At 64.7% G+C, this 47,313-nt stretch carries 38 protein-coding genes and 2 pseudogenes; 17 read left to right on the top strand and 23 right to left on the bottom strand.

Features of this window, described 5'->3' with window-relative positions; translation table 11 throughout:
- Positions 1 to 28: 28 nt before the first annotated feature.
- A complete protein-coding gene (locus tag B4U45_RS26185; protein WP_041928033.1) occupies positions 29 to 511 on the bottom strand; it encodes a YkgB family protein in 483 nt (160 codons plus the stop codon).
- A gap of 1,262 nt (positions 512 to 1,773) precedes the next feature.
- Here B4U45_RS26185 and B4U45_RS26180 point away from each other — a divergent pair.
- From B4U45_RS26180 to B4U45_RS26165, 4 genes are all read left to right on the top strand, one after another.
- The gene (locus B4U45_RS26180; protein WP_016343721.1) at positions 1,774 to 3,258 is read left to right on the top strand and encodes an aldehyde dehydrogenase family protein; all 1,485 of its coding nucleotides are present in this window, start codon (positions 1,774 to 1,776) and stop codon (positions 3,256 to 3,258) included.
- Between the two features lie 61 nt (positions 3,259 to 3,319).
- Positions 3,320 to 4,444 (top strand): alkene reductase, encoded by a 1,125-nt coding sequence (locus B4U45_RS26175; protein WP_016343720.1) that lies wholly within the window; start codon positions 3,320 to 3,322, stop codon positions 4,442 to 4,444.
- A gap of 389 nt (positions 4,445 to 4,833) precedes the next feature.
- Positions 4,834 to 5,181 carry an ArsR/SmtB family transcription factor gene (locus B4U45_RS26170; protein WP_196760141.1) on the top strand — a complete coding sequence of 116 codons (348 nt, stop codon included), beginning with the start codon at positions 4,834 to 4,836 and terminating at the stop codon, positions 5,179 to 5,181.
- Between the two features lie 313 nt (positions 5,182 to 5,494).
- On the top strand, positions 5,495 to 6,283 hold the full coding sequence (locus B4U45_RS26165; RefSeq protein ID WP_016343718.1) for an HAD-IIA family hydrolase: 789 nt from the start codon (positions 5,495 to 5,497) through the stop codon (positions 6,281 to 6,283).
- Positions 6,284 to 7,757: 1,474 nt separating this feature from the next.
- Here the strand turns inward: B4U45_RS26165 and B4U45_RS26160 are convergent.
- Positions 7,758 to 8,585: an LLM class F420-dependent oxidoreductase gene (locus B4U45_RS26160; RefSeq protein WP_016343717.1), complete on the bottom strand. Its 828-nt coding sequence runs from the start codon at positions 8,583 to 8,585 to the stop codon at positions 7,758 to 7,760.
- A 118-nt stretch (positions 8,586 to 8,703) separates the two neighbouring features.
- A complete protein-coding gene (locus B4U45_RS26155; RefSeq protein ID WP_087139732.1) occupies positions 8,704 to 9,450 on the bottom strand; it encodes an SDR family NAD(P)-dependent oxidoreductase in 747 nt (248 codons plus the stop codon).
- A 313-nt stretch (positions 9,451 to 9,763) separates the two neighbouring features.
- Between B4U45_RS26155 and B4U45_RS26150 the strand changes: the two genes are divergently transcribed.
- Positions 9,764 to 11,017, top strand: a complete 1,254-nt coding sequence (locus B4U45_RS26150) for a bifunctional alpha/beta hydrolase/OsmC family protein (protein ID WP_016343715.1) — start codon at positions 9,764 to 9,766, stop codon at positions 11,015 to 11,017.
- Between the two features lie 864 nt (positions 11,018 to 11,881).
- Here the strand turns inward: B4U45_RS26150 and B4U45_RS26145 are convergent.
- The 4 genes from B4U45_RS26145 to B4U45_RS26130 form a co-directional block, all read right to left on the bottom strand.
- The gene (locus B4U45_RS26145) at positions 11,882 to 12,115 is read right to left on the bottom strand and encodes an anti-sigma factor family protein (RefSeq protein ID WP_016343713.1); all 234 of its coding nucleotides are present in this window, start codon (positions 12,113 to 12,115) and stop codon (positions 11,882 to 11,884) included.
- Positions 12,112 to 12,753 (bottom strand): RNA polymerase sigma factor, encoded by a 642-nt coding sequence (locus B4U45_RS26140; RefSeq protein ID WP_016343712.1) that lies wholly within the window; start codon positions 12,751 to 12,753, stop codon positions 12,112 to 12,114. Before B4U45_RS26140 ends, B4U45_RS26145 begins: the two co-directional genes overlap by 4 nt.
- 883 nt (positions 12,754 to 13,636) lie before the next feature.
- Positions 13,637 to 14,365 (bottom strand): creatininase family protein, encoded by a 729-nt coding sequence (locus tag B4U45_RS26135; RefSeq protein ID WP_016343711.1) that lies wholly within the window; start codon positions 14,363 to 14,365, stop codon positions 13,637 to 13,639.
- Positions 14,362 to 15,564, bottom strand: coding sequence for an NsdA family TPR-like regulatory protein (locus B4U45_RS26130; protein WP_016343710.1), 1,203 nt, complete (start codon positions 15,562 to 15,564; stop codon positions 14,362 to 14,364). Before B4U45_RS26130 ends, B4U45_RS26135 begins: the two co-directional genes overlap by 4 nt.
- A 167-nt stretch (positions 15,565 to 15,731) precedes the next feature.
- On the opposite strand from B4U45_RS26130, the gene B4U45_RS26125 reads away from it, so the two are divergent.
- From B4U45_RS26125 to B4U45_RS26110, 4 genes and pseudogenes are all read left to right on the top strand, one after another.
- A complete protein-coding gene (locus B4U45_RS26125) occupies positions 15,732 to 16,073 on the top strand; it encodes an SCO3933 family regulatory protein (protein WP_016343709.1) in 342 nt (113 codons plus the stop codon).
- A 97-nt stretch (positions 16,074 to 16,170) separates the two neighbouring features.
- Positions 16,171 to 17,617, top strand: a pseudogene (locus B4U45_RS26120) (FtsK/SpoIIIE domain-containing protein).
- Positions 17,610 to 19,100 (top strand): replication initiator, encoded by a 1,491-nt coding sequence (locus B4U45_RS26115; RefSeq protein ID WP_016343707.1) that lies wholly within the window; start codon positions 17,610 to 17,612, stop codon positions 19,098 to 19,100. Before B4U45_RS26120 ends, B4U45_RS26115 begins: the two are co-directional and overlap by 8 nt.
- A complete protein-coding gene (locus B4U45_RS26110) occupies positions 19,093 to 19,254 on the top strand; it encodes a hypothetical protein (protein ID WP_016343706.1) in 162 nt (53 codons plus the stop codon). The genes B4U45_RS26115 and B4U45_RS26110 overlap by 8 nt, the downstream gene beginning before the upstream one ends.
- A 319-nt stretch (positions 19,255 to 19,573) precedes the next feature.
- Here B4U45_RS26110 and B4U45_RS26105 read toward each other — a convergent pair whose 3' ends face one another.
- Positions 19,574 to 22,186 (bottom strand): S8 family peptidase, encoded by a 2,613-nt coding sequence (locus B4U45_RS26105; RefSeq protein WP_054585411.1) that lies wholly within the window; start codon positions 22,184 to 22,186, stop codon positions 19,574 to 19,576.
- Positions 22,183 to 23,139 (bottom strand): AAA family ATPase, encoded by a 957-nt coding sequence (locus B4U45_RS26100; protein WP_041928031.1) that lies wholly within the window; start codon positions 23,137 to 23,139, stop codon positions 22,183 to 22,185. Before B4U45_RS26100 ends, B4U45_RS26105 begins: the two co-directional genes overlap by 4 nt.
- 470 nt (positions 23,140 to 23,609) lie before the next feature.
- Here B4U45_RS26100 and B4U45_RS30600 point away from each other — a divergent pair, with 470 nt between their 5' ends.
- Complete coding sequence (locus B4U45_RS30600; protein ID WP_109561582.1) at positions 23,610 to 24,551, top strand: GNAT family N-acetyltransferase; 942 nt, start codon at positions 23,610 to 23,612, stop codon at positions 24,549 to 24,551.
- 164 nt (positions 24,552 to 24,715) lie between these two features.
- Here B4U45_RS30600 and B4U45_RS26090 read toward each other — a convergent pair whose 3' ends face one another.
- The 6 genes and pseudogenes from B4U45_RS26090 to B4U45_RS26065 form a co-directional block, all read right to left on the bottom strand.
- Positions 24,716 to 26,155 (bottom strand): recombinase family protein, encoded by a 1,440-nt coding sequence (locus tag B4U45_RS26090; protein ID WP_016343703.1) that lies wholly within the window; start codon positions 26,153 to 26,155, stop codon positions 24,716 to 24,718.
- A 15-nt stretch (positions 26,156 to 26,170) separates the two neighbouring features.
- A pseudogene (locus tag B4U45_RS26085) lies at positions 26,171 to 27,259 on the bottom strand (13E12 repeat family protein); the annotation flags it as partial.
- Between the two features lie 133 nt (positions 27,260 to 27,392).
- Entirely contained in the window at positions 27,393 to 27,863 is a 471-nt protein-coding gene (locus B4U45_RS26080; RefSeq protein WP_075546026.1) for a PH domain-containing protein, read from the bottom strand.
- A complete protein-coding gene (gene ribH / locus B4U45_RS26075) occupies positions 27,860 to 28,342 on the bottom strand; it encodes a 6,7-dimethyl-8-ribityllumazine synthase (RefSeq protein ID WP_075546025.1) in 483 nt (160 codons plus the stop codon). The genes B4U45_RS26080 and ribH overlap by 4 nt, the downstream gene beginning before the upstream one ends.
- Positions 28,339 to 29,625 (bottom strand): bifunctional 3,4-dihydroxy-2-butanone-4-phosphate synthase/GTP cyclohydrolase II, encoded by a 1,287-nt coding sequence (locus B4U45_RS26070; RefSeq protein WP_075546024.1) that lies wholly within the window; start codon positions 29,623 to 29,625, stop codon positions 28,339 to 28,341. Before B4U45_RS26070 ends, ribH begins: the two co-directional genes overlap by 4 nt.
- A 332-nt stretch (positions 29,626 to 29,957) precedes the next feature.
- The gene (locus B4U45_RS26065; protein WP_075546023.1) at positions 29,958 to 30,605 is read right to left on the bottom strand and encodes a riboflavin synthase; all 648 of its coding nucleotides are present in this window, start codon (positions 30,603 to 30,605) and stop codon (positions 29,958 to 29,960) included.
- A 154-nt stretch (positions 30,606 to 30,759) separates the two neighbouring features.
- Here B4U45_RS26065 and B4U45_RS26060 point away from each other — a divergent pair, with 154 nt between their 5' ends.
- Together B4U45_RS26060 and B4U45_RS26055 are read left to right on the top strand one after the other, a co-directional pair.
- Positions 30,760 to 31,461, top strand: coding sequence for an LppX_LprAFG lipoprotein (locus B4U45_RS26060; RefSeq protein ID WP_075546219.1), 702 nt, complete (start codon positions 30,760 to 30,762; stop codon positions 31,459 to 31,461).
- Positions 31,461 to 33,014 (top strand): MFS transporter, encoded by a 1,554-nt coding sequence (locus tag B4U45_RS26055; protein WP_075546022.1) that lies wholly within the window; start codon positions 31,461 to 31,463, stop codon positions 33,012 to 33,014. Before B4U45_RS26060 ends, B4U45_RS26055 begins: the two co-directional genes overlap by 1 nt.
- Positions 33,015 to 33,018: 4 nt before the next feature.
- Here the strand turns inward: B4U45_RS26055 and ribD are convergent, their stop codons facing one another.
- Genes ribD through fmt form a run of 4 tightly spaced genes read right to left on the bottom strand, consistent with a single transcriptional unit; the run spans position 33,019 to position 37,118 of the window.
- Positions 33,019 to 34,038: a bifunctional diaminohydroxyphosphoribosylaminopyrimidine deaminase/5-amino-6-(5-phosphoribosylamino)uracil reductase RibD gene (gene ribD / locus B4U45_RS26050; protein WP_075546218.1), complete on the bottom strand. Its 1,020-nt coding sequence runs from the start codon at positions 34,036 to 34,038 to the stop codon at positions 33,019 to 33,021.
- Positions 34,039 to 34,045: 7 nt separating this feature from the next.
- Positions 34,046 to 34,744, bottom strand: coding sequence for a ribulose-phosphate 3-epimerase (gene rpe / locus B4U45_RS26045; protein ID WP_089025276.1), 699 nt, complete (start codon positions 34,742 to 34,744; stop codon positions 34,046 to 34,048).
- A 44-nt stretch (positions 34,745 to 34,788) separates the two neighbouring features.
- A complete protein-coding gene (locus B4U45_RS26040; protein WP_075546021.1) occupies positions 34,789 to 36,183 on the bottom strand; it encodes an RsmB/NOP family class I SAM-dependent RNA methyltransferase in 1,395 nt (464 codons plus the stop codon).
- Entirely contained in the window at positions 36,180 to 37,118 is a 939-nt protein-coding gene (gene fmt / locus B4U45_RS26035) for a methionyl-tRNA formyltransferase (RefSeq protein ID WP_075546020.1), read from the bottom strand. The genes B4U45_RS26040 and fmt overlap by 4 nt, the downstream gene beginning before the upstream one ends.
- A 200-nt stretch (positions 37,119 to 37,318) precedes the next feature.
- On the opposite strand from fmt, the gene B4U45_RS26030 reads away from it, so the two are divergent.
- Positions 37,319 to 38,143 carry a class I SAM-dependent methyltransferase gene (locus B4U45_RS26030; RefSeq protein WP_083155813.1) on the top strand — a complete coding sequence of 275 codons (825 nt, stop codon included), beginning with the start codon at positions 37,319 to 37,321 and terminating at the stop codon, positions 38,141 to 38,143.
- A 67-nt stretch (positions 38,144 to 38,210) separates the two neighbouring features.
- Here the strand turns inward: B4U45_RS26030 and B4U45_RS26025 are convergent, their stop codons facing one another.
- The 3 genes from B4U45_RS26025 to B4U45_RS26015 form a co-directional block, all read right to left on the bottom strand.
- Positions 38,211 to 38,696, bottom strand: coding sequence for a MarR family transcriptional regulator (locus B4U45_RS26025; protein WP_371687147.1), 486 nt, complete (start codon positions 38,694 to 38,696; stop codon positions 38,211 to 38,213).
- 242 nt (positions 38,697 to 38,938) lie between these two features.
- Entirely contained in the window at positions 38,939 to 40,897 is a 1,959-nt protein-coding gene (locus B4U45_RS26020) for a primosomal protein N' (protein WP_075546215.1), read from the bottom strand.
- A 77-nt stretch (positions 40,898 to 40,974) separates the two neighbouring features.
- The gene (locus B4U45_RS26015; RefSeq protein WP_075546018.1) at positions 40,975 to 41,712 is read right to left on the bottom strand and encodes a lysoplasmalogenase; all 738 of its coding nucleotides are present in this window, start codon (positions 41,710 to 41,712) and stop codon (positions 40,975 to 40,977) included.
- Here B4U45_RS26015 and B4U45_RS26010 point away from each other — a divergent pair.
- Entirely contained in the window at positions 41,711 to 42,676 is a 966-nt protein-coding gene (locus B4U45_RS26010; RefSeq protein ID WP_075546017.1) for an alpha/beta hydrolase, read from the top strand. The two genes, B4U45_RS26015 and B4U45_RS26010, sit on opposite strands and share 2 nt — an antisense overlap.
- A 10-nt stretch (positions 42,677 to 42,686) precedes the next feature.
- Here B4U45_RS26010 and B4U45_RS26005 read toward each other — a convergent pair whose 3' ends face one another.
- Positions 42,687 to 43,715: an AraC family transcriptional regulator gene (locus B4U45_RS26005; protein ID WP_075546016.1), complete on the bottom strand. Its 1,029-nt coding sequence runs from the start codon at positions 43,713 to 43,715 to the stop codon at positions 42,687 to 42,689.
- A 75-nt stretch (positions 43,716 to 43,790) separates the two neighbouring features.
- Here B4U45_RS26005 and B4U45_RS26000 point away from each other — a divergent pair, with 75 nt between their 5' ends.
- Genes B4U45_RS26000 through B4U45_RS25990 form a run of 3 tightly spaced genes read left to right on the top strand, consistent with a single transcriptional unit; the run spans position 43,791 to position 47,264 of the window.
- Entirely contained in the window at positions 43,791 to 45,182 is a 1,392-nt protein-coding gene (locus B4U45_RS26000) for a cytochrome P450 (RefSeq protein WP_075546015.1), read from the top strand.
- Positions 45,179 to 46,657 (top strand): flavin-containing monooxygenase, encoded by a 1,479-nt coding sequence (locus tag B4U45_RS25995; protein WP_075546014.1) that lies wholly within the window; start codon positions 45,179 to 45,181, stop codon positions 46,655 to 46,657. The genes B4U45_RS26000 and B4U45_RS25995 overlap by 4 nt, the downstream gene beginning before the upstream one ends.
- 31 nt (positions 46,658 to 46,688) lie before the next feature.
- On the top strand, positions 46,689 to 47,264 hold the full coding sequence (locus B4U45_RS25990) for a pyridoxamine 5'-phosphate oxidase family protein (protein WP_075546013.1): 576 nt from the start codon (positions 46,689 to 46,691) through the stop codon (positions 47,262 to 47,264).
- Positions 47,265 to 47,313 lie beyond the last annotated feature (49 nt).

The raw sequence follows: 47,313 nt of genomic DNA, 5'->3' as shown, positions 1-47,313 counted from the left end.
AAGCGAGGTGACGAGGGCGGCTTCGGCCTCAGCGGCGTGTGAGTGCATCGACCAGCGTCCAGGCAGAGATTCCGAGCAGTGCGACGTCCTTGATCAGGAACTGACCAGTCGACGACAACACCGGGAAACCTCCTGCTGATGCTTCGAATGCACCAGGCGTACTGAGCACGAATGTCAGTGTTGTGGCGAACATGCCGATGGCCATGAGGCTACCGATCGCTGAGAGTCGAGGGAACCACGGTTTGACGGCGAGCAAGACCGCGATTGCGATCTCGACTACACCGAGTAGCGACGAAAAGGTGGTGATCGAGAAAATGTCGTACAGCCAAGACATGAAAGGGCTGTTCGACACGAATGGCGCGATGCCGTTGGCTTCGTACTCTGTGAACTTCAGCATGCCGATCCAGGCGATGACGACGACCAGCCCGTACCGTGCCAGGCCCGCGCCGCCACGTGCTACTGGCGACTCTGGGCGCACGCCGGCTTGAATCTGCTCGCGGATGGTAGCGATCATGATGACTCCCTTGCTAGTTGGGTTGACTACACCACTGAGTGCTATGCACTTCGGAAAGCGTTACAGCGCTTCCGTTTAGGTGGGTGTGCCGTACGTCATAGTTCCTGCGGGGATCTTGTGGGTCGAGACCGACGACGCGGATTGCGAGGTCTCGCCCTCGACCATTTGGGTGCCCACGCCCTTCCGCGCGGCGCTGCGGTCGTCGACGCCAAGTTCCTTTAGTCGCGGTAACCCCAGAAGTCGGCTTATCCGCCCCGTGTCGGCGCAATCGACCAGCACAGCACGGACCATTTAGCAGCGCAGCGCGGTCAGGGAAAACGCCGGCGTGGTCTGTCGGCCCTCGTAGTGCCGATTTGCTGTGTCGCGACTAACGGCCGAACAGATTTGGCGACCAATCTGCTTTGAGCAAGGCGATGAACGCAACCCTAAACGCACTGACCGCCACCAGACAGTGCTGGGTCTCTCCAGTTTTGGGCGACCTTGAGAGGCTATCGACGGCTAGGAGCGATGGTCCGACCATGTTGCGCAGCAACCGTTTCAGGCGGTAGAACACCGAATGCAACACGGTGCACACCCTGGCGAGAACGACCGCGAGTGTTCGCACTGCAGGTTCATCGGGTTCTGCGCCCCATCGGACTACTTGCCGGGTGACCTGCAGGCCAAACCGCCGATGCTGACCGGGTTACAATGATTCTTGCCTTGGCTTAGGCATGGTACACATGACGAGGTCGACGATGCTCGGCAAGCTTGCGGCGTTGCAGCAGACCTCGGCCCAGGAAGTAGACGCTGCGCGAGAATCGATCAAGTGGCCACCGCACCGCCGGCTTGGCACCGCCTCCCAAGCACTTTGAACCACCCCGGGTTTGATGCGCGTCAAACCTGGGGTGGTTCACGGGTTTTCGTATCGTTGCCGATTTCATTCGACTGCGGGTTCCTGGCCGGATGGCACGGTCGAACCTGCGCAGTTCGGCGAGTCCCTATTGAGTGGGGATCGTCCGAGTTAAGCCGCGCAGCAGAGCGCACCTCAAGCACGGTCACGCACCGACGGCCACCAACCAGCCGACCCGGCGGTGTTAGCGCAGGAAGACACCCCCTTTACGCCCATCTGAATATCGCGCTATTGGGATATTGACGTATCTCGATATCTAGGTTAGGGTTGGTGGCACCACGTCGTCAGGGGTGGTGAACAACGAAATCACGGAAGAGGTTGAGCCGGTTGTACTTCCGGCCCGCCCGCCAATCAGAAGGAGAAGCGCGCCATGTCCACGTCCCAGTATGCTCCGGACCGCAGCTACGGAATGTTCATCGACAACCAATGGGTGGACGCGGAGTCCGGGGAGACGATCGAGAGTATCAATCCCGCGACGGGTGAGGTGCTGACTCGTATTCCTAGTGGAACAGCCGCTGATGTCGATCGCGCGGTCCAGGCGGCGCAGCGTGCGTTTGCGGGCTGGAGGGCGACCACGGTGACGGAACGGGCGAACGCGTTGAACAGGATCGCCGACCTGCTGGAGGCTGACGCCGAGCGTTTCGCGGTCCTGGAGTCGCTGGATGTGGGCAAGCCGATTCGCGAGTCGCGCGTTCTCGACGTGCCCATCGCCATTGATCACTTCAGGTACTTCGCCGGAGTGATTCGCAGTCACTCAGACGAGGCGGCCGTGCTTGATGAACAGACCCTCAGCCTCGTGCTGAGCGAACCGCTTGGTGTGGTTGGTCAGGTGATCCCCTGGAACTTTCCGTTGTTGATGGCAGCCTGGAAGATTGCCCCGGCAATCGCCACAGGGAACACCGTGGTGATCAAGCCATCGGAGATGACGCCGGTCAGCATTTCCGAACTGGCAAAGATTTTCGCGCAAGTTCTTCCCCCCGGTGTCGTCAACATCGTCACCGGCACAGGGCCGGTTGCCGGCCAGGCCGTGCTGGATCACCCGACGGTACAGAAGCTGGCATTCACCGGTTCCACCCGAGTCGGCTACACCGTCGCCGAAGCCGCAGCCAAAAGACTGGTACCAGCAACGCTGGAGCTGGGCGGCAAATCGGCGAATATCGTTTTCCCCGACGCGAATTGGGACAAGGCCGTCGAGGGGGCAGCCCTGGCGATTCTATGGAATCAAGGCCAAGCCTGCGAATCCGGAGCTCGCCTCTTCATTCACGAGTCGATCTACGACCGTTTTATCGACGAACTAAAAGCCAAGTTCACCACGGCCCGCGTGGGGGATCCCCTCTCACCAGACACCCAGGTGGGCTCGTTGATCAGCAAAGCCCAGCTGGAGCGCGTGTTGGGCTATGTAGAAACCGGTCGTGCTGAAGGTGCCACGGTTTTGACGGGTGGTCGCCGGCTCACTGGCGGGGACTACGATTCCGGATTCTTTGTCGAGCCGACAATATTGGTCGATGTGCGCAACGATATGCGCGTTGCATCGGAAGAGATCTTCGGCCCCGTTCTCGTTGTTATCCCATTCAAGGACGAGGATGAAGTTATCGCCTTGGCCAACGACTCAGAATACGGACTCGCCGGCACAGTGTGGACCCAAGACATCAACCGTGCACTTCGCGTGGCACGCGCGGTGGAGACCGGTCGGATGTGGGTGAACACGGCCCATGAGATCCCTGCGCATGCACCCTTCGGGGGCTACAAGAAATCCGGTCTGGGCCGCGAAGCCTACAAATCCATGCTTGACGCGTACACCCACAAGAAGAACATCTACGTGAGCATGAACGAAGCTCCGCGCGGACTGTTCTAAATCGCGTATCCCATCGCTGCACAAGATTGAAACCATCACACCAACACCGGAAAGAAAAGAAATGAAAGACTCAGTGCTGTTCACCGCTACCAAGCTCGGCCCCTATGAGGTCAAGAATCGCATCGTTCTTCCCCCGTTGACCCGTTCGCGCAGTTCGCAGCCCGGCAACGTACCCAACGAACTCATGGCGGATTACTACACGCAGCGCAGTGGTGCCGGGTTCATGGTGACCGAAGGTACGCAGATCGAACCGCGCGGGCAGGGCTACGCCTGGACACCCGGGATCCACAACCTTGAACAGGTTGCGGGTTGGCGCAAAGTCACCGATGCGGTTCACACCGCCGGTGGGGTGATCTTCAACCAGCTCTGGCATGTGGGACGGGTGTCGCACACCTCGTTGCAGCCCGACGCCGGCGCACCGGTCGCCCCGTCGGCCATCACCGCGGACGCCGTGAAGGTTTTCGTCGAAACGGGCCCGGGAGCCGGAGCGCTGGCGCCGCCGTCGCCGCCGCGGGCTCTGACGACCGGCGAGGTCAAAGACGTCGTGCAGCTCTACGCCGACGCCGCGCGCAATGCTCTCGACGCCGGATTCGACGGGGTGGAAATCCACTCAGCCAACGGGTACTTGGTCAACCAGTTCATGTCCACCCATACCAACCACCGCAACGACGAATACGGCGGTTCCCTGCAGAATCGCCTCCGGTTCCTGCGCGAGGTGGTCGAGGCAGTTGCCGGCGTCGTCGGTAAAGACCGTCTGGGTGTGCGGTTTTCGCCATTGTTCACCACCACTGGCGAAGACCGTGTCTACCTTGGCCTTGTCGAAGATGACCCCCATGAGACCTACATCGAGGCGGTAAAGATCCTCGAAGAGGTTGGCATCGCATACGTGTCGTTGGCCGAGGCCGACTGGGACAACGCTCCCGAAATGCCGGAAAGCTTCCGTGTCGCAGTGCGCGAAAACTTCAGCGGAACCATCCTACTGGCGGGCAAGTACACCGCCGAACGCGCAGTCCGTGCCATTGAGGCTGGCTGGGCCGACTTGATCGCCTTCGGCCGACCGTTCATCGCCAACCCAGACCTGCCCGAACGGATCGCCAACGACTGGCCGCTCAACACCCCCGACCCGAGCACCATGTACGGCGGCACCGAGAAAGGCTACACCGATTACCCCACCTACCGTAGCTAGTAACCGAACCACGTCTTGCCGTGCAGTCGATCAGGCTGCACGGCAAGACGAGTCGCACCTCGGATGCTCCGCGGCCCAGCCGAACCGCCTACGAGAAACGTTTCATGCGGACCCAACCGCGAAGCCGCCAACGAGGTACGACATGCGCCGACGACGATCACCGATGGGCCGCGCAGCGTTCTGGCCAACTACCCAGCGCATCGGCACAAACTCGCAGGTACGCTAGTCCCTATACACGACAGGATCCGCAACATGTCTGTTCTCCAGCTCCCGGTGTGTCGAACTAGCAACGCCGCCACTGGATGTAGGCCCACGTTTACTAACTACTGTGCAACATCCTTCAGATCGGCGGCCCACCCGCGTAGCATGACCACGAAAGGGATCATAAAATGCTGAGCACTTCACCTGAACGTACTAATTCCCAGAATTCAATAAGTATTGATGTCAACGAGGCATTGAAAGCCCTCGATAACCCTACCCGATTAACGATACTCAGTTGGCTCAAGGATCCGCGAAAAAATTTTCCCGAACAGGATATCGATCCACAAGAAGTCGGCGTGTGCGTGAGTATCATTCAAAAACATGTCGGCTTATCACAGTCGACAGTGTCGTCATATATGGCAGTTCTGCAACGCGCGCAATTGGTAACCTCCCGACGGATCGGGCCCTGGACATACTACAAAAGGCACGAAAAGAATATTGAGTCGCTGCTGGAAGCCTTGAATGCGCTGATTTAACCGCTGCGCGCTCTCCTTCGCTGACCAACTGAGCACGAGCCAGCCAGGTAATAGCCTGCGGTAAAATCGACAGCCGTCATTTCACTTTTAACTGAACACGCGAGGACGCGGGGCTACCATCATTAACTGAGACGGCTTGATATTGCTTCGCGCAGCCCAGCCCGGCATCCACGTCAACGCCATACCGTTACAGAGGCAACTCCACTATGTCACCAAGTTCTGACAAACAGATCGGCGCCGCCCCAATCGCTCTTCCCGAACGTTCTCGATACATCCGGCACATGCGGCAGGTCAGTCATTTCGCGGAGTATCGATGATGCCAACGCCTGTAGTATTCAGCGACCTGGACGGTACGCTATACGTTGGTGACGAGCTCGTTCCCGGCGCGCCTGAGGCTGTGACAAGACTCCGAAACATGGGTTGCACGCTCCGTTTTCTCACCAACACCGATACTGTGCCACCACAGACCCTCCAAGAAACACTGCGCGAGCGCGGATTCGACGTTCGTGTCGGCGAAGTTTTCACCCCCGTATCCGCTGCCCTGCAACTCTTTGAAGCAACGCGCGGCCGGATCAACGTATTGCCGGTGGTGTCAAGCGCCTTGCTTCCGACATTTGCCCCCTACCGCCACGCCGGCGGTGCGATCACCCATGTCGTCGTCGGCAACACTCACGACACGCTAACGCATCAGCTACTCGACTTGGCGTTTCGCGCTCTCGAGCGCGGTGCGACCCTTATAGCACTCCAAAGAGGGAAGTATCGAAAACGCCCCGACGGCAACCATATCGACACCGGTGCGATCACGGCAGCACTTGAGCACGCCACCGGCGTCACCAGCAAACTCCTCGGCAAACCATCACCAGAATTTCTGCGATCCGCCGCAGCGAGCGTGCCCGTCAAGCCGAACGCACTCTGGCTGATCGGCGACCAACCCGCCAACGATATTGCCATGGGAAACGCGGTAGGCGCACACACAATCCAGGTACGCACCGGCATGTATGCCGACCAAATCGACCTTACCCAGACACATCCCGCAGAAACCACTCTGGACTCCATCGTTGACATGCCCGCTTGGCTAACGCGCAACGAGCACCAGCACTGATAGCCATCTAGCCGTACGACGGTGCCTGCGCTGTGAGTGTGGTAGTAACCGGTGTACGCGGCTTTACGGCCCGTGCCGCCAGACGTGCTCATCCACCCCGCGCACCGCCACGCCATCCAAGCGGGCCTGGTCAGCGATGAGCAAACCGCTGGCCCACCGTCAGTTCGGCTGGGAGCGCCCCGCGGCGCCTTCGGCTCACACCGGACCGCCTATGACCGATCAACCGAAAGGACCGCTGGCACTGGGAAGCCCGTCCCACCCGGCGCCACGAGACCAGCAACCGCGACCCGCCCACAAGCCTGACCCCGTCAACTGCGACCCGGAGTCCGGCGACCATCGCCTTGGACGGAAATCGAGACTAAGACGCCCCAATACCATCTTCCTAGATATAGCGATATCGCGATATCTAGATTAGAATCGTAGGAGTGACGCTCCGATCGGCAATTAATCTGCGAGGGCCGCAACTGACGCGGTGCCCAGCGAAAGTCGCCCAGCTGCTACTTGCCGGGTCGGCGTGCGTCGCTGCGATAGTATTCGCCGCAACGGCGACAGCTGAGGATTCTGCTAGCGATGCTGGAGCTGAATCGCCCAGCATCAGAATGACACTCGGCGAGACGACGACCAAGACGACGGCTCCTTCTGAACCTCGCACGCCGTTCGCTGAGCCAGCCGTCAAGGCAATGGTGCCCTGCGGATTCACATTCGGCTGCTGAGCGTGCCCAAGAGACTGCCAAGCTCGTCCCAATCGATCCAAACGACAGACCCAGTCTAGCCACCCGGATCTTTCATCCGAAACCCGTGAAGTGAAAGGTGTTTCGTGATCAGCAAGGACATGCCTGAGGCTGGGCGCCCGTCGCTGATGGCCATGTCTAACGATTTGACCACCAAGGTGGCAATCGCCTTCGAGGCTATCGGTCAGCCGACGATGCTGCGACTGACCATGTCGATGACAGCGCAGCAGTGCAACAGCCTTCGATGCTGCGGTGTTGGACATATAGCATTGACCTGCAACTTATTTGGAACGAGATGCTGTAGCAGGGGCTGACCAGATAATCGACTGTGACCACACCGCAGTGGACGTTGGAGCCACTCTGGTCCGGGCAAGTGTAGATGCCGGTCAGCCGTATCAGGGACCGACTTGGTGCGAGGGCTCCCTCGTCGGGACACCTTGGCGCACTTGGTGTTCGATGTCGTCTTTCTTGGTCCACTGAGAAGGGTGACCGGGTAGATGCCCAGATTGCCGGCGGACTAGCTCGGTGAAGTTCGCCGAGAGCGTGGAGGCATCGACAATAGGGGTCGAGATGCCAGGGAAACGGAAGAAGTACGACTAGGAGTTCCGTGAGGGTGCGGTCCGGATCGTCGAAAAAACGGGTAGGCCGGATCGCCCAGGTTGCTCGTGACCTGAGCCGTATGAGGGCACGCTGGGTAGCGCGGACACGGGCGGCCCGCGAGGGTCGCGGTGAGCTGACCCAGTCTAGCTGTATGTATCGCGCCAGTGGATCATATCTTTGAGTTCGCGAAAGTCGAATCCGTCTGCGTTCGGGTGGATTTCAGTGGTAAAGAACGTTACCCCCATACTCGCAAATGCGTCGGCGTCGGCGCGGCCTGTCCAGTGCACTGCGCGTTCAATCGCCGACTCATCGCGCCCTACTACCTGTGCCAACTCGCCAAGCAGTGCATTCTTACGCCGGTACTCGGCGGGGCTGGCGAACGTATGCCAGATGTCGGCGTACCGTGCCACCAAAGGCAGCGTGCGGCGCACCCCCATGCCGCCGATGAGAATCGGGATGCTGCGTGTCGGAGCCGGTATCAGTTTGTCGAGCCGCTCGCTTATGCGTTTCAGGCTGCTCTCGAATAGGTCCATCCGTGACTTGACGGTACCGTACTCGTAACCGTAAACGACGTAATCCTTTTCATACCAACCGGATCCAATCCCCAGAATCAGGCGGCCATCGCTGATGTGATCGACTGTGCGGGCCATGTCAGCGAGAAGATCCGGATTGCGGTAACCGACACCAGTTACGAGCAAGCCGATCTCGGCGCGTGAGGTGATCTCGCCCCATGAGGCCAGCGACGTCCAGCCTTCGAAATTATTGACGTCGGGCTGCACGGGTAGGAGCTCGGGCAACCCGTCGGAGGTCGGGGCGGTTGCGGGCTTGTGGAAATGGTCGTAGCCGAAGATTGCGTCTACGCCGAGTTGTTCGGCGGTGATCACTGCGTCGCGCCAGGTGCGGTAGTCAGGGGTGTCTCCTGGCCACAGCTGCACACCGACGCGAACAGGCAGGTTCCGACGGTTAGACATATTGACATACCTCATATTTCAATGGGATGCGCAGGACACGCACTAATCGATGCGCGCCGCATTCGGCGCCCGTGTGATCGGAATTGATGGCAGCATGGACTGTGCAGTTAGCTGGTGTTCAGACGGCGGTGCGGCCGCCATCTACAGCGAGGGTGACCCCGTGGATGTAGCTGGCTTGGTCGCTCGCCAAGAACACAATCGAGTTGGCGATTTCTTCAGCCTGCGCGGGACGGCCCGCGGGAGCAGGGCCAACCAGTCCGCGAAGCCCCTCACCCATAGCAGCGGTGCCTTCGGTGAACGTCGGTCCGGGGCTGACCGCATTGACCCGTATGCCCCGCGGTCCGTACTCGGCTGCCCACGTTTTGGTGAGGGATACGACCGCGGCCTTGCTGGCGCCGTACAGGCTGGTTCCGACGTTTCCGTACTCGGCAACCATCGTTGTGACATTGACGATCACGCCATTGCTGCGTTCGGCCATCTTGGGGGCTAGTTCGGCAACCAAGAAGAACGGAACGCGGACGTTGAGATCGAACACCGCGGTGAAATCTTCTTCGGTCATCGATTCGGTGGGTCCGAACGGATAGACGCCGGCGTTATTCACCAGCACATCGACATGGCCGAGCCTTGTAATAGCGTCAGCAGCGAGCAGCCTCGCGGATTCGGCGTCGTGCAGGTCACTGCTGAGAAACTCGGCCTTGCCACCCGTGGCCTCGATCTCTCCTACTAGCTGTTGCCCACGCTCCGCGCTCCGGCCTGACACGGCCACTACGGCACCGTGACTAGCCAGAGAGACGGCAACAGCCCGCCCGATTCCGCTAGTTCCGCCGGTGATGAGAACGCGTGCCTCGGACAGTTGCACAGCCATCGTTCATCCTGCTTTCTTATGGTCGACCGGATTGTGTGCCGCGGCCAAGGTTTCTTCGTACGATCACATGCGACCAATGAGTGTGCGGACGACGGTCAAGCGTTACAACTCTCGGCCGTCCCGCAGAGTGCTATAGGGTTCAGCGTGGCGATGCTCGCGCTGGAACACCGTGTGTGCAGGGTCTGCTGGCAAGCCGATCCCGAGTGGAAGGACAAGTATTGCGTTCGTCGGGCTTAGCACCCCGCCCCCGCGATCTGGACACCGCGGGCGGACTGACACATCCGCCAGTTCTAGAAATGAGGAGGTCGTCCCGATGAGCAATTCAGAGCGCGTGACGTTCGCTGGCAGTAGCGGCTCGCTGTCTGGGCGACTGGAGACTCCAGAACAGCCACCCACGACGTGGGCGGTATTCGCACACTGCTTTACCTGCGGAAAAGACAACTCGGCTGCGGCGCGAATCTCTCGTGCCCTCACCGGCAGTGGTATCGGCGTCCTACGCTTCGACTTCACGGGGTTGGGGGACTCCGAGGGCGACTTCGCCGCGACAGGATTCAGTTCCAATGTCGATGACTTGGTGTGTGCAGCCGACTTCATGCGAGCGAGCCACGGTGCGCCAACGATGCTGATTGGGCACTCCCTCGGTGGGGCTGCGGTGCTTGCGGCGGCGTCGCGAATCGATGACGTCAATGCCATTGCCATCATTGGTACACCGGCAGATCCCGGTCACGTAGCGGGCCTGCTGCGCCAGTCATGCGACGACATCGCGGCAGGTGAGGCGACTATATCTATCGCCGGTCGCGAGTTCCGTCTGCAGCAGCAGTTCCTCGATGACATCGCAGCACAGCCCCAGCGGGAACGTATCCGAGCGGCCGACGCTGCACTCCTAGTGTTGCATTCGCCGACCGACCAGGTGGTCTCAGTCGACAATGCCCGAGAGATCTTCGACATCGCGCGGCACCCCAAATCCTTTGTGGCACTTGACGGCGCTGATCATCTGCTCAGCTGCCGTGACGACGCCGAGTACGCCGCTACTGTGATAGCTGCCTGGGCTGGCCGTTACCAGAAGCACCGTGCGAGCACAGGTCTGACTCGCAGCGACCCTCCGCCGGGTGACGACGGTGTCGTACGGGTCGCAGAGCGGGGTGATGCGAGAAATCTCACCCAGGACATCACGGTCGGTTCTCACCGCCTTGTTGCAGACGAACCTCGTCCGATCAGCGACGACATGGGCCCCACCCCGTACGACCTATTGCTCGCCGCGTTGGGAGCCTGTACGTCGATGACGATCAGGATGTACGCCGAACGCAAACAATGGCCACTGGAAAGCGTGGTTGTCGATGCCCGCCATTCCCGTGTCCACGCGCAGGACTGTGCCGGGCTCGACAAAACGAAAGGGTTCATCGATCGCATTGAACGCAACATCATGTTGCAGGGACCACTGAGCGCCATCCAACGCGACAGGCTCATGGAGATCGCCAGCAGGTGCCCAGTGCACCGCACTCTCCGCTCCGAAGTGGACATTCGCACGACCGGGCGACTCCGTGATAGTAATCATTCCCAGCTTTGACCAGCATCCTCCATCATCGGCGGAGTCGCCCGCGGAGCCCGAAGCACGAATCGTGGGGGCCGCGAACGCTTCATCGCATGAGCCCATTGCGTCCCGTTGGCGTAGTGCGGATTAATGTCCGGTACAGAAGTGGTAACAGGGTAGTTTGCGCGAATGCGCATCCGACCGGGCACCGTGGTGCGCCGGAACCCGCCCACAGGTAGCCTGAACCCCGCGGCGATGAGCTCGAAACGACTCACTTGTGTTGCTGTGCCGCAAAGTACGCCGATACTTTTTTTCACGAACGCGATATCGCGTTACTTCTCGGCGATCCCCGCACGCAACCGGGTGCCAACTCGGCACGCTCGACCGCGGTCAGTCACCATCCGGTGAAACCTGTGCGCATCGGTGGCAGCGCCGTCCCGGAGCCATTCGGCCGCCACCCATTTACGTAACAGGTGCTCGTGAACATTGAGTTCCCGGCCGATCTCGGCGACCGGCTGGGCCACCATCAATCACCCGCCGAGCGGTTTGAACCTTGAACTCCGCCGTAAACGACCGACGAGTCCTGGACATACCCCATCCTCCCAGCGGAACCCCGTGCCCCCGCTATCTCGGGTGTCCACTGAAACTGGGGAGGCTCACCACACGCCAACGCCCGGGTGACCAAGAGCGCAAGCATGCAAATAGTTGCGCACGAATAGGTTTGGTCAAGTTAATCCCGACGAAGCCCGCTGTGACCTTCGCAAGCCGATGCCCGAGTCAAACAGCGATAAATGCTACCAACAACTGTAGGCGCCAGCCCCGCGCGATCGCGCGTGCTTGCCAGGCGCTAGGACTGCATCATTTGGCGCGCAGGTGGCACTCTGTGGTTGTAACAGGGCGTCACCGCCAATCCTTGAAAACCTCAAGTAGCTGCGCGCGGAATTCCGGTGCCAACTCGCTTTCACGGATCCGGCCCAACGTGCCGATAGTGACCCGAAACTGCTGCAGGTAGTTATCGCATCCGTCGCATTCGAGCAGGTGCTCATCGAACCGTGCCCGCGTTTCGAGGTCGAGTGAGCCGTCCAGATAGGCAGTGACAATTTCGACGAGCTCGTTGCAATCGAGTGGGTTCACGACGCATCTTTCAGATAATTTTCGAGAGCCGCTCGAATCACCGCACGGCCACGATGAAGCAGTACCCGCTGGTTCGCAGCGCTGATCTCGAGTAGTGCACAGACCTCATCGGAATCGAGACCGAGCATGTCGCGCATCGTCACGACAATGCGCTGACGCTCGGGCAGCGTATCGAGATTGCGCTTGGCGACGTCGGTGAGTTCCCTGCTCAGAGCCGAGCCCTCAGGGGTGTCCGGGAAAGGCGTCGGTGTCTCCTCCGCCTTCCAGTGCCCGGGCAGCTCGTCGCCAGCAGCACGGAACCGCTCGGGGTCAACTGTGCCGCCGGTGAACGCTTTGATCTGAGTGTCGACGTGCCTGCGTTCCTTGAGCCCTCTAGCCTTGGCGATATTGACAAGAACCGTAAAAAGCCAAGTACGTAGGGACGACCGTCCCTCGAATCTGTCCAAACCCTTAAGGAGCGCGATCCACGTCTCCTGCACGACGTCCTCGGCATGCTGCTCACTCGGCACGTAACCACGCGCCACCCGCAGCATCGCCGGAGTGTGACGATCGACCAACCGAGCAAAAGCTCGATGGTCGCCGGCGCGAAGTGCAGCGACCAAAGCGCCCTCGTCTTCCGAAACCGTGGCTGCGGTCATGGTCACTCAGCGACTGTACTCTACCGGTATAGCGATGGCGCTACCGTCGGCTCAGCCATACCCGTCATACTTCTATTGACCGGGATTCCCAATCAGGTGCGAGCTGAATTGCCTACATTTCGGCAGAACTGCGCTCTCGAACGACTTGGTGAAATACCTGTAAAGTTCGGCCGGACGATGCGGCCGCGAGGTCTCGCCCTTGATAGCAGTAAAGAAAATTCTCACATCGCAGGTCATGGGTGGTGTTGATGGTTGTGCAGACGAGCACCGTCGAGCGACCTCGGCTGCGGACGTGGTGCGATCGTTGGCCCCCGGTGATGCTGCTGTCGCGGTAATGGTTGGCATTCGGGGTGACGGACAGGGATCGCGGCCCCGCGTTCGATCGTGTGGCGGCGGACGGAGGGCCAAGCGTAGTGACCGGCGCGGACGGGAGCGCCAGCGGACGGGAGCAGAGGGAGCGAAGCGAAGCCCGCAGGTAGCCGCCCCGGAATTCTGACAGCTGGTGTGGCTGCTGGGCGTGGGCCTCGTCGGGCCGACCAGGTAGAAAAGCGATGTGCAGGAGCGTATGAAGGTGCCCGACGGTGAGTGAACGCGTGGCCAGTCTGGCGAGGGCACCGTGTTCTGGCTCGGAGTGTTGACGCGCCTCGGGCGTGTGGGGATGCTGGTGGTGATTGAGTGCGGCCGCACCATCTTGTCCTGGTGTCCGCCCACAGGCATGCCCGTCGTGCTCTCGGGCAGCAGTGTCTGGCTGTTGCGGTCTGAGGCTTGTTTGAGTCGCCCCCTGTCGTCAAGGCTGAGGGCGACGCCTCATTTCGCAGGACGCACTGGGGACGTGTCGGAGCTTGCGCGTTGCAAGGGTTATGCGGTAGGGCCGCCGCGGTGTCTAGGGTCGGTCTGGCCCGGTGAGGATGTCGATGAGGGCGGCGGCGTTACGCCCGAGGTGGTCGAGTGCGGTGCGGCCTTTGGCTTGGCTGGCCCGTGAGGGATAGCCGATGACGCCGGTGGTGGTGTAGGCGGTGATGCCGAGAGTGGTGAGGTAGCGGCGGTCGACGGCCGTGTGATCGTCGTCGGGCCAGCCGTCGCGCAGGTAGTCAGGATGGGCGGCGAGCAGGATGGAGGTTTCCAGTTCGCCGGCGTGCATATCGTCGTGACTGCTGGTGGTGATGGCGGCGGCGGCGCGGGCCTCGGTCCAGTCTTCACGGCTGGGATAGAGCCCTACCCGCAGCGGACCGGCGTGCTGGTTGGCTTGCTGCACAACATTGGTCAATACGGCGTTGCCTCCGTGGGCGTTGACCACGATCAGCCCCCGTGTGCCGTGCGCGGCGAGGGACTGGCCGATGTCGGCGATGATCGCGGTCAGGGTGGTGGCGCTGATGCTGATGGTGCCGGGGAACGCGGCGTGCTCGTGCGAGCAGCCGAACGTTACCGGCGGCAGCGGCAAAACACTGTGGTGGTCGCTGATGGCGGTGGTGATGGCGCAGGCGATGAGGGTGTCGGTGCCCAGGGGCAGATGCGGGCCGTGCTGCTCGAACGCCCCGACCGGCAGCACCGCGACAGTACTGGCCGTGGCGGGGTCGGTGGTGGTGAGGTCGGGAATGATGTCGCGACTCACGACGAGGCTCCTTGGGTAGCTGTTGTGATGCGGGCGGCGAGTTCCTGCAGTACCGGGTTGGGGTCGTTGCGGCGGCGGTTACGCACGAGGGTGTTCGCCCGGGCGAGGTGGCGGTGCGCACGTTGCGAGGGCGCTGACTGGTAGGCCGGGATTGCGGTGTCGGCCAGCACCAGGGCGAGGCGGTATTCATGCACAGCGATGTAGGCGTGCAGCAACCGCATATCGGCCACGGCGCGGTCACGGTGCTGCTGCGAGGTCCAATGCGCGTGATGGGCGGCCAATAGCTCCAGCGCCTTCTGGTTGTTGCCGAGCCGCAAATGCCCGGCAGCGATATCACTGGCCACATAGGCCGCGTGAGCATAGGGGGCCCGATCACCGTCCACAGGGGCGATATCGCCGAGATCGAGCGCGGCGGCCGCATACCGGTAGAAACCCCGTTCGTCGCCGTTATGCAAGGCGGCCAGAGCCTGTTGGCGCGCGATGCTGGCCGTCAACCGTCCAGCATCGCGGCCCTCGACGAGTTCAGCGGCATCAGCGGCCAGATCGACAGCAAGGCTCGCCTCATTGGGGGCCAGGATGTTGGACTGGCGCATCAAGATCATTGCCTGGGTCTCGGGGCTGGCCATCCGCAGATGCAGAAACGCCTTATGCGTCAACGTTTGAGCGGCGGCCTGATCTCCGAGATCTTGAGCGATCCAGCCGGCCACTTCCGCGATGGTGCCCGCCGCTTCGGTGACTGCGCGTTTGAGCCGACGGGGTGCTGATTTGATGAGGGCTTCGACGGTGTCGAGATCGCGTTCCACCAGCGGGCGAGCATGCTGCGGGCCGAAGGCGTGTTCGGCGCGGATGTGGGCGGAACGCTGCTCGGTGATCACTGCGAGGACGTCCTCGTCGACAGGTAGCCGCAGCAATAACGGGTGTGGTAGCGGTGAGGCGATCGGCACGCTGAACAGTTCGTCGGGCTCGCGGCCGAACACTGCCGCCAGGTCGGTGCGCCACATGTCGCCGAACGCGCCACCACGTTCGATGCTGATGATCATCTGACGCAACGATTCGCGCGGCGGGATCTCCTCATCACCGCGTAGCCGGCGAACGTTTTCGACCTCGACAGCCAGCTCATTGAGGCTGAACCCGTACTCGATGCGCGCGTCGCGAAGCCGCTGCGCGTTGCGCGCGCGGTTCGGATCGACTGCGGCCATCTTTCGATCATGCCCGACACATCACCGCAGCTCAGCCCTGCCGTGCGCGTGTCGGGATGTTACCGGCTGTTACTAGCTGTCACTTTCGAGCCCCACCACCGGCGCGCTGTCCTGGGATCGCGGCACACACGACCGCACACCACAACCCAGAAAGGGACCACAGGACAATGCGTTTGAGAATCGATACGTCAGGTACCCGGTTCATCGTCACGCGGGCGGCCGAGCCGCGGCTGAACTTCGAGACGGGCAGCCCGAAAGTCGACACGGCCACGGGGATGCCGCTGTTCGCCACGCAGGTGTTGGCGTTGGATGACACCGGCGGTGAAGTCCTCAATGTCACGGTGGCCGGCGATCCGAAAGTGACGGTGACCCAACCGGTGTCAGTGGTGGGCTTGGTGGCCATCCCGTGGGCCCAGGGCGATCGCAGCGGGGTGGCCTTCCGCGCCGACGCGATCACGGCCGGCACGTCAAGTGCCGCGCCCAGTGAGCAGGCACGTCCGCAGAAGTAACCCCTAAGGGGGTGTGGGGCGCGGTGAGCAGAGATCATCGCGCCCCACCCCAGGGATTCCCGTCTGCGACACCACCCTTACGGAAGGCGCGCCTGTCATGGCATCAAACACGAAGAACACCAACAACACTGGATCCAATGACGATGACTGGCTGGGGGATCTGGTCATGTCACTGTTCACCGCGGCCGGATATCTGCTGTGGTGGGCCGTGCTGTTCCCGGCCATCAGCCTCCCGATCATCGCCAGCCTCGCCCTCGGCATCACCCACGGGCCCCGCGCGGGCCTGGTCTGCGCCGTCGTGTGCAGTGTCGCGTATGCGGGTTGGGCGTGGCTGGACCCCGTCTGGTTTCGCGCGTGGGTGACCGAACCGGTGCGCCGACGGTGGCTGACCTGGTCGCGCTACACCCGCGCCTGGGAATCGACCTGCACCCTGCACGGCCTGGCCGCCACCCTGGGCGACCGCACGCTGACCCCGACCTTGCGCATGGTGACGATCGGCCGGACCACCGATGTGCTGGTGGTGCGGATCGTCACCGGTCAATCGGTGGCCGATTGGCACAAACAGGCTGACGCGCTGGCCGCCGCGTGGCGCGCCGACCGGATCACCATCACCAGCACCGCGCCCGGCGAACTCAAGATCACGTTGATGCGGGGGGATGTGCTCGCCGACCCGATCGCGCTGCCGATACCCACTCCGGCCACCCCGGTGAATCTGGGATCGGTGCGGGTCGGGATCACCGAAACTCGCCACAGCTGGCAGCTACCGCTGCTGGGGCATCATGTGCTGATCGCCGGGGCGACCGGCGCGGGGAAAGGCTCGGTGTTGTGGTCGCTGATCGCCGGCATTAGCCCGGGGGTCAAGACGGGGCTGGTGCGGCTGTGTGTCATCGACCCGAAAGGCGGCATGGAACTCGGGGCCGGGGCACCGATGTTCACGGCGTTCACCCACGACGCCACCGACACCACCCTCGAATTGTTGCGCCAACTCGTGACGGTGATGCAAGCCCGCGCCAACCGACTCCGCGGCCACACCCGCTTGCACACCCCGACACCGGCTGAGCCGTTGTTCGTGGTGGTGATCGATGAAATCGCCGCACTGACCGCCTATGTGACCGACCGCAAGATCCGCACCGAAATCGAACAACTCCTCGGCTTACTCCTGTCGCAGGGCCGCGCGGTGGGGATCAGTGTGGTGGCCGCGGTGCAAGACCCGGCCAAAGACACCCTGCCGGTACGGCAGCTGTTCACCGTGCGGATCGGGTTGCGGCTGACCGAAGCCACCCAAACCACCATGGTCCTCGGCCAAGGCGCCCGCGACGCCGGTGCGGAATGCGACCGGATCCCCGACACCACCCCCGGTGTCGGTTACATGCTGATCGACGGCACCGCTCAGCCGCAGCGGGTGCGGGCCTTCCACGTCACCGACCTCGACATCACCACCCTCGCGCGCCGCTTCCGCCTCCCCGCCAGCCGACCCAACAGCACCCGCCCGTCGTACACCACTGACACCGGGCCACACCCCGAGCGAGGCGAGCGGTGAATAACTCGACACCGTCAGCGCAACTCGCACTGCCGGGAGTACCCGCAACAGTCGACACCGCGAAGGTGATCGGCGAGATGGTGCGCCGCGCCTCCTCAATGGGATACGAATCATGGTGGCGGCGAGCCGAATCGGTCGGATTCTGCGCCCACCCCATCCAACTGGTCGGTGCCGATGAGTACGGGCGGGCGCGGGTGGTGTGGACGCGGTGCAACAATCGCCGCGCCCACATCTGCCCGTCCTGCTCGGACCTGTATGCCCGCGACACCTGGCAGCTGGTCCATGCCGGTGCCGCCGGTGGCCACCACGACATGCCCACCACCGTGGCGGACCGACCACAAGTCTTCGTCACCCTCACCGCCCCCAGCTTCGGGGCCGTCCACACCGTACCGAGACAAGTAAATAGCACAGAGACAGCGTGCCGAGATCACCACCGCCTCGGCGGCTACCGACGCTGCCCGCACGGAAAACGGTTGTGGTGCAGCATTGTCCACGACAATGGCGACGACCTGGTGGGTCAGCCGATCTGTGCCGAGTGCTACGACTATGTCGGTCATGTGTTGTTCACCTGGCACCTGCCCGAACTGTGGCGCCGGTTCACCATCGCCCTGCGACGCGCACTGCGACGACAACTGAGAACCACAGATGTGGATGCGGATGCGGTGCGGGTCAGCTTCATCAAAATTATCGAACTGCAAGCCCGTGCCATCCCCCACGTCCACGCTCTGATTCGGCTGGACCCACGCGACGAACCTGATGAGTCTGACTGGGAATCACCGGTCAGTGCAACTGAACTCGCCACCATCATCCAACACGCCGCCCGCACCGTCACTCTCACCGTCGACGATCCGTGCGCTGATGGCGCAGTGCGCGTGATCGGCTTCGGCACTCAAATCGACACCCAACCCGTCACCGCGCCCGAGAAAGCGATGAATGACACCTCACCACAAAATGATTCGTCACAGGGTAGGTCGCTGTCCGGCCGGCGGGTGGCTCGCTATCTCGCTAAGTACGTCACCAAATCCTTGGCCGACCTCGGAATCAGCGCACGCCGCCTCTCGACCGAAGCCATACCGGACCTGGCGGTGTCCGACCATGTGCGAGCCATCCTGACCACCATCAGCCACCTCGCCGACAACGGACTATCCGGGATTCGACGCTGGTTGCACACCCTCGGGTTCCGCGGCCACATCACCAGCAAATCCCGCCGCTACTCCACCACCATGACCGCCCTCCGTGAACGCCGCACCACCTGGACCCGCGAACAACGCTCGAAAAACACTGCACACCAGCATCATCCGCCGCGCTGGGACGATGACGCCGATGATCTGGTGGCGTGGGAATTCGACCGCGCCGGCCACGCCAGCCTCGGTGAGCGCACGCTGATCATCAGTGCCTCCCTGCGGCGCATCCAGCAGCGTCATACCGCGCGCGAGGCGCGACAACAGCAGCGTCGTGATGCCCCCAGCGAGGTGCCCGATGGCTAGCGTGCAGGCATACACGGCGGACGGGAGGAACGAAAAATATTATAGTCGTGACGAATTCACCGCGTGGCTCACGCAATCGTGCGAACGTCAACAGCTCGCGGTGACCATCACCAACCCCGCCGTCCTCGCCGATATCGCCACGCTGCTGCGCTAAGACTAAGCCACGGCCGACACCTCCGCGCGTTGGTGCCACGCATCGTTGGCCAATTGACGATGCTCCTCGCCTGGTCACATCAGCGCAATCACGTTGGCTGACAGTTGATGTCAATGTCGGCGTCGGGGGCGGTCAACCAAGGGTTGAGCCTTGACGCCAACTGCCAGCCAGCGCACACTCAAACCGCGACCAGCCAGGAGCGCAAACTGTTCTTCGCGGGCCGGCACTCTCCGCCAGAGATGTGCTCCTATCCGCTCACGATGCTCGGCCTCGGTGGTTGTGTCACGAGCCCCTGGTTTAGCGCCGGCTTTCGTTGGCGTCAGCCCTGTACCCGCCCGCGGGCACGGTCACGGGCCTGTTCGCGCAGCCTGGCTCGCACCTCATCGTGGATGGTGGTTGAGGTTTGCTCAGCAGTCTCGACAGAAACGACAAGCGCGTATCGAACTTTCTTGCCGGCCCGGAGTCGTTGAGCGTCGTCCATGCACTCGACATGGATGGGGAACATATCTCCTTCGCCGAACACCATTGCGCTTGTGCCCTGGATGATCTCGTGCTGAAGACTGCCCCTCCTGACGGTGTTGTGCTCGGCGCCAGTGCGATCTCCGCCGGCGAGGTCAGTATCAGGGGTGGCGAAGTACACTTTTGCGCCCCGGTACCGGGTGAGCTGGCCGACGGTGGGCACCATGTATGCGAGGGTGATCGTAAAGCGGTGCCATTCGGCTCGTGCCCGAAGAGATGGCGGCAGCGGCAACTGGTAGGTGTGACGCTCGTTGCGTGCTATGAGCCCGCCAGCGGTGAGTACTGCCCTGTTCGTTGCGGCCGTGCCGAGTCGCGCGACGTCTACTCGGCCGTAACCGAGAAGCGCAGTCAAGTGACGGCGCGCCTGCTGATTATCCAGGCCGAGTTCGCGGCGGAGCCTTGCGTCCCACTCACCCCAGCTACTCGCGTGGGCGAGCATCGCCCGCACGAGCAATGGATGGTACTGCCCGTCAGGTAACGGCGTTTCCTCAGCGCCGAGCTCCACGGATTCGAGGATGTCGAACAGTCGGCTGGCTTCACGGGTCACCAACGCTGTGGCGTTACTCGTGCCCGTGGTGAACACGGTGTTGTTCGTCGCGCCCGCGCGGCCGGGGGCTGCGACCTGAAGACCGGGTCCTGTGGCGGCTGTGGAGGCGATCTCAACGCCGACCGTTTCTTCGCCGGAAAGGGCGATTGGACGTGTGTAGAGCGCGCGGCCGCCAACATGGTGAAGATCCGGCTTAACGGAGCGATCGACACCAGGTCCGGTCGCACCGTAGTGGGCCGGAGCTCCCGGCAGCGTGATATCCCAGACCGTGTCCGGGATATCAATGTCGCCGAAACCGTCGTCATGGGTTGCACCGACGGTCAGCACATTGAGTGCATCCCCTGGAGGCAGAATGCCTCGCAGGATGGTCGCGTCGTAAACAGCACGTGTGGCGGCGATGCGTGCAGTGGCGGGATCGTCGGCGGAGTCGGCAGGGATTGTGATTGGGTCCAGGTGATTGCCCGCGCTGACAACAAACAGCAGGTTGTAGGTGTGGGCCAGCCAGTCGAGCAGGCGTCCCACCGGACTCATTCGCCGTACGAGCGCCCTGGCCTGGGCGCCGATGGAAAGGTTGATGATGCGCACACTGGGCGCGGTGGGATCGCCGCCAGCCTCTCCTTCAACGATGCGCCGGACTGCTCGGTGGAGCAGATCAATGAACAGACGGTTCGGGAGTAGCTCCTCAGATCCTGCGGCAAGCTCATGGGGACGCATGATGGGCCGCACGTACAGCGGTCGATCTAGCGGCTCACCGGGCACAGACAGATCGCCGTGAATTATCAGCGACGCCATCGCAGTGCCATGATGACGTGAGGACAATGGGTAATTCTCGCCAAGTCCGTCGGGGTCATCGACCAACAGCCTTCCGGCCAGCACGGCGTGATTGGAGAACGGCAGCCCGTCCATCAGCGCGATCCGAGGAAGCCCATCGACACGCTCACCGGGCGGCAACTGCACCGCCGCCACAGGGTCAAGAGTAGGCGGCGTGACACTCATCGGGATAAACGGACTGACGAACATGACCTCGTCAGTGGTGAGCAGCCGGATCGACTCGGCACCATCGTTGAGCACAGAATGAACCTGCTGTACGGGCAACTCGGCCAGCAGTGCATGATAGTGGATGTCAGCAATCTGGGCACGGTCGAGGATGTGCCCGCCGCTCGTTGTGATGGTCTGTGCCACATGGGCCTCGGCCGTGGCGCGTTGGGCGGCATCCTGCCGATACCACAGCTCCGCTTCTACCAAGACTGAGCTCACGGACTCGCCCACGACCTGCAGGGTTTCTTGCCACCGCTCCCGCAGGCCGGTCTCACGGATCCGATCCTCAGGCCCCCAGCGGCGGATCGCGGTTAACTGCTGGAAGGCATCCTTGAACTTTCCCAACCCGCGCTCGAACGACGCCGACGGATCGCGCTGCCACAAAGCGAACAGCCGCAGCAACTCATCGATGGCCCTGGCGTTGGACATCACCAGATAAAGCGAATGTGAGACCGGCTTGTCGGTACGACCCACATCGCGTTCGGTCATGTAGAAGTCATCGTCGGGATCAGTCCGCTCGCCGAGCAGCTCCGAGAGAAACTCTAAGCCGTCGATCTGGTTGATGGCGTTACGAAAATCTTTGACGCTGCCTGCAAGATCGAACACAACGACCAAGGCGGGATCGACCTCGTCAGGGGTATCCGCGCCCAGACGCGCACGCTCGGCATCGAATGCTGCGACCAGTTCACGGAATTGCGGTGTCAGACGCTGTCCCTGCCGGCCCGCACCCGGTTTGGACAGGCGCGGCATGTCCCGCGTGGGCTGGGCAGGCCGCTCAGAAACAACCGGCGGACCGAAAGCCAGCAAGGGACGCCGCTGTCCAGTCACTCGCCGACCTGACCACGCCGGTGCTCAAGTCGTTCTTGAACGATGCGGCGCAGATTGCTGTCCGGCAACTCCAATACGGCCCGACGCCGTACGTCCAACGCGAACTCCTCCAGTTCGGCGTAACTCGCCCCAGCGAGCTTGTCCGCGAGTGTCCTCGGCGTAAAACCCAAGTCGCCACCCAGGCGCACGGCCAGCCGCTCCAGGAACCGAGTGGCTTGAGAGCGGCTGGGCGCTTCGAGCTCGGCGCGAATCTGGAAACGCCGCCACGCCGCACGATCGAGCAACTCGCTGTGATTGGTCGCACCAACGAAGAGCACATGCGCCGGGAGCCCGTCGATCTGAAGCAACAACGTAGAAACAACCCGTTTGATCTCGCCTGTCTCGTGGGCGTCAGAGCGCTCCTTAGCAATCGTGTCGAGCTCGTCGAAAAACAAGACACACCGGCGAGTACGGGCGAATTCGAAGGCACTGTCAAGCCGGGCGGCGGTCTCGCCGAGGAAACTCGACACGACCCCTTCGTAGCGAATCACGTAGAACGGAAGCATCAACTCCGCCGCGATTGCTTCGGCGACACTGGTCTTACCATTGCCCGGCGGTCCGGACAGCAGCAGCCTGTTGCGCGGTTCAATCCCATAGCTGCGCAACAGCTCGGCCCGCTTCTGCTCCTCAATCAGCTCAGACACAACACGCTTCGGGACAGGGGCGAGCTCCAAATCGTCCAGTCGACGGTTTGGTACGACTTCATGCACAAGGTCGCGAATCGCCGCGGCACGATCGTCGCGGACCAGGCCCTGCCCAGTAGTGGTGATGAGCTCAGAAAGGCGATCGGCGAGCAAATGGTGCTGGTTGGCGCGTTCTTCAGCGATCACGGCCTCGACGAGAACGCGGAAGCGATCCCGATCGCCACGTCGCTCGGCCTCGACGAGGTCAAGCAGGAGGTCAGCACGCGCCATCTCGGCCTCCTTCAAACCCTCGAACGCCGCCTTTGCCTTGATCCTATCGCCGGTACTTTCGACGCTATCGCGCCGCGCCGACAACAAGCTGCTCCAAGCCGCCGCACCACGCAGGCGGAAGCACGAACGATCGCGGAGATAACTTCCCTAGGCGTACTGCGTCGATGGAATGTTTCCACCTCAAGAACGTTCGAACACTGAATCGCGGACACCGCGATCGTCGGGCTGTACCCTCCAAATTCGGCTGTAGATTGTCGATGGGTGCAGGACCGATCAAGCGCAGTTATACGTAGGTCCGGGTTTGACTCAGTCACTGTTTGTCGGATATTTCTGGGCGCTGGGCTTGCGGGCGTGGGTCGGGCGAGTCGGCTGCAGGAAGAGTCCTTTTCACCGGTCGGCGCGACTTCCCGCGAAGCCGTGGATGATCAGGCGCAAATCCGTTGTCGGGCCGCGCTGGTAGGAAGTCGCATATGAGCGAATTCACGATTCGAGAGGCGCATGCCGCCGACGTGGGTCAACTGAGCAAAATGACGCTGTCTTATGTTGGTTTGGATTATCCATGGGACTTGCTCCTAGGAGGCGGCCGCAGGGCCGATGAACCACTGGCGCTGGTTGGTAGCGACAGAGAGGGAGTCTGCGCCATGATCGCAGTCGGACCACCCGTAGCAGACGTGCTGTGGGAACGCGCTCCGGGGACTGTCGATGTTGGCGATGCGCCATGGTGGAAGGTCCGCGTCCTCGCATCGCATCCTCGCCGCCGCGGGAGTGGCGTCGCACGAGCATTGCTTGCCGAGACACTGCGGCGGCTACCTCGCGGTCACATCGGCTTGTACGGCAACGTTGAGACCAGCAGGCGTGATGCTATCGCTTGGTATCGGCGCCAGGGTTTCTATATCGGGCCGGTATCAGGTTTAACGTTTGTCGAGCGACCGGGTCGCCCGAACTCAATTCGCATTATGCCCACTCCTAACGAGGTCGTCTTTCGGGGCTACCGCAGCGTTCTTTGTGATGCGGTAGACGGCCACCCGCGGCGTGACTGGGAACTTAAGACTGCTCGGGCGGAATATCGGTTCACTGTCGATATCTACGCTCGGAGTTCGCAGCCAGCGCGCGATCTAGGGTATCGGTTATATGCCCGTCGCATTTCCAGCAATGGAAGCAGTGCGGCATGCGTGCATGCCCTGATGGGGCCACGACCCATGTTTGTGTGGGGCTGGGATCCTGACCACGCCCGCGTCTGTTACGACTGTTCGACAGATCACTTACACGCCGTTCAGAAATACGACACCGCAACGTTATGTGACGGCTGCGGCCGGCACGATTCGGATACCCGGGTCTCGTGGGCGACCGATGATGAGCACTTACTCATCGTCGCATCTGGCTTATGTCCACGATGTCGCGCTGGCGACTAAGCGACCGGGTATTCAGACGGCAGTGCCGACTCCCATCCGAAGAGGTGCACTCTTGTCGATTTGCGGCGTCTGTGTCTGTCATCGCCCTGACCGTGTGTTGGTGGTCGGCTGGTCGAGGGTGTGTTGGCAGTGCTAGAGACACAGCCGTTGTGTGGGATTCGTTGTCACAGGCGCCACTGGGGTTGGACACGGTTGATGTCCAATTTGCGGGAGCCGGGCGTGCCGGGTGCGATGACGGCGTGGTCGAGCACGGATTTGATGATGGCTTGTTGGCGGTCGATGTCGAGGTCGTCCCATTGGCCGCGTAGCATCTCGCCGGTGCCCACCAAGTCCACCACGGAACTGGTGTCGGTGGCTTTGGCGATGTCGCGGCGGGCTTGGGTGATGCGGTCGGTGATGGGGTCGCGGGCAGCGATCCATTCCCGCGCCGACACCGCCCCCTCGGCATAGAGTGCAGCGAGCTCATCCAGGCGGGCCTGGTCAGCTTCCAGTTGCGCGGCCAACGCAGCCACGTCGGCATCGACTCTGGCTTTACCGTTCAGGGCGTCGGCTAGCTGCGGGGAATCCAACCGGGTCAGCACCGCGTCAGTCAACAGTTCCTCGACTGGTCGCGCGACCACCGTCAGTCGTCCGCAGCCGCCGTGGTCGGGGCCCTTCAAACACACGTAGCGCCGCACCCGGTTGGTCGGATTGTTATGGCGGGCTTGGGAAAACAAGCGGTTCCCGCACCGTCCGCAGCGCAGCATCCCAGACAGCAGGTAAGTGCGTGGGGCGCGCGTCTTGGTCACCGAGCGGGCAGCCATCCGGGCCAGGATGCGGTCACGCTCGGCGGGGGTGATGACCGCTGGCCACGCCGCGGGACCGATCACCTCCCCGTGATGCTCGCGCAGCCCGGCGATCCGCCCCGAGGCCAAAATGTTGCGGACCGTGGTGGTCTGCCATGACGTGGACGCAGGCGGGGCGATCCCGGTGTCGTTGAGCCAGATCGTCAACGACCGGATCGACGCCCCGGCCAGGTAGCGGTCGACCATCTCCCGAATGACTTTGGCTTCGGCGGGGCGGACAGTGATTTTGTCGTTCTCGTAGCCGAACGGCCGCGCGGGGCCGTGCGGTAATCCTTGTTCGGCGTTCTGCAGCATTTTGCGGCGGATACGGGCGGACTTGCGGCCGGATTCTTTGGCAGCGAACGCGGCGAAAATCCGGGCCATGAACAACCCATCATCGTTGCCGAGGTCGATGTCAGCGGTCACGGTAGCGACATCGCGCACCCCGACCGACTCACACAGGGTGACGAAGTCTTCCAACTCGAGCGGGCGCCGGTGCAACCGGTCAAGGTTGTAGACGATCACCGCGTCCCGCGCACCGGATTTCAGGTCATCGAGCATCCGGGCGTACTCGCGGCGCGGCTTACCCGAATACGCCGACACGTCGTTGTCGACGTACTCATCACCGACCGGCCAGCCCCGGTCGGCGGCGAGTTTGCGGCAGTCCTGCACCTGCCGGGCGACCCCCAGCCCGGTGCCCTCCGCATCGGCGGAGATGCGGGCGTAGATCGCAGCCGACCGCACCCCGACGCGCTGACCAGGAGTCTTCGCCTTCGCCATGAGGGTAGTTTAGCGACATTTCAGCTTCGACGCCTGGGTACGACCGCCGTCGCCGTAAGCGACGGTATGGTCCAGGTCGCAGGCGACCGCCGGCTGGTCACAACCGGGCGCCCGGCAGGTCAGATCGCGACACCGCACGAAGTCGGCGAGTTGGGTCGACGGGCGGTATCCCGGTTCGGGGTCTTCGGCTGGCCGCGCCAACGGCCGCAACTTGGCGGACTTGGCCAACTCGGCGACCAGCTCGGCCGGAATAAGCCCCTCGGCGCCGGCCAGCACCCCCGGGTTGGTCCCCGTACCGTCGACCGTTGACTGCTCGGCGACAACGTGTATAACCACATTGCTGTGCGCCGGTATTGCGGCGGCGCAGTCGGCGGATCCGCAGCCGCACACCAACCGGTCGCCACCCGCAGCCATTGCACCCAGCGCGTCGGCGCGACGCTGCTCGAGGGTGCGCGGATCAGCGTGGCACACCGTGCGGGCCAGCTCGTCCAGGCGGCGGTCAAAAGCCTGTCCGGCTGTAGGCAGCACACTGCCGGTCAGGGCGGCCATCCCGCAGCCTTCGATGTCGACATCGACGAACCTGCGGTCGGTGGCCGCCTCGGCGGCCCGGCGCACAGCATCACGGTCGACGTTGGCCACCACCTTGTCCACCGCGGCGGCCAGCCGGCCTCGAGTCACCGAAGGGCATCGCGACAACAGCACCGCCAGCTGGGCATCCACCTTCGCCAACGCGTCGTCATCTTCGATCAAATCGGTGCGATACACGATCGTTTGGAACGCCCGGTAGTCGATGTCGCCGGCTTGGAACGCCTGCCCCACCTTGGGCAGTCGATTGCGCATCGCCACCGCGTAACGCAGATAGCTCGAGCCCATAGCCACGCTGGTCCGCATCGCGGCAGCGACTTGAGCGGCAACCGCTTCCCAGGTATCTGTCCCCCAGTCCGCACGTTCTCCGGAATCCCGGCAACGTAGGACGAACAGCTCTCCGATCGCAACCAGCCGCTCGGCGGCGGCCTGAGCTTCCCTTCGTGACACGTTGCGCACCCGGTCGAGCAGGGCTTTCGACTCCGGCGTCGGACGCGAGGCGTACCACGATTCGAACATACTTTCGATAGTAACACGCCATGCCGACATTGCTCGCCGTAGTTGCGCGGCGACGGCCTCAACTCCCCTCGGCCCCCGGTCAGGACCGGCTGCCCTCGCCCACCGGAAGCGCTGCCTTGACGTCACCAGCCGCTCAGGGTGCACCAAAGTCCGGTCGGTATTTGGCCACCAAGGTTCGCACGGTGTCCATGGCGGCCACGGCGCGTTCCTTGTCCACCGCCTGAATCGCCATCACCGGGATGTACTCGTCATCGGGCAAGTCGATCCGCGCCCATCGGCTGCCACCCGGAAAGGACACACCGACTACGTCCGGCCAGGCAATCAGCTTGTAGCCCAAGAGATTGCGTACCGAAAACCCGGCCGGCCCCACCCGCAGCCGTGGTCGGGTCAACAGCAGCGTGGCACCGGCAAAAATCAGCCCCAGCGCGCCCATCGCCACCTGGTCAGCCGTCCGCAGGACCACGCCGGTGGTCCCGACCTTCAGCACCATACCCACCGCGATGTGCACCGCGACAATCAGGAAGGCTGCGACGCAGGCGAATATCGGGGTCCAGTAGGGACGCAATACCACGTCCCAGTCGTCTTGCTGCGGGTCGGCCGTCACGACTGAACACGTAGCTCGCGCAACGTCAGCGCCGTGGTCAGTGCCGCCGCGGTCGCTTGCGCGCCCTTGTCCTCCGCCGACGTCGGGAGCCCGGCCCGATCCAGGGCCTGCTCCTCGGTGTTGGTGGTCAGCACCCCGTTCGCCACGGGTGTGGACTCGTCCAGTGAAACCCGGGTCAGCCCCTGGGTCACCGCGTCGCAGACATAGTCGAAATGCGGTGTCTCACCACGGATTACCACTCCCAGCGCGACGACAGCATCGTGCTGCCGGGCCAATTCCTGTGCCACTACCGGAATCTCGATTGCACCCAGTACGCGCACCACCGTGGGGTTGTCGATGCCGGAGTCGGCAGCCACCTTCCGCGCGCCGGCAAGCAACGCGTCGCAGATTTGGCTGTGCCAGGTGCTGGCCACAATCGCCAGCCGCATACCGGACGCGTCGAGCGCCGGGATGTCCGGGACGCCGGCCCCACCGCTCACAAAGCACCACCGAATTCGCCGGGCAACGGGACCGATTCCTGGAAATTGCCGAATTCGTCCAGCCCGACCAGGTCGTGGCCCATCCGGTCGCGCTTGGTCATCAGGTAGCGAATGTTTTCGGCATTGGCGCGCACCGGCAGCGGCACCCGCTCGATGATGTGCAGTCCGTATCCGTCCAGCCCGACCCGTTTGGCCGGGTTGTTGGTCAGCAGCCGCATCGACCGGACCCCGAGGTCGACCAGGATCTGCGCACCGATCCCGTAATCCCTTGCGTCGGCAGGCAACCCGAGTTTGAGATTGGCGTCGACGGTATCCTCGCCGGCGTCCTGCAACTGGTAGGCCTGCAATTTGTGCATCAGGCCGATGCCGCGGCCCTCGTGGCCGCGCATGTACAGCACCACGCCACGCCCCTCCCGCGCGACCATCGCCATCGCGGCGTCCAGCTGAGGTCCGCAGTCACAGCGGCGCGACCCGAACACGTCGCCGGTCAAGCATTCGGAGTGCACCCGGACCAAGACGTCGTCGCCGTCGGCGTTCGGGCCGGCGATCTCGCCGCGCACCAGCGCCACGTGTTCGACGTCCTCATAAATGCTGGAGTAACCGATGGCGCGAAACTCGCCATGCCGGGTCGGGATCCGGGCTTCGGCGATTCGCTCGACATGTTTTTCGTGCTTGCGGCGCCATTCGATCAAATCGGCGATGGTAATCAGCGCCAGACCATGCTCATCGGCGAACACCCGCAACTCGTCGGTCTGGGCCATCGCCCCTTCGTCTTTTTGGCTGACGATCTCGCAGATGGCGCCGGCGGGTTGCAGCCCCGCCAGCCGCGCCAGGTCGACGGCCGCCTCAGTGTGGCCTGGGCGGCGCAACACGCCGCCGTCCTTGGCCCGCAACGGAACAACGTGACCGGGACGGGTGAAGTCGTCGGCGATGCTGGCCGGATCGGCCAGCAATCGCATGGTGGTGGCCCGGTCGGACGCCGAAATGCCGGTACCGATACCTTGTCGCGCGTCGACGGTGACGGTGTAGGCGGTGCCGTGCTTGTCCTGGTTGACCGCAAACATCGGCAACAGCCCGAGCCGGTCGCAGATCGAGCCGTCCAGCGGTACGCAAAGGTAGCCGGAGGTGTAGCGAACCATGAAGGCGACCAACTCCGGAGTGGCCTTCTCGGCCGCGAAGATCAGATCGCCCTCGTTCTCGCGGTCCTCGTCATCGATGACGATGATGGCCTTGCCCGCCGCAATGTCGGCAACCGCCCGCTCGACGGAATCCAGCCTCGTCATCGTTGTTACCTTTGCTGTCGGTGAGCCGGGCAGTAATGCCCGCATGTCGCATTCAGTATGAACCACGCTGCCGTCTCGGACGTCCCCTTATTCAGTGAGATGGCTCATTCGCGTGCCTGCTGATCAGGCAGTCGGCAATGCCAAGTCTGGGCGACCGAAGGTTGCCGACTTTATTGGGTTATTCCGCTATCGGTGTTTCGCCGCCGTTGGAAAAGCGCGACCAAACTCGAACGGGCAAGCGATAATCGTGGCCGTTTTCCTCATTGATTGATTCACTGCCATCGCCCGATTCACCGGACTCGCAACGTGGCATACCCGTAGCGCTCGCCTTGCTAAGCGGTGTTCCCGGTTGCCGCCGCGCTTCCGGCGTCGGCTGTTCGGTGGGCCTGCAGCAACCGCTCAACATACTTGGCAAGCACGTCGACCTCCAGGTTCACCCGCGTCCCCACCGGCGCCGAACCCAGCGTGGTCAACTCCCGAGTCGTCGGAATCAGCGAGACCTCGAACCAGTCCCGCGGCGGGCCGCCAAGCCCGGAAACGGTCAGCGAAATGCCGTCGACGGTGATCGATCCTTTCTCCACGATGTAACGAGCCAACGTCGCGGGAACCTCGATCCGGACCACTTCCCAATGCTGCGACGGCGTCCGGGCCACGATCTCGCCAGTACCGTCCACATGCCCCTGCACGATGTGCCCGCCGAGCCGGCTGCTGAGCGCGGCAGCTCTCTCCAGATTGACCCGGCTGCCCTCTCGCAGATCGCCGAGGCTGGACCGGTTGAGCGTCTCGGCCATCACGTCGGCGGTGAACTGGCCGTCGGGCAGCACTTCCACCACCGTCAGGCAGACGCCGTTGACAGCGATGGAATCTCCGTGGCCGGCGTCGGAGGTGACGACGGGACCGCGGATGGTCAGGCGCGCCGCGTCGGCGAGGGTGTCCCGCGCGATCACCTCGCCGAGCTCCTCGACAATTCCGGTGAACATCGCACCAGGCTAGTGGCCCCGGGTGGGCTAGTGGCTCCGGGTGGGCCGGTGGCTGCGGGTGGCCCCGGATTCGCCGGTACAACCGCGGCGCCCCGACCGACCGCGGGCCCTGCGTTGCCCGGTGCGGTCACCGGCACCCTCTACGATGCTGGGTATGCAACCCCCCAGACGTCTCTTCGCTGTTGTCGCCGCCCTCAGCCTCGCCGCCACGGTGGTCGCGGGCTGCTCGTCGGGCAAGAAAGACAGCGGCGGACCATTACCCGACGCGACGGCATTGGTTAAGCAGGCGACCGACAAGACCAAGACCGTCAAGAGTGCGCATCTGGTCCTGACGGTGAACGGCAAGATTCCGGGATTGTCGATGAAGACGCTAACCGGCGATCTCACCACCAATCCCACCGCCGCCAAAGGAAACGTCAAGCTCACCCTCGGCGGGTCCGATGTCGATGCCGACTTCGTCGTCTTCGAAGGGATCCTGTACGCCACCCTCACACCCAACAAATGGAGCGACTTCGGTCCGGCCGCCGACATCTACGATCCCTCGCAGATCCTGAACCCTGACACCGGGCTGGCCAACGTGCTGGCGAACTTCACCAACGCCAAAGCCGAGGGGCGCGACACCATTAACGGACAGACCACCATCCGCATCAGTGGGAAGGTCACGGCGGACGCGGTGAACCAGATCGCGCCGCCGTTCAGTGCGACCGATCCGGTGCCGGGCACCGTGTGGATCCAGGAGAACGGCGACCACCAGCTGGCCCAGGTTAAGTTGGATCGGGGTTCGGGTAATTCCGTCCAGATGACTTTGTCGAATTGGGGCGAGCAGGTGCAAGTCACGAAGCCGCCGGTGAGCTGATGGCTACGCAGACGAGCCGCCGGGTAGCGATCAGCGCGGGCAGCCTCGCGGTGCTGCTGGGTGCCCTCGACACCTATGTCGTGGTCACCATCATGCGCGACATCATGAACAGCGTCGGTATCCCGGTGAACCAGCTGCAGCGGATCACCTGGATCGTCACGATGTACCTGCTGGGCTACATCGCCGCGATGCCGCTGCTGGGCCGGGCCTCCGACCGGTTCGGCCGCAAACTCATGCTGCAAGTCAGCCTGGCCGGATTCGCCGCGGGTTCGGTGATCACCGCGTTGGCCGGACACTTCGGCGATTTCCACATGCTGATCGCCGGGCGCACCGTCCAGGGGGTTGCCAGCGGCGCTCTGCTGCCGATCACGCTGGCGCTGGGCGCCGATCTGTGGGCACAGCGCAACCGAGCCGGTGTGCTCGGTGGCATCGGCGCCGCGCAAGAACTCGGCAGTGTGCTGGGTCCGCTGTACGGGATCTTCATCGTCTGGTTGTTCCATGATTGGCGCGACGTGTTCTGGATCAACGTCCCGCTCACCGCGATCGCGATGGTGATGATCCACTTCAGCCTGCCCTCCCACGACCGCAGTGCCGAGCCGGAACGGATTGACGTGGTCGGCGGGCTGCTCCTGGCCACGTCGCTGGGTCTGGCGGTGATCGGGCTCTACAACCCCAACCCCGACGGCAAACAGGTGCTACCGAGCTACGGATTGCCGCTGGTGATTGGCGCGGCCGTGGCCGCGGTGTTGTTCTTCGTCTGGGAGCGCATGGCCCGCACCCGGCTGATCGAACCGGCCGGTGTGCACTTCCGGCCGTTCCTGTCCGCGCTGGGCGCATCGGTCTGCGCCGGCGCGGCGTTGATGGTCACCCTGGTCAATGTGGAGCTGTTCGGTCAGGGTGTGCTGGATATGGACCAGGCCCAGGCGGCCGGGATGCTGCTGTGGTTCTTGATCGCCCTGCCGATCGGGGCGGTGGTGGGCGGGTGGGTCGCCACGCGGGCCGGCGACCGGGTGATGACCTTCATCGGGCTGCTGGTGGCCGCCGGCGGCTACTGGCTGATGCATTATTGGCCCGTCGACCTGCTGGCGTATCGCCACAGCATCTTCGGCTTGTTCACGGTGCCGGCGATGCACGCCGACCTGCTGGTCGCCGGGCTGGGGCTCGGTCTGGTGATCGGGCCGCTGTCTTCGGCGGCCCTGCGGGTGGTCCCCTCCGCGGAGCATGGCATCGCCTCCGCGGCGGTGGTGGTGGCGCGGATGACCGGGATGTTGATCGGGGTGGCCGCGCTGAGCGCCTGGGGGCTGTACCGGTTCAACCAGATATTGGCGGGGCTGTCGGCGGCTGTCCCGCCCAACGCCACGCTGCTCGAGCGCGCCGCCGCGATCGGAGCCCTGTACCGACAGGCGTTCGCCCTGATGTACGGCGACATCTTCAAGGTGACGGTGGTGATTTGTGTGTTCGGAGCGCTGCTGGGTCTGTTGGTCAGCGGCCGCAAGGAGCACGCCGAGGAGCCGGAACTACCCCGGCAGCAGGCCGTCGCCCCCCGGCAATGAACCGCTAACGCGGTATCAGGCTGAGCAACAGATCCGGTCCCACCTTTTCGACGCTGTCGAATTGCCACCGCAGCGCGTGCGCGATGCTGGACACCCCCACATCGTCGACCGCGGTGACCGGACCGCCCAGCAGGATCGGCGCGACATAGGCAAGGATGCGGCTGATCGCCCCACACCGCAAGAAGGCGCCGGCGAGCGTGGGACCGCCTTCCAGCAGGACGTCGGTGTAGTCCAACAGCGCCCTGAGCACCTCCACCGGCTCGTGGGTACGCAGCACCATGGTCCGTGCGTCGTCGTTGAGAACCTTTGCCTCCGACGGTATGTCACGGGTGCCGACCACCACCCGCAGCGGCTGTTTTGCCGCCAGGGACCCGTCCGGCAGCCGGGCGGTCAGGGCCGGGTCGTCGGCCAGTACGGTGCCGGTGCCGACCACGATCGCGTCGGCGATCGCGCGCCGGCGATGCAGGTCGGCGCGGGCGGCCTCGCTAGAAATCCACTGGCTGGAGCCGTCGGCGGCGGCGCTGCGGCCGTCGACGCTGGTGGCGTACTTCCACGTCACGTGCGGTAGCCCGGTGCGTTGCTTGTGCAGCCACTCGCGCAGCGGCCCGGCCGCCACGTGGTCGGCCAACACCCCGGAGCGCACTTGCACGCCCGCTGCCGACAGCCGCCCGGCACCGCCCCCCGCGATGCCGTTGGGGTCCGCTACGCCATAGATCACCGTGCCCACCCGGGCTTCGATCAGCGCGTTCACGCATGGTGGGGTTTTGCCGTAGTGGTTGCAGGGCTCCATGGTGACCACCGCAATGGCGCCGGCGGCCAAACCGCCGGCCCGGCGCAGCGCCACCACCTCGGCGTGGTCGCCGCCGGTGGGCTGGGTACCACCGACGCCGACCACCCGGCCCTCGGTGTCCACAATGACCGCCCCGACGGGAGGGTTCGGATACGTCGAGCCCTTGACCAGGTAGGACTGGTCGATGGCGAGGCGCATGGCGTCCTCGATGCTCTTGACCTGCTCGACAGTCATCGGCTGCTCACCGGCCACGGTGGTGTGACGCGGCCCTGGCCCGTTGCCGAAGTGCCTCTACCGCCCTTGCCGGGTCATCTGCCCCGTACACCGACGATCCGGCGACAAAGCAGTCGACACCCGCCTCGGCCGCCTGCTCGATGGTGTCCGCGTTAACGCCGCCGTCGATCTCGATCAGGATCTTCAACTCCCCCGAATCGACCATCTTGCGTACCGTCCGCACTTTACTGAGCACCTCGGGAATGAACTTCTGGCCGCCGAAGCCGGGCTCCACCGACATGACGAGCAGGGTATCGAAGTGCGGCAGCATCTCCAGATACGGATCCAGCGGCGTCCCCGGCTTCACGCTGATACCCGCTTTGGCGCCCGCTGCCCGGATGTCGCGGGCCACCCCGACCGGATTGGCGGCGGCCTCGGCGTGAAACGTGACGTTATGGGCGCCGGCTTCGGCGTAGGGCGGAGCCCATCGGTCCGGGTTCTCGATCATCAGATGACAATCCATCGGGATGCGGGTTACCGCCAGCAGGCTTTCCACCACCGGCAGGCCGATCGTCAGGTTCGGCACGAAGTGACCGTCCATCACGTCGACATGCAGCCAGTCGGCTCCGTGCACCGCGGCTGCTTCGTCGGCGAGCCGGGCGAAATCGGCAGCCAGGATCGACGGCGCAATCATCGGCCCCCCCGTGCTGCAAGACATGAGCGACAGACTACTGAGCCCGGCGGCGCGGCGTGCGACGCCGCACCGGCGCGTCACGCGAGCCGTTGCAGCGCGGCAGCGAACATCGCGTCGGTGCCGTGCCGGTGTGGCCACAGCTGAACGTACGGTCCGTCGCCGAGCCCTTCGGTGACGGGTTCGAACAACGGCCGGGTGTCCATCGCAGCCACCGGATGCCGACGCAGGGCGTCCGCCACCACCCCCACGGTTTCGGCGAGATGCGGTGAGCAGGTCGCGTAGAGCACCACGCCACCCGGCCGGACCAGCGCAATCGCGGCAGCCAGCAGCTCACGTTGCAGCCTGGCCAGCGCGGGCACGTCCGCCGGTTGCCGCCGCCAGCGCGCCTCCGGACGGCGGCGCAATGCGCCCAGCCCGGTGCACGGGACATCGACCAGCACCCGGTCGAAGCCGGGGTCGAGCCCGCTGTGCCGACCGTCGGCCTGCACAACCTCAACCGGCAGCCCGGCGGTGTTGGCCCTCACCAGGCCGGCGCGCTGCGGTGACGGCTCCACGGCGGTCACCGCGGCCCCTGACGGCACGCCAAGCGCCGCCAGCAACGCGGTCTTACCCCCTGGTCCGGCGCACAGATCAAGCCACCGGCCGCGGTCGTCGTCGACGGGAGCCAGCGTCAGCGCCCGCGCCACCAGCTGGCTGCCCTCGTCCTGGACCAGGGCCTGACCGTCACGCACCGGTGCCAGCTGCGCCGGGTCGCCGCCGGGCAGGCACACCGCGTACGGCGAGTACCGGCCGACGGCGCCGCCCACCGCGGCGGCAAGTTCGGCGGCGGTCAGCACCCCGGGGCGAGCCGCCAGGTGCACTTGCGGGCGTTCGTCGTCACTGGCCAACACCGCTTCGAGCTCCGCGGCCGCTGCGCCCAGGGCGTCGGCGAATGCCTGAGCGATCCACCGTGGGTGGGCATGCACGAAGGCGGCGTGTCCGATCGGGTCGCTATGTGGGTCGGGAGCCAGCTCGTCCACCCAGCTCCGCTCGTCGCGGCCGGCGATGGTTCGCAGCACACCGTTGACGAATCCTGCTCGGGCAGAATCGAATTCGATGCCCGCCTGGTCGACGGTGGTGGACACCGCGGCGTGAGTGCCGACTCGAGTGCGCAGCAGCTGATAGGCGCCCAGCCGTAGCAGATCGAGCAGGACCGGGTCGATCGCCTCCGGTGCGCGTCCGGCTGCCGCACCGATGACCGCGTCCAGCAACCCCCTGGTCCGGCAGGTGCCGTAGGTCAGCTCGGTGGCGAAGGCGGCGTCGCGGCCGGTGATGCCGCGTTCCCGTAGCAGCGCCGGCAGCGCCAGGTTTGCGTAGGCGTCCCGGCTGGTTACCGCGCGCAGTGCGTCGAACGCCGCGGCGCGTGCCGGGTCCAGTGGCCGGCGGCGCCGGCCTCGTTCGCCGGTCCGGGAACGTTGGGGCCTCGCGGTCATGAGGCCCGCACGCCGGGGTCGAGCCGGGCACCGCGCGCCCAGTCGGCCGCCTGCATCGGCTTCTTGCCGGGTGGCTGAATCTGGCCCAGCCGCACCGGTTGCGAGCCGGTGCCGATCCACACGCTGGTGCGGTCTGCGCGTATAGCGCCGGGTGGTAACGGTTCTGGAGGTTTCGGCGCGCCGTCGAGGTGTACCGGTCCGAGCTTGACCCGCAGGTCGCCGATGAGCGTCCAGGCGCCCGGGTTGGGCGTGACGGCACGGATTCGGCGTTCGACGACCGCCGCCGGAAGTTCCCAGCGCACCCGCGCCTGCTCCACCGTGATCTTCGGCGCCAGGCTGACTCCGTCGGCAGGCTGTGGTCGCGGGGTCAGCGTCTGGTCGGCGATGCCGTCCAGTGTGGCAGACAGCAGGTTAGCACCCGAAACGGCAAGTCGCTCAAGCAGATCGCCAGCGGTGTCGGTCGGCCGAATGGCCTCGGTGACCACACCGTAGACGGGGCCGGAGTCCAGACTGGGCTCGATCTGGAAGGTCGTGGCGCCGGTAATGGTGTCGCCGGCGGCAATCGCGGCCTGCACCGGCGCCGCGCCGCGCCAGGCGGGCAGCAGCGAGAAGTGCAGGTTGACCCAGCCGCGCGGTGGAATCGCCAGCAGCGCGTCGCCCAGCAGCGCCCCGTAGGCGACCACCGCGCAGCACTGCGGCGCCACCTCGGATAGTTCGGCGACGAACTCCGGCGAGTTGGGCCGCGACGGCCTCAGCACCGGTATGCCGCGATCGAGTGCCTCGCGGCCCACCGGTGACGGCTCCGGCCTGCCTCGCCGCCCGGATGCGGCGTCGGGCCGGGTCAGCACCGCGACCACCTCGTGACGGGGTGAGTCGATGAGGCGACGCAGTGCCGGCAGCGCGGGTTCGGGCGTGCCCGCGAAAACGATGCGCACCGCAACAGTCTAGGTAGCCGGCCAGCTGCACCAACGTGTCGCGGGCCACAATCCGGACCCGCCAAATTCTCAGCCAGTTATAACCTTGCTAATGCATACTATGTCCTACAGAAATGATCTGTCCCGCGAGTTTCCCACCGCGCCAGCGACGACGAGGTCGAAGTAACCCAGCCCTTCCCCTTCCCCCAAAGGAGCTCTCCATGACTATCGACACTCCGATCAGCGAAGACGCGACGCTCGCGGCCACGCACCGCGCGATGTGGGCCCTCGGTGACTATGCCCTGATGGCCGAGCAGGTGATGGCCCCGCTCGGCCCGATCCTGGTCGCTACCGCGGGCATCGGGCCAGGTGTGCGGGTGCTCGACGTCGCGGCGGGTTCCGGCAACATCTCGCTGCCGGCGGCCAAGGCCGGTGCCACCGTCGTTTCCACCGATCTCACCCCGGAGCTGCTGCAGCGGTCCCAGGCACGCGCCGCGGAGTTGGGGCTGACCCTTCAGTACCAGGAAGCCAACGCGCAAGCCCTGCCGTTCGCCGAGGACGAGTTCGACGCCGTGATCTCGGCGATCGGCGTCATGTTCGCTCCGGATCACCAGTGCTCGGCCGACGAGTTGGTCCGGGTCTGCAAGCCGGGCGGAACCATCGGCGTGATCAGCTGGACCCCGGAAGGCTTCTTCGGCCGGATGCTGGCCGCCATTCGGCCGTATCGGCCGAGCCTGTCGGCGGCGTTACCCCCGTCGGCCCTGTGGGGCCGGGAAAACTACTTCCGCGGCCTGCTGGGTGATCGAGTCACCGATGTCAAGACGCGTCGCGAGCCGTTGAAGGTCACGCGGTTCGGCACCGCGCAGGACGTCCACGACTATTTCAAGACTCACTACGGCCCGACGATCGAGGCCTACGCCAACATTGGCGACAACGCGGTACTGGCCGCCGAACTCGACGCCCAGCTGGTCGAGCTGGCCGCGGAGTATCTGACCGGCGGCGTCATGGATTGGGAGGTCTTGATCGGCACCGCGGTCAAGATCTGAGTCGGGTCACGGCCGTGACGGGCCATCGGCCGCCCGGGCGGCCGGCCCGCCACGGTACTGCGGCGTGCTATAGCTCCATGTCGACGTGCGCGTCGGGTTCGCCGCCGGCGGCGGTAAACGCCGTCAGGGCACGCACCAACCCGTGGCGTTCCGCCTGCGGCATCTGCTCGACGATGCGGGCGATCTCGGCGCGCCGAAGCGCGGTGACCCGGCGGACCAGATCCCGGCCCCGCTTGGTCAGCACGGCCAGTAGTTCGCGCCGGGAGTTCGGGTGCGGCTGACGGTCGATCATCCCCGCGCCGACCAGCCGGTCGACCATGCGGCCGGTCGCCGACGGCTGCACGCCCAGCAGGGTCGCCAGGGTGGCCAAGTTGATCGGACCTCGATTGGACAGAATCACCAGGGTCCGGAACTGCGGGATGGTGATCGTCTCATCGATCTGTGCGATGGAATGAGCCGAGATGGCTACCAGCAACCGGGACGCCGTCAGTAGCGAATCGGTGATCGCATCCACCGACTCCTCAGCTGCCGTCGCGTTTTCCGTGGACATCATGGCCCCCTTCCCCGGTCCACCGGGTCGTCAACTTCGTCGTCGCTCTTACACGGGCTGCAGCAAAATGAGTCTAACAGCGTCCGATAGTCGTAGACATGGATTATTGATCAGATGCATATTTTCTTCCGGGCATGATCGGATTCGGTTGCCGAAACCTCCTCGCCGACGACGTCGCTCTGTCGGCTGTGCGTTGGCAGGAGGTGTCGGCAGGAGATCCAGCGAACTCAGCCGCTAACCGAGGACTAACCGATATGCAGCGGGTCGATCTGCACCCGCACCGGCTCGTGGGTTTGACGCGCGCTGAGCACCGAGACCGCGCGCCGCAGGCAGGCTGCCAGTTCCAGGCCGTGGTCGCGGCGAACCCGCACCAACATCCTGATGGCGGGCGCTGCGGCGGGGATGCCGGCCGGTCGGCGCACGCCGGGCGGCAGATCGACCGGGCCGAGCAACTCCGCTTGCAAGCATTCCGGGTCGGGCAGCCCGGCCTGGTCAAGCAACGCCATGACCGCCGCGGCGGTGCCGTCGAGCGCAGCGATGTGCACGCTCGGCGGCAACCCCACTTCGCTGCGGGCCATCAGCTCGGCCTCGGCGTGGCCAACCGGGTCCCAGCGAATCAGGGATTGCACCGTCGGAATGGCTGATTCGGCGACCACCATCACCACGCCGCCGTCAGCCCGAGACCGCACCAGCGCCGCCGCCGCCATCCAGCGCCAGAGCGCGTCCTCGGCGGCGCGCAGGTCCTGTCGCCCCAGCAGCGCCCAGGTGTCCAGCAGCAACGCCGCCCCGTATCCACCGGACGCCCGGGGTTCGGCTCCGGGGGTCGCGACCACCAACGCCGGGCGGGCGGCCACCTCGGGGACGACGGCATCGCCCGACGAGGTGATCACCGCCGTACCCGGGAACGCCCGGCCGAGTTCTTCGGCAGTGCGCCGGGCCCCGACCACCACGGCGCGCACCGCATCCGATCCGCAACGCGTGCAGCGCAGCGCCGGCTCGGCGCGGCCGCACCAGCGGCACACAGCGCCCGACCCGCCACGCTCCTGCAGCGACAACGGGCCGGTGCAGTGCCGGCAGCGGGTGATCGCCCGGCAACGCCCGCAGGCCAGTGACGGCACATAGCCGCGGCGGGGGACCTGAACCAGGACCGGCGTTGCCGCCGCCAGTGCCGAGCGGGCGGCGCGCAGCGCAATGGATGGCAGTCGGGCGGTACGAGCGGCCGGGTCGTGTTCCTCGGCGTACCCAGTGTCGTCGAGGGCGACGACGCGCGGGCTGCGCGCGCGCACCACCGGCCGGGCCGCGACGATGTCGTGGGCCCAGCCGCTGCGCACCAGCGCGTGGGCTTCGGCGGTTCGCGCGTAGCCGCCGATCAGCGCCGCGCACCTGGCCTGATGGGCGCGCAACATCGCCACCTCCCGAGCATGGGGATATGGTGCCCGCGGCTCGGCCAGGCTGTCGTCGCCGTCGGCCCAGACCATGACCAACCCCAGGTCGCTCAGCGGCGCGAACACCGCGCTGCGGGTGCCGATCACCAGCCGCGCGCTGCCCCGCAGCGCGGCCAGCCACCTGCGGTAGCGGGCGGCCGGTCCCAGGCCGGCCGACAACGCCACCACGCTGGGCTCGTCGATCCGGGCCGTCGCGGCCTGCCACAACGTGTCCAGATCGCGCTGATCAGGCACTATTCCCAGAACCGCGCGGCCGGCGCGCACCGTCTGCGCGGCGGCCTCGGCGAAGCGATCCGCCCACCGCTCCCCCGGCAACGCCTGCCAGACCGCGCGCGCGGCCCGAGCCTGGGCGAGAGCGGCCAGGAACTGGCCGCCGCGGCCGTACACCTGCCACTCCGACGGGTCGACCGGGTCGACATCGGGCCGGTCGGCGATCAGTCCGGGTTCCCGTTCCACCCTTGCGTGCCGGGCCGGAATCGCCAGCCGCAACACGTCGGCCCGGGTGCCGGCATAACGGGCGGCCACCGCATCGACCAACCGGCGGATTTCCGGGGTGAGCACCGGTTCGGCCGACACCACCCGGTCCAGCCAGCCCAGCTTGCCCTGGTGGTCGGTGTCGTTGCGGCGCTCCAGCACGAACCCGTCGACCAGCCGGCCGTGAAACCGCACCCGCACCCGCACCCCCGGCTGGGCATCGTCGGACTGCTCGGCGGACACCAAATAGTCGAATTCGCGATCCAGGTGCGGCACCGACAGCATCGGCAGGATTCGAGCGATCGGCTCGACCTGGATGGGGGTCCGGTCGAAACCGCGAGATACGTTGCTGGACAATCCGCTTAGCGGTCTGCGGACGCAGCTGCGCCGGGCCGGATTTCCCGCCCGAAGAAGAACCCGGCGGTGATCAGGATTTCCGCGGCGGCGTACGACCACCAGATCGGGACCGCCAGCGCTTCGTTGCCCAAGACGAATCGGCTGATCGCGATCATCGAATCCGATACCGCGAAACTCAGCGCCCCGACGGCCGTCCAGATCGTCGGCAGGCGCGCCAGAAAAGCGGTGCACACCATCGCCGTCAGCGCCAGGATGTAGACGGTCACCGGAACCGTCAGCTTCTCCTGGCCCAGGTGCGGCCAGAACCAGACCAACAGCGATATCGCCCCCAGACACATCAGCACCACCGGGGCCAGGCGCGCGCGCGACGGGGCCCGCCCCATCGCCAGGGGCAGCATTGCGCCCAGAAAACACAGGTGCGCCAACAGGAATGAACCGAGCCCGAAGACGAATGACTGTGTCCACCAAGGGATAGCCAACAGCCAGTCACCGGCGGCAGAGAACAGCAGTGCCGGCACCAGCCACCGCCGCTCACGCGCAATCGGGTGGGCAACCGCCGCCAGCGCCAGCAGCACCGCCATCGACGCCTTGAACGGCGGCTGCAGAATCCAGTGTCCGGTCAACTCGGTGCCAGGCGGGCGGCTCACCGCAATCACGGTCAAGTACACGCCGTAAGCCAGACCGGCCCACCCAGCCACCACCCAAGCACCGGCCACCAGACGAGATGCGTACGGTACCTGCATGCCTAGCTTGGACCAGACCGCCGACGAACGACCCGCTCTCGACTCCATCTTGCTGAAGGTACTGGATGCGGTTCCCTTTCGGCTATCGACCGACGACGGAATCGACGCCATGCGCCAGCGGATGCGCGATTTGCCGCGCCGGCCGGTGCACCCCGACCTACGCGTCGAAGACCGGTCGATCGACGGGCCAGCCGGCGGCATCGGCATCCGGATCTATTGGCCACCAACCGATGCCGCTCAAGGCAGTGCCCCGCCGGTGGTGCTGTACTTCCATGGTGGCGGTTTCGTGATGGGTGATCTCGACACCCATGACGGCACCTGCCGTCACCATGCCGTGGGTGCCGGCGCGGTGATCGTGTCGGTCGACTACCGGCTGGCGCCCGAGCATCCCTATCCCGCCGCCGTCGAAGACGCCTGGGCCGCAACGTTATGGGCCGCCGAACGGGCTGCCGACATCGGTGCCGACAGCACCCGGCTGGCGGTCGCCGGCGATTCAGCTGGCGGCACCCTCGCCGCGGTGATGGCTCAGCAAGCTCGTGACAATGCCGGACCGAACCTGGCTTTCCAGCTGTTGTGGTATCCCTCCACGATGTGGGATCAGTCGCTGCCGTCGTTCACCGAGAATGCCACCGCGCAGATCCTGGACGCCAAGGCGGTGGCCGCGTTCTCTCGTTGGTACGCAGGCGGAATCGACTTGTCCGACCCGCCGGCGGGAATGGCGCCGGGCCGGGCGGAGAACCTGACCGGGCTGCCACCGGCCTACATCGGCGTCGCCGGATACGACCCGCTGCGTGACGACGGCATCCGCTACGGCGAGCTGCTGAACGCCGCCGGCGTGCCCGTCGAGGTGCACAACGCCGAGACGATGGTGCACGGCTACGTCGGCTACGCCGGTGTGGTGCCGGCGGCCACTGCCGCGATGGATCGCGGGCTGGCGGCGCTGAAGCAGGCGTTGCACGCTTAGCTGCCGCGTCCTAGCTTCGCTGTGGATACGCGCTGGGCGCCACGCCGTACCACCGCTTGAAGGCGTGCGAAAACGTCGAGACCTCGGTATAGCCCAGCCGCCGCGACACCTCTTCGGTGGTCAGGCCGACAGTGCACAACAAGTCGACGGCCACGGTGGACCGTGCCTCGTTGCGCAAGGCGCGAAACGACGTGCCCTCCTCGGCAAGCCGGCGCCGCAGTGTGCGCGGATGCAGGCCGAGCTCGGCCGCGACGTCGGGCAGTGTCGGAAACAGTCCGGAATCACGAAACAACTTGGTGCGCACCAGCGCAGTGATGCCCCGGCGTTGCTCATTGCGCTGCATCAGCACGTCACACTGCGCCATACACACTTCCAGGGTGTGCCGATCTGCTTGCGGCAACGGCTCGTCGAACATGGCACGCGGGAAGTGCAACCTGTTGTGGGCCCGGCCGAACGCGACGTGATGAATCGGCACCAGTTCGAGCAGCGGCCGCAGCAACCACTCGTCGACCGCCACTTCCGCCGACACCTGCTCCGCATACTTGGCCGCCACCGGCAATGCGAAACTTGTTGTGGTGGCTAGTATTCCGGCGATATCACGTTCGATGAAAAACCGCCGCACGTCGGCCGGCAGGTGACCGGCGTCCAGCTCGAGCAAACAGTCTCCGGCCGTTTCGAACAACCGGACGTCGATGTGCAACATCGTCAGCGCGAAGTAGCGCATCGCGATACTGAAGAGTTCGCGCAAGGTGGCACAAGACATCACCGCAAAACCGAACAACCCCAAGTGGGTGAGCATGAACCGGCTGCCCACGTCGACGCCGATCCCGGCGGAGTCCGGCAACCGGGCCAGCAATCGGCGGACGGCAAGGATCTCGTCGCCGGCACTGATGACGGCATCGGGATCATCGAGATCCGCCGGGCCGATCGCGGTGCCGGCAAGCACATCGCTGGTGGAGACCCCGTGTTCGTTGGCCACCTCGCACAGTACCCGGGTCGCATAGACCCCGTGACTCACCTCGGCTTGCACGTGTTCCATGACCTGTCCTAAATTCCCAACTGTTTGTCCCATAGTCTCATTACCGGCGGCCGACGTCGCCCATACAGTGACCCCATGGCCAGTGTGATCGCCGAGCGACCCTCGAATAGACCAGCCAGACGCCTGAGCACCTGGACGATGACGCGGGAGGCCCTCACCGTCGGATTCGATGCCGGCGACGGATTCCTGGGCCGGGTACGCGGCCGCGATATCGTCCGATTTCGTTGTGGTGGAAGACGTTTCGTTTCCATCACGCATCCCGGCTATATCGACCACGTGTTACACGAGGCGCGGCTGAAATACGTCAAGTCCGACGAATACGAGCCGATCCGCGCGGCCGCAGGCATCAATCTGCTCACCGACGAGGGCGACTCATGGGCCGCGCATCGCGGCGTGCTGAACCCGACGTTCGCCCGGCGTCACCTCACCGGCCTCGTCGACCTGATGATCGACCCGATCGAAGACGTCACCGCTACCCTCGTGCCCGCCAGGCCGTTCGACATGCACGAGACGATGGTCCGGGCAACCCTGCGGGTGGTCGCCAATGCCCTGTTCAGCCAGGATTTCGGGCCGCTGGTCCACAGCATGAACGATCTGGCTACCCGCGGGCTGCGCCGGGCCGAGAAGCTGGAGCGACTGGGCCTGTGGGGGCTGATGCCACGCCCCGTCTACGACGCACTGATCTGGTGCACATTCTCCGGCGTCCACCTGCCGCCGCCGTTACGGGAGATGCAGGACATCACGCTGGCGCTGGACGCCGCGGTCAACGCGGTGATCGACGACCGGCTGGCCCATCCGACCCACTCCGAAGACCTGCTCAACGTGCTGCTGCACGCCGACGACGGAAACTGGCCGCGCCAGCGGGTCCGAGACGAGGCGCTGACGTTCATGCTCGCCGGCCACGAAACCACCGCGAACGCCATGTCGTGGTTCTGGTATCTGATGGCGCTGCACCCCGATGCCCGCGAGCGGATGATCGCCGAGGTTGACGACGCGCTGGGGACCAGCCGCCCGACCGCCGACGACCTGGGCAAGCTGCCGTGGACGACGGCCTGCTTGCAGGAATCGCAGCGCTACTTCTCCTCGGTGTGGGTGCTGGCCCGCAAGGCCGTCGCGGACGACGTCATCGGCGGGCACCACATCCGCCGCGGAACCACCGTCGTCATCCCGATCCACCACATCCACCACGACCCGCGCTGGTGGCCCGACCCGGAGAAATTCGATCCCGAACGGTTCCTCGGCCTCGGAGCCAAGGACCGTCCCCGCTCGGCCTATTTGCCGTTCGGAGGGGGCCGGCGCATCTGCATCGGACAGAGCTTCGCCCTGATGGAAATGGTATTGACCGCGGCAATCATGAGTCAGCGCTTTGCCTTTGACCTCGAGCGGCACTACCCTGTCGAACTTGAGGCGACGCTGACCCTGCGACCCAAGCACGGGCTGCACCTCGTCGGAAGCGAGCGCTCATGAAGCCCGACTACCAGATACTGATCGTCGGCGCCGGATTCTCCGGGATCGGCGCGGCGATCGAGCTCGACCGGGCCGGGTTCCACGATTACCTGCTGATCGAAGCCGGCGACGGAGTCGGTGGAACCTGGTACTGGAACACCTATCCCGGTATCGCCGTGGATATTCCGTCGTTTTCCTACCAATTCTCGTTCGAGCAGAGCCCGCGCTGGTCGCGCACCTACGCACCCGGCCACGAACTTCGCGCATACGCCGAACACTGCGTCGACAAATACGCCATCCGGTCCCGCATCCGGTTCAACACCAAGGTGCAGGCCGCCGAATACGACGACGAGCACCGGCTGTGGCGAATCCAGACAGACCCCGGTGGTGTGATGACCGCCAGGTTCGTGATCAACGCCAGCGGCGTGTTGACCGTACCGAAACTGCCCGACATCGACGGAGTGGACTCGTTCGACGGCATCACCATGCACACCGCGCGATGGGACCACAGCCAAGACTTGACCGGTAAGCGCGTCGCGATCATCGGCACCGGCGCTTCGGCGGTCCAAGTCATCCCGGAGATCGCACCAATTGTCAAGCACCTCACTGTTTTTCAGCGAACGCCAATCTGGTGCTTCCCGAAGTTCGACGTGCCGCTGCCGGCGGCGGCCCGCTGGGCGATGCGCATTCCCGGCGGCAAAGCTGTCCAGCGGTGGCTCAGCCAGGCCTTCGTGGAAGCCACCTTCCCGATCTCGGCGCACTACTTCACGGTGTTTCCGCTGGCCCGATGGAGCGCGGTACTGGGACGGCGGTATCTGCGCCAGCAAGTCGAAGACCCGGTGGTACGCGACCAACTCACGCCGCGTTACGCGGTGGGCTGCAAACGGCCGGGCTTCCACAACAGCTACCTGTCCACCTTCAACCGCGACAACATCCAGTTGGTCACCGAGCCGATCGACAAGATCACCCCGACGGCGGTCGCCACCACCGACGGCGCCGACCACGAGATCGACGTGCTGATCCTGGCGACCGGCTTCAAGGTGCTCGACACCGACGACGTGCTCACCTATCCGGTGATGGGGCGCGGCGGCCAGTCCCTGAGCCGGTTCTGGGACGAACACCGGACTCAGGCCTACGAGGGTGTCAGTGTTCCGGGTTACCCGAACTTCTTCACGGTGTTCGGCCCCTACGGCTATGTCGGCTCGTCGTATTTCGCGCTGATCGAGGCGCAGACCCACCACATCCTGCGCTGCCTCAAGCGGGCCCGACGAGACTCCGCGACCTGTGTGGAGGTGACCGAGGAAGCCAACGCCCGCTATTTCGCCGAGGTGATGCGCCGCCGGCACCGCCAGGTCTTCTGGCAGGACAGCTGCCGGCTGGCCAACAGCTACTACTTCGACAAGAACGGCGACGTGCCGTTGCGCCCGACGACGACCATGCAGGCCTACTGGCGCAGTCGCCGCTTCGATCTCGACGACTACCGCTTCACCAGTTAGCTTCACCGGTGCTCGCGTAGGCTCGATGTCTATGGCGAAGGTGTTCTCCCACATCGACGAATCGCTGCGGGAGTTCATCGGCAACCAGGCGATGTTCTTCGTTGCCACCGCGCCCTCGGACGGCGGTCGAGTCAACCTCTCCCCCAAGGGGTATCGGGACACCTTCGCGGTGCTCGACGACCACACCTTCGCCTATCTCGACTTGTTCGGCAGCGGCACCGAGACAATCGCCCACCTGCGTGACAACGGCCGGATCACCATCATGTTCTGCTCGTTCACCCGCAATTCGCGGATCCTGCGACTGTTCGGCACCGGACGAGTGGTACGCCCCGATGACGCCGAATTCGACAGCCTACGAACGCATTTCAAGGCTCTGCACCCCGGAACCCGGGCCGCCGTCGTCGTCGACATCGACCGGATCGCCGATGCGTGCGGTTTCGCGGTGCCCTACTACGAGCTAGTCGACGAACGGCCGGTGCTCGACGCCCATCTCGCCAAGGCATCCGAGGAAACCTACGTCCGCCTGGTCGAGCGCAATCAGCACAGCATCGACGGCCTGCGCGGGTTGGAGCCCGACCACCCGATGCCGCCCTGCGCCGAAAGCTGACGCCCCCGGCTCGCGAGCAGACACGGAATCGCACGCGGGAGCCCCCCGC

This window comes from Mycobacterium persicum, assembly GCF_002086915.1.
GTDB classification, from domain to species: Bacteria; Actinomycetota; Actinomycetes; order Mycobacteriales; family Mycobacteriaceae; genus Mycobacterium; species Mycobacterium persicum.
This window is presented reverse-complemented; position numbering and strand designations above follow the sequence as displayed.

Excerpts from the sequence above, each read along its gene's own strand:
- B4U45_RS26065 (WP_075546023.1), bottom strand. The coding sequence starts at position 30,605 with ATGTTCACCGGAATTGTCGAGGAGCTCGGCGAGGTGATCGCGCGGGAC.
- B4U45_RS26025 (WP_371687147.1), bottom strand. The coding sequence starts at position 38,696 with ATGATGTCCACGGAAAACGCGACGGCAGCTGAGGAGTCGGTGGATGCG.
- B4U45_RS25990 (WP_075546013.1), top strand. The coding sequence starts at position 46,689 with ATGGCGAAGGTGTTCTCCCACATCGACGAATCGCTGCGGGAGTTCATC.
- B4U45_RS30600 (WP_109561582.1), top strand. The coding sequence starts at position 23,610 with ATGAGCGAATTCACGATTCGAGAGGCGCATGCCGCCGACGTGGGTCAA.
- B4U45_RS26000 (WP_075546015.1), top strand. The coding sequence starts at position 43,791 with ATGGCCAGTGTGATCGCCGAGCGACCCTCGAATAGACCAGCCAGACGC.
- B4U45_RS26110 (WP_016343706.1), top strand. The coding sequence starts at position 19,093 with ATGGCTAGCGTGCAGGCATACACGGCGGACGGGAGGAACGAAAAATAT.
- B4U45_RS26010 (WP_075546017.1), top strand. The coding sequence starts at position 41,711 with ATGCCTAGCTTGGACCAGACCGCCGACGAACGACCCGCTCTCGACTCC.
- B4U45_RS26060 (WP_075546219.1), top strand. The coding sequence starts at position 30,760 with ATGCAACCCCCCAGACGTCTCTTCGCTGTTGTCGCCGCCCTCAGCCTC.
- B4U45_RS26030 (WP_083155813.1), top strand. The coding sequence starts at position 37,319 with ATGACTATCGACACTCCGATCAGCGAAGACGCGACGCTCGCGGCCACG.
- B4U45_RS26175 (WP_016343720.1), top strand. The coding sequence starts at position 3,320 with ATGAAAGACTCAGTGCTGTTCACCGCTACCAAGCTCGGCCCCTATGAG.
- B4U45_RS26005 (WP_075546016.1), bottom strand. The coding sequence starts at position 43,715 with ATGGAACACGTGCAAGCCGAGGTGAGTCACGGGGTCTATGCGACCCGG.
- B4U45_RS26125 (WP_016343709.1), top strand. The coding sequence starts at position 15,732 with ATGCGTTTGAGAATCGATACGTCAGGTACCCGGTTCATCGTCACGCGG.
- B4U45_RS26100 (WP_041928031.1), bottom strand. The coding sequence starts at position 23,139 with ATGGCGCGTGCTGACCTCCTGCTTGACCTCGTCGAGGCCGAGCGACGT.
- B4U45_RS26130 (WP_016343710.1), bottom strand. The coding sequence starts at position 15,564 with ATGGCCGCAGTCGATCCGAACCGCGCGCGCAACGCGCAGCGGCTTCGC.
- B4U45_RS26150 (WP_016343715.1), top strand. The coding sequence starts at position 9,764 with ATGAGCAATTCAGAGCGCGTGACGTTCGCTGGCAGTAGCGGCTCGCTG.
- B4U45_RS26180 (WP_016343721.1), top strand. The coding sequence starts at position 1,774 with ATGTCCACGTCCCAGTATGCTCCGGACCGCAGCTACGGAATGTTCATC.
- B4U45_RS26155 (WP_087139732.1), bottom strand. The coding sequence starts at position 9,450 with ATGGCTGTGCAACTGTCCGAGGCACGCGTTCTCATCACCGGCGGAACT.
- B4U45_RS26015 (WP_075546018.1), bottom strand. The coding sequence starts at position 41,712 with ATGCAGGTACCGTACGCATCTCGTCTGGTGGCCGGTGCTTGGGTGGTG.
- B4U45_RS26070 (WP_075546024.1), bottom strand. The coding sequence starts at position 29,625 with ATGACGAGGCTGGATTCCGTCGAGCGGGCGGTTGCCGACATTGCGGCG.
- B4U45_RS26170 (WP_196760141.1), top strand. The coding sequence starts at position 4,834 with ATGCTGAGCACTTCACCTGAACGTACTAATTCCCAGAATTCAATAAGT.
- B4U45_RS26055 (WP_075546022.1), top strand. The coding sequence starts at position 31,461 with ATGGCTACGCAGACGAGCCGCCGGGTAGCGATCAGCGCGGGCAGCCTC.
- B4U45_RS26165 (WP_016343718.1), top strand. The coding sequence starts at position 5,495 with ATGATGCCAACGCCTGTAGTATTCAGCGACCTGGACGGTACGCTATAC.
- B4U45_RS26140 (WP_016343712.1), bottom strand. The coding sequence starts at position 12,753 with ATGACCGCAGCCACGGTTTCGGAAGACGAGGGCGCTTTGGTCGCTGCA.
- B4U45_RS26090 (WP_016343703.1), bottom strand. The coding sequence starts at position 26,155 with ATGGCGAAGGCGAAGACTCCTGGTCAGCGCGTCGGGGTGCGGTCGGCT.
- B4U45_RS26040 (WP_075546021.1), bottom strand. The coding sequence starts at position 36,183 with ATGACCGCGAGGCCCCAACGTTCCCGGACCGGCGAACGAGGCCGGCGC.
- B4U45_RS26020 (WP_075546215.1), bottom strand. The coding sequence starts at position 40,897 with ATGCTGTCGGTGCCGCACCTGGATCGCGAATTCGACTATTTGGTGTCC.
- B4U45_RS26160 (WP_016343717.1), bottom strand. The coding sequence starts at position 8,585 with ATGTCTAACCGTCGGAACCTGCCTGTTCGCGTCGGTGTGCAGCTGTGG.
- ribD (WP_075546218.1), bottom strand. The coding sequence starts at position 34,038 with ATGACTGTCGAGCAGGTCAAGAGCATCGAGGACGCCATGCGCCTCGCC.
- B4U45_RS25995 (WP_075546014.1), top strand. The coding sequence starts at position 45,179 with ATGAAGCCCGACTACCAGATACTGATCGTCGGCGCCGGATTCTCCGGG.